This window comes from Pseudoalteromonas sp. T1lg122 (assembly GCF_002964825.1).
Lineage (GTDB): Bacteria > Pseudomonadota > Gammaproteobacteria > Enterobacterales > Alteromonadaceae > Pseudoalteromonas > Pseudoalteromonas gelatinilytica.
The window spans coordinates 3,077-60,747 of the sequence record NZ_PQCG01000034.1 but is presented as its reverse complement, the minus strand read 5'-3'; the positions used below and the strand labels follow the sequence as shown (position 1 = coordinate 60,747).

Here is a 57,671-nt window from a genome sequence, read left to right as displayed (position 1 = left end):
TAATCCCCATCTTACCTTTCAACGCGGTCAGATAATTGAATATGTTTACACCGCTACTGGCGCTGAGTACTACAACGGGCAACATAATTACGATTATGGCATTTATGTTAATAAGCAATTATTGCCAATAGCTGAAATGATTGTTGTTAATTTAGGTACTAAGATTGCGCCGCTAAGTGACCGTCAGATACAGCTTTTTTAGAAAAATTAACATTTTTTTGACTGTTTATTGCGATGAATGATCGATAAGCTCGGTTTAAACGCTTATTTGTGTGTTTTTTGTTCATAAAACAAGAAAAAGTAAACTTTTTGGTGCTTCATTAAAAAATTGTAAATAAAGGGCTGGATATTTTGTTTTATTTGTTTATTATTTGTTTGTCGCAGTCCTGATGCGATACAAATAATAAACAAGCTTATGCTAAATATAGCCACAATATAGTGGTCCAGGGAGAATCAAATGTTAAATAATAAAGTTTCAAAAGCAGTTCGCTTAGCGCTTGCTTTTGGTACAGCTTCTACAGCTGCGTTTTCTGTAAACTCTTATGCTGCTGAAGAAGAAGCAGTAGAAAAAGTTGAACGTATTGAAGTAACAGGTTCACGTATCAAACGTACTGATATCGAAACTGCAAGCCCAGTACAAGTTACAACAGCTGAAGAAATCGAAGTAGCTGGTTTCACTCGTGTTGAAGACATGATGAACAGCTTGCCTCAACTTGAAGCTTCAAGCACTGCATTCCAATCAAATGGTGCTTCTGGTACTGCTACGCTTAACTTACGTGGTATGGGTTCACAACGTACCCTAGTACTTATCAATGGTCGTCGTATGCAAGCGGGTGGTATCTATAGCCAATCTGCGGATATCAACCAAATCCCAGCTGCACTTATCAAACGTGTTGACGTAATGACTGGTGGTGGTTCATCAACTTACGGTGCTGACGCGGTAGCGGGTGTTGTAAACTTCGTGATGGACGATCAGTTCGAAGGTTTTGAAGTGAACATCGGTTCAACTGCATACCAACACGACAACGACAATGAATACATCCAAGGTCTAATGGATGACCGTGACTTTGAATACCCTTCAGGTAGCTCAGGTTTTGACGGTTCATCGTTTGACTTCTCAGCTACTTTAGGTGGCTCATTCGACAGCGGTAAAGGCCACGCGGTTGGTTACTTTACTTACAACAAACAAAACGAACTACGTCAAGGTGCTCGTGACTACTCATCTTGTGCATTAAATGCAGCAGGTACTGCATGTGGTGGTTCTGGTAACGCTGTAAACCCTAACTTCTACATCGCAGGTGTTACTGATTCTGGTGCATTTGACTGGGATGATTACGATTACTGGACACTAGGAACTGACAGCAGCTTCATTCCTTCAAGCGGTAACGTTTACAACTATGCGCCTGTTAACCACTTCATGCGTCCGGATGAGCGTCACACGTTAGGTTTATTCGCAAACTACGAAATCAATGACAACTTCCAACCGTTCATTGAAGCTATGTTCATGCGTGACCGTACTTCTGCACAAATCGCAGAATCAGGTACGTTCTTCGATACAAACTATGTAATCGATTACGATAGCCCGCTATTAACAGACGCACAACGTCAAAACCTAACTGACCGTTTCGGTTTAACATCAGGTGACCAGTTCGCTACTTACATCGGTAAGCGTAACGTTGAAGGTGGCCCACGTGTTAACCAATTAGAGCACAACTCTTTCCGCCTAGTATTAGGTAGTAAAGGTGAAATCAGTGACACTTGGTCATACGAAGCGTTTGTTCAATACGGTTCAACATCTTCATCTTCGGCATACGAAAATGACTTCTTCGGCCCACGTATCATCACTGCACTTTCTGCAAATGGTGAAGACTGTGCGTCAACTGATGGCTGTATTCCTTACGAAGTATTCACATACCAAGGTGTTTCTACTGAATCAGCAGCTGCTCTAACTGGTACAGCTATTCTTAACGGTGTAACAGAACAGTTCATCGTAAGTGGTTTCGTAACTGGTGAGTTTGACTTTGGTCTTCCTTCGTCAGACTACCCAATCGCTGCAGTATTCGGTGCTGAATACCGTGAAGAAACATTCGGTCGTACAGCGGACGAAGTTTATGCGCAAGGTCTATTACTTGGTCAAGGTGGTCCTACTAAGAGCCTTAACGGTGAGTATGATGTAACTGAGTACTTCGGTGAGTTAAGCTTACCAATCGTTGAAGGTTTACCTGGCGTTGAAAGCTTATTAATCGACTTAGGTTATCGTTGGTCTGATTACAGCACATCAGGTTCAGAGCCTACTTATAAAGTAGCAATGAACTGGGACGTAACTGAAAACTGGAAGATCCGTTCAAGCTACAACCGTGCAGTACGTGCAGCGAACAATGGTGAGCTATTCGCTCAACAAAGCCAAGGTTTATGGGCTGGTTCAGATCCATGTGCTACAGCAACTCCTTCACTTACCCAAGCTGAGTGTGCGAACACAGGTGTTTCAGCTTCTCAATACGGTAACGTAGGTAAGAGCCCAGCGGACCAATACAATGGTTTCTTCGGTGGTAACCCAGAGCTTAGCCCTGAGATTGCAGATACAATCACTCTAGGTGTTGTAGGTAACCCGTTTGAAGACTTCAACTTCTCAATCGACTACTGGGATATCGACTTAGAAGATGCAATCGGCAACATCGACCCTGAGCTTATCGTTGAGCAATGTGGTAAAACGGGTGATGCACTATTCTGTGATAACGTACAACGTACACCAGGTAGCGGTAGCCTTTGGATCGGTTCTGGTCAAGTTATCGCAACGAATACGAACTTAGGTAACATCCACTATGAAGGTATCGACTTAAGTGCAAACTACGACATCGAAGTTGGTGGCGGTACGCTTTCTACAAGCTTAATCGGTACTTACATGATGACTAAGGAATTTGAAGATATTCCTGGTGTAAGTGAAGTTTACGACTGTGTTGATACACTAGATAACGGCTGTTTCCCACAACCAGAATGGCGTCATGTTCTTAGCGCAAGCTACGACACAGGCAGCTGGTGGAAAGCAACAGCTAAATGGCGTTACTTCAGTGCAGTTAATGACTACACAGGTTCAGACACTTTAGTTCAAGATGGTATTGGTTCACAAAGCTACCTTGACCTTAAAGGTTCATTCACAATCAATGACTACACACGTGTTCTTGTTGGTGTGAACAACGTATTAGATAAAGAGCCACCACTAGTAGGCGGTACATTATCTACAAATGGTAACGCAGTTGCTGGTTACTACGACACGCTAGGTCGTTACTTCCACGCAAGCGTTTCATTAAAATTCTAATTTGAATTAATTAATGTATGATAAAGCGAGCTTCGGCTCGCTTTTTTTATGGGAAAGCTTTTTTATGGGGAAACAATGACATCAGAACAACACGCGTTTACCCAAGCTGTTGCTTTACTTCAGCAAGGTAAAGTTAGCCAGGGGATAGAATTATTAAAACCGTTAACATATAACAGTGAATTAGCTGAAAAAGCGTTACAGATCCTTTTCAAAGTTGCTATGCAGCAACAAGACACTGAAACAGCCATTGCTTATTGCCAGCAACTGGTATCCATTGCTCCAACAAAATTTGATTACGTACTGACCCTAGTGCAAATAAGTTTAAGTTGTGGTGAGTTCGAAATTGCAAAAAACGCGCTATTACCTTTATATACAGCAAATCCGCAGCAAGCTGATATCTGTTTTCAGCTAGGTAATATAGAACGAAAGCTTGGTAACGCCGATGCAGCGATACGCTTTCTCGAGCAAGCCCTCACATTATCTGAGCAGTTTAAAGTACCCGCTTTAATAGAAATTGCTTATGTGCATAATGAACAATTACATCAACCGAGTGTAGCAATACAGTATTTAGAACAAGCGATTAGTCATGACAATAAAAGTCTGCAAGCCAACTTTGCATTGGCAAATATTCATGAACAACTCGGTAATAAAGATAAAGCGAAAAAAGGCTTTCAACAGGTTTTAAAGATAGATGCATTTAACGCGATGGCACAAGCAAGGCTGGCTGACATCGAGACATTTTCTGAACAAGATGCGACTAACTACGAACATGCATGCCTAGCTATATTACAACGAGAGTTAGATGATATTGCCTGTGCTGATCTTTATTATGCACTTGGTAAAGTGTTTAATGATTGCAAAAATTATCAGAAAGCTTGGCACTATTATGTAAAAGCAAATCAATACAATAAAAAGTATTTACCAGTTTATGATCGCCAGTCTATTGAAGCGGTAACCGACTACACCTTAGCGCGTAATATCACTCTTCAAGCAGCGAACACCTCTATTACGCCTATCATTATTTGCGGTATGTTTCGTTCTGGCTCAACACTGATTGAACAAATTATCAGCTCTAACGAGCAAATAGCAGCAGGTGGTGAGATTGCCTATTTACATTCATCGCTATTCAATTTAATTAGTGATGAAAAGGCGCTTGCAAATAAGGCTAAAGATCCTGAGTTTATAAATGGTTATAACGGGCAACTAACTCTTCGAGCCGAAGGTGCTCTTTACGTTACAGATAAACGCCCAGAAAATTACCTTTATTTAGACGTTATTAAGCAGCTATATCCAAATGCGAAGATCATTTGGACTGAGCGAGATATCAAAGATAATAGCTTATCAGCTTATTTCCAACATTTAGGCCCGAGCTTAAACTACGCAGTGTCTCTGAATGACACTTTGCATCACTATGAGCAGCAGCAACGCATTAAGTCACATTGGCAGTCGCGCTTTAGTAATGATATTTTTACGATGAATTATGATTTACTTGTTGCGTCACCTGAGCAGGTGTTAGAGCCGCTGTTTAGTTTTTTAGGGTTAGAATACACTGATGAAGCCCAGCGATTTCATCATAAAACTGGCACGGTAAGTACAGCAAGTGTATGGCAAGTAAGAAAACCTCTTTATAAATCATCATCAGGACGATTTGAAAATTACCTAGAGCATATACAGGGCAGTGAACAATCCTATCTGGATGCAAAAGCACTGTTAAATAAATAGCGATTAGTTACAGGAAAAGACCATCATGAAGATGGTCTTTTTAATTATTTTAACGGCATGATATCACAAGGAATCGTTAGCCTTGGGCTATCGCTCTTAAGTTGATATGTCCCGTGCCATATATAGCTTGGAAATATAATAATTTGACCTTCCTCTGGGCATATTTCACGAGCAATTGATTCTCGCTCTCCTAAGTTAAGACTGGTTTCTCCTAGCTTTAGCCAGCCATTTTTAGTGGCATCATCTTTACTCATCTCAGCAGGAATAGAAATATAACTCGGCGCGGATAACCAGCCTTGAGGGTGGATATGATTAGCATGAAAACCACCTTCTTCTAGCTTTACAGACCAACTACCTCTGGCAACAAAGCGCTTGTGGTTTCGTGCTAACAGAGGGTGGTTAACGTCCTCTGGAAGTTGCGTCAGGTATTGATTAATACATTGCGACATTGATGTCTTGAATAAATCAATAAGTTGATTAGAGCGCTGGAGTAAGTGACCTTGTGTTTGACTGCCACTTCGTACACTTTGATCTAATGGCTGCAGTTTATTGGTATGTAGGCTAATCATAAGCTCTTTTAACTGATGATTAAAATCAGCAAAGGTTTTAAAACCAGCCGGAGCAGGGAGCTCCATTACCTTCACGAATTTGTCGAGGTTAGTTAACCAATGGTATTTATCATTATTCGATAAGCGCCAAGCAATACTTAAATAAGCCCACAGCTCTTGGTTATTGGGATTAAATTTTACTGCCGTTTCTAAATGAGAAATCGCTGAGCTGTACTCGCCTTGTTGTATGTAAAAATTTGCTAAATCGATACTGTAGCGGGCATTGTGTGGTGCTTCTTTTACTAGCCGCTGAAGGAGTGAGAATGCCGTTTCTTCATCTCCCTTTCTATCTAAAATGATACTGTGTGCATGGAGTAGATCTAAGTTTTGCGGATAGCTCTGTGTTGCTTCAGAGCTTACTAATAAAGCTTCCTCAAGCTTATCGAGTTGCAATAGTTGGCCAATTTGAGAGTGGATCAGCACCGGATTCGCATCATAGTGTTTAAAAGTTTGGGTGTACGAGCTCATTAACTCGCTCTGTGCGTGTTCCCAGTACAATTTGTTAAGACTTTCATGAGCTGGTACGTAGTTAGGTGCCAGTTCCAAACATGCCTTTAGGTGCGCTTGTGCTTGTTCATATTGCTGCAAATCATAGTAAGTACAACCCACTATATAATGTAATTCGGCGCTGGGTTGCTGTTTTAAAAGCATTTGCAATAGGGCTAATGCTTCGGAAAATTTACCTAAATTACGATAATTACATGCCTGTTTATAAATGAAATGAAATTGCCCTTTTAGTTGCGCAGGTAATTCAGTGCGGAAATAATCTTCAATGTGCTTTAAATCCCCAAAGCGTTCGTAAAGCTCTAAAGTGAGCCAGTGGTACCGAATTAATGTGCTTTGCGAAGGAGATGTTTCTTTAATGAAGTGTTCGGCTTTGAGTAATTCATCTTGGTTAATTAGGCTTTCAATGTAATTGAGTCTTGGTTTTTCAAGTGACAAAGAATTTGTGTTGTATTCACAAAACTGAATACAATCCGCATACTTTTTTTGTTTACAAAGTAAGTTGGTGTAGTTATCCAAAAGCCCAACGTTTTTACTATGAAGACGCAAACCTTGCAAATAGCACTGCTCTGCATCGGTAATTCTATTTACAGCAGATAAACATAAGCTATTTAATGTATACCAATCAGCGGTTTTGTTTGTATGTGAAGAAAGGAGTTGAAGTGCGTGCATATACTGTTGTTGATTGAATGCCTGCAACGCTTTTTGCAATGAATTATTCACTCGTACACCTTGTTTTTGTTTTATGTTAACAGGGTGTACGCTAAAGTAAAATGTTACTCTTGATTTGCATCAAGGTCTTTGATTTCTACAGTACCTTTAATGCGTTCTCTTTGTTTATAAAGCTTGCGAATTTTCTTCCAAACTTGTGGTGGGTATCGACCAAATTGAGCTAGCCGCTTCGTTAAGGGATCGGTGATATAGCTTCCGTCTGCTGCACGATATCCATATGTCATTCCTCCTGCACCCTCTAGCGCGGCCCTGTTAATAGCAGAAGAAGCGCCATAGGCTCTATGTGTGCGATATAAATCCACGATATGCCAGTCATCTATTGTAAGCTTAAACCCTTTAGATGACTCTACAGCATCTTTTAAAGAGCCATTAGTATAGTGTTCAATATGAGACTTTAAATCTTGCTCAAAGTCGTCAAACAAGGCTTCTGTTTGCTGGTAGTAGACGGATAGGTAAAGTCTATCTTTCCCTTTAATTTGCATACCTCGGTTAGAATTAACAAATTCCTCACCATTGTCTGCTAGTTGGTAATACACTTTGCTCCCTACATAGGCCTCTGGGCGAAGATTTGGGCTGCCGATATTCCCTTGATGAAAGCCGTACATTACAATCGGTTTACTTTTGCCAAACTTTTTAAAGACAATGTTGTGTTGTATGTCATTCAAAGACAGGCTATGTCCCATAACAGTAATAAATTCCTCATCAAGTAATGAATTATCACCAAATAATAAATCTTCAGTACTAAAGATAGGGTAGTGCTCAATGAGTTTCTCTAATAATGCTGTGGTATATAAATTTAGCCAATAAGCCAGTTGCTCAGATAAAACGAGCTCATTAAGTGGGATTTGTTCAGGAACGTGTTCAAGGCTCAGACGTATTTTTTTAAAACCAGTTTTCAGGTTTGCTTTTACAACTTCTTCATAATAAAAACGATTTGCTTCTAAAGCTGTATCGTTATTTTTGTGTGCTCGCGTACGTGTGCCAATGCCTGATTGACCTTTTCGAAAACTTCGGTCTGAGCGGCCTAAGTCAATAACCGTGATTTTAAGTAACTGATCTAAATCACCATAAGATATTGTTAAATCACTATCTAAGCCGAAATCGGCAAATTCTTCAGGTAGCGTGTCTAGTTTTGCTGACGAATGTGCTGTAAAGAAAATTGCGGTAACTAATAAAATTCGTTTGATCATAGCGAACTCCCTGTTCAGAAAAAGCCATCCGTCACATTCTTTTGACGAGCGGCCTTATTTTGTTAATTGTTTGAATCAATGTCTTTGATCTTTACTGAACCTCTATTTTCCTTACGTTTGGTATTTAGTTGCTTTAACTTCTCCCAAACTTCAGGAGGGAATCGGCCAAACTCAACAGTTCGTTCCATAAACGCATCGGATATATAACTCGAATTCACTGCACCTACACCTACATCACCAGACGCACTGGCTACGGCATTAAGTAATGCTGCCCGATTTGTTGCTGTTGATGCGCCAAAAGTACGCTCTGTGCGATATAAGTCATTAATTCCCCAATCATCAATGCTTAATTGAAAATTATCAGCTAACTCAACTGAGTTCTTTAAATCTCCTTCGGTGTAATCTTCAATATGATTTTTTAATTGGTTTTCGAAATCGTCAAACAGTGCTTCGGTCTGTTTGTAATATAAGGATAAGTAAAGCTTATTTTTGCCCTTAACTTGCATTCCTCGATTTGAATTAACAAACTCCTCGCCATTTTCGACCAGTTGGTGATATACCTCTGGGCCTTTATAAGCCTCTTTTCTTAAATTTGGGCTGCCGATATTTCCTTGGTGAAATCCATACATAACAATCGGTTTATTTTTACCAAACTTTTTAAATACGATATTGTGTTGAATATCATTTAAAGACAACTGATAGCCCGCCACATGTATAAACTCTTCATCAAGGATTGATTGTTCTCCAAAGAGTAATTCTTGAGTATCTATAACAGGGTAGTGCTCTATCAGCTTTTCTAAGAGAGCTGTCGTGTATAAGTTTAGCCAATAGGCTAATTGTTCATCAAGGACAAGAGCATTGAGAGGCACTTGATCAGGCACTTTCTCAAGGCTAACGCGTACTTTATGAAAGCCTTCTTTTAGTTTGGATGTAGTAACCTCTTCATAGAAAAAGCGGTTAGCTTCTAGCGCAGTGTCGTTATTTTTATGTGCACGCATGCGAGTACCAATATTCGCTTTAGATTTACGAAACCGTCTATCGGAGCGGCCTAAATCAATTACTGTCATATCAAGCAGCATATCTAAATCATCGTAGGATATGGTGATATCACGATCTAAACTAAAATCAGAAAACTCTTCAGGCAATGTGTCTAGTTTTGCTGAGGTTTGTGTTGCAAAGCAAATCGCGCTGACTAATAGAAATTGTTTTAACATAACGAATTCCTTGTTAAAAAGGCCTCACGCACTTACATCTGACGAGCGGCCTTATTTTTTAATTGTTTGAATCAATGTCTTTAATTTCAACGGTTCCACTATTGTCTTGGCGTTTTAAGTTAAGCTTTTTGATTTTTTCTAACATTTCAGGAGAAAAACGACCAAAATCCATAGTGCGCATCATGATAGAGTCTGTAATGTGATTCACGTTAACAGCGCCTATACCTGCGCCACTTCCTTCAGGCCCAAGTGGAACAGCAGAGTTACTGACTACAGCATTTAGCATTGCTGCCGGGTTTGTTGACGCTGAACCGCCATAGTCACGGTCTGTGCCGTATAAATCAGTAATGTTCCAATCTTCAATGTCAATTTTAAAGCGCTTGGCGTACTTAACATCACTTTTCATTTGGCCTTCGGCATAATCGGCAAGGTGTTCACGTAAGTCACTTTCAAAATCTGAAAATAAAGACTCTGTTTGTTCATAATATTTAGAAACATAGAGGCGGTCCTTACGTTTTATTTGCATACCGCGGTTTGAATTTACAAACTCCTCACCATTTTCAACGAGTTGATGGTAAACCTTGCTGCCTTTATAAGCTTCATTACGCAAATTTGGACTGCCAATGTTACCTTGATAGAAGCCATACATAACGATAGGTTTCTTTTTACCAAACTTTTCAAAAACAATTTTATGTTGGATATCATTCAATGAGAGTTTGTAACCAGCAACCGTTAAAAACTCTTCATCTAGAATTGAGTCATCACCAAAAAGTAGATCTTCTGTGTCGCGAACAGGATAGTGATCAATCAACTTTTCAACCATCGCGGTATTATAAAGGTTAAGCCAATAAGCTAATTGCTCATCGAGACTTAAGTCATTTAGAGAAACCTCGCTTGGCACCTTCTCTAAGCTAACTCTGATTTTGTGAAAGCCGTCTTTGATTTCTGATTTTGTAACGCCTTCAAAGTAAAAGCGGTTTGCTTCAAGCGCAGTATCGTTGTTTTTGTGTGATTTCATGCGCGTGCCAATTGAAGATTGGGATTTACGAGAGCTTCTGTCTGACATGCCCATGTCGATAACGGTCATTTCAAGTAAGTTATCAAGGTCTTCATAGGAGATTTCAATATCTCGATTAAGGCTAAAGTCAGAAAACTCTTTAGGTATTTCATTAATTTTTGCCTGCAAAGGAAGTGAGCAAAAAGTAAATATAATTAACAATAATTGTTTAAACATGATTTTTCCTTGTTGTTTTAACAATCTTACTATCAGCGATTGTTACAATTTTTTCAAGTTTAAACGTACCTAAAATAGCCTGTAACCATGTGAATATTCTAATAAATAAAGAGGGTTTGGGGTTTGGGGTTTTAAAAGGGGTTATTCTAGTTGGTTAATGGAATGTTCATTCTATTAACTTTTGCATCATTCAGTCCTTTTTTTACATATCTTTACTATTTTGCCTATCTTTATTGTGGATTCGTCTTATTTGTAGGGTATTAAAATAGCATATTTTTATTTATTAAGATAAAAAATACCGGGAACTCCCGATGTTGTTTGTTGTATTTTTTGCAATAAGTTAACCTATCATATCCAGTACCTATATTAGTACTAAAAAATTAAATTCTTTTTGATCTTTGTAACTTGTTGTAAATGATGGTCCGGCCTTTGTATTTAAAGGTGTCCGATGGTGTTAATAAAGTTCTATTAATTGGTGTAATGTTTTATTTATTGTTAAAAGTTGGACTTTTGCGTTACTGAAGTGTTGACCTTGGAGAGTTGCGAGTATTATTATCAAAGCTCAAAATTACTGCGTAATATGCATTTTTTTTGAATAACTATAAATATTCCATGAATAACATGGTCCAGGGAGAATCAAATGTTAAATAATAAAGTTTCAAAAGCTGTTCGCTTAGCGATTGCTTTTGGTGCAGTTTCTACTGCTGCATTTTCTGCAAACACATTTGCTGCAGATGAAGAAAACGCAGAAAAAGTTGAGCGCATTCAAGTTACAGGTTCACGCATTAAACAAGTCGATCTTGAGAACAGCTCTCCAGTAACTGTTTTATCAGCGGCAGAAATCAGCCTTTCAGGTGAACCTACAGTTGCTGACGTTTTAAATAACCTTGCTTCTAACTCTTTCGGTTCTTGGAAAGGTGTATCTGGTTACGGTGCAGGTGGTGCAGCTTCTTCTAACATCAACTTACGCGGCCTAGGTTCTGACGCAACACTTGTATTATTAGACGGTCGTCGTATGCCTGGTACAAGTTCATCTTCTGGTTCATCGGCTGATACATCAATCATCCCAATGGCTGTTGTTGAGCGTGTTGAAATCCTTCGCGATGGCGCATCAGCTGTTTATGGTTCATCTGCTGTTGCTGGTGTAATCAATATCATCACTAAGAAAGACTTTGATGGCGTAAGTGTTAAGTACGATTACGAAGTACCTAAAGTTGAAGGTGGCGAAAGCAAAACGTTCTCAATTACTTCAGGTTACACATCTGAAAAAGGTAACATCATCTTCACGTATGAAAACTCACGTGACAATGCAATCTTCGACAAAGAAATTTGGGCGATGGACGATCCTACGTACGGTGCGTACAGCGGTTATAGCCACGTTCCAAACTACAGAATTAATGGTTCAGGAAGCTACATCTCTAATCCTGAGCTTTGTGACCAAACAGCTGACGTAGTAAATGCTATGGATGAGAACGGCGTTGGTGGTTGTTTATATAACTACGGTAACGTAACAAAATTCTATCCAGACGTAGAAAATAACTCATTCTTAACAAACTTCAACTATGAACTGACTGACAACATTCGTCTTGTTGGTCGTGCAATGGCAAGCTTTAACGAAACAAACTCACGTTACGCAGGTACGCCAGTATCTACGGGTGCAGTTTGGATGGATGCTGATAACCAATATAACCCAGAAGATGAAGATATCCGTCTTTACATGCGTTCTGTGCCAATTGGTAACCGTGATACTAAAACAGAAGTTGTAACTACAGACATCGTATTAGGTCTTGAGGGTTTCACTGACATCGGTAATGGTCTTGATTGGGAAATCAACTATCAAAACAGCATTTCTAAAACAAACGTTTTTGGTAGTAACCTAGTTAATGACGTAATGCTACAAAATGCAATTAACACGGGTGAGTACGATATCCTAAATACTTCAGGTATGAGCTACGAAGAATGGAACACTCAATTAACTGAGTTATACCAATACGCAGCGCACACTGGTACTTACGAAGGTCGTTACGAAAGCCAACAAATTGATGGTTTAGTTTCTACAACGTTCATTGATAATGGTGACTTCGTTATTGCGGGTGTAGTGGGTGCTGAGTTTGAAGAAATTGATTTCACTCAAGTATCTGACCCTGAGTCTGCAAATGGTTTCATCTCTGGTGGTTCAGGCGGTGATGACGTATACGCAACTCGTGACCGTACTGCTGCTTACATGGAAATCCAAGCAAGCTTACCATACGAAATTGATGTAACAGTAGCTGGTCGTTATGAGAAATACGAACAGTCTGGTATGACAAACCTTGGTGAAAAGAGCACGACATTCGATAAAGTTGTTCCAAAAGTAGGTGTTACTTGGCGTCCAACTGAAACATTATTAATCCGTGGTTCTTGGGGTGAGTCTTTCCGTGCTCCTAACATGGGCGAAATGTTCCAATCTTATGCATTAAGCTTCCCAACTGTACGTGATACAGCATGGTGTGATGCTAACCCTGGTCAAGCATTAGAAGGTTACTGTTCTGACGCTGGTGAGCAAGTAGCGACTTGGTTCGGTGGTAATGCAAACCTTACTGAAGAAACGGGTGACTCTACAACGCTTGGTTTCGTATGGGATATCGTTGATGGCTTAGCAGTAGAATTAACTTACTATGATATCAGCTACGAGAACCGTATCGATGACGTAAGCACGACTGAACTTCTACGTATTGAACAAGAAGAAGGTGGTTTAGGTTCTACTCCAGACGCTATCGACCGTGCTAATGGTACTGGCCAAATTGATTACATCTACACAGGTTATATCAATAAAGCATCATTACAAACGTCTGGTTTCGATTTCTCAACTCGCTACAAGCATGAAACTAGCTTCGGTGACTTTGGCGTTATGCTAAACGTTTCTAAAGTTATGGAATTTGAAGAGAAAGCTGATAAAGATGCAGAACCGTTTGATTATGCTGGTCTTCAAGATTACCCAGATTGGAAAGCTGATTTAGGTGTTAGCTACTCTTATGAAGATTACAGTGCTTCTTGGACTATGTTCTACGTAGGCGCTCAAGAGTCGGGTAACGAAGAGTGGGGTGTTGATTACCTTGCTGATGTACCTTCATACTTCAAGCATAATGCTCAGTTCACATACACTGCACCAACAAATACTAAAATTTCTGTAGGTGTTAACAACGTATTTGATAAGAAAGCACCTTCTTGGTATGACGGCTTCCGTGATTACCGTGATTCAAGCTGGTCATTATACGATCAAACAGGTCGTTCAATGTACCTTCGTTTAGAACAAAAGTTCTAAGCTAAAATAATTAGTATAAGCTCTTAAAACCCTGCTGTAGCAGGGTTTTTTTGTGCGAAATACTAAGTTATAAATTACCTAAATATTTATCGTCATAATTAAATGGAATATTAAAATGAAAATAATATGGTTTTTATTTTTAAGTAGTTTGATCAGTGTATCAATGGATGTAAGTGCTAAAGCAAAGGACATCGCAATTGAAGACTTTTTTAAAACGCCTAAGTTTTCCAACTTGCAACTTTCTCCAAATGGAAAGTACCTTGCGGTTTTATCGCCGATCAACGAACGTAGAAATATAGTTGTAATGGAAGTCGATGGTTTTAAAAATGCGAGGCCTATTACAAAGTTTGATGAACAAGATATCAATAGTTTCTCTTGGGCGAATGATGATGACATTATTTTCACACTAGATAGTAATGGTAATGAAGCTTTTAGTATTTACGCCATTGATGCCCACAATAAACGGGCGAAGGTAATACAGTTAGTTGGATCTAAAGTGGGTGCATCTGGAATACGTTCAGCGTCAGTTGTACATTTATTACCAGACGATCCAAAGCATATTCTGGTGCAATATAATGGCCGAAATATCGTTGCTCCAGATTTGTATAAGCTACCACTTGATAGTCGTTGGGATCGTAAGCACGAGCGTAATTACAAAATGGACTTGATTGCAAAAAATCCAGGGAATGTTCAAGGTTGGATGCTTGATCACGATGGCGAGGTACGGGGTGCCTTAGCAATTGAAGGTTTAAAAGGTACTTTACTTTACAAAGGAAAAGGTGAAGAAAAATTTAAAGTACTCCGTGAATACAATGCCGAAGAAGCAAATATTGAACCATTGGCGTTTGATTTTGATAATAAAAAGTTGTTCGTTGCATCCGATCTAGACCGTGATACCAAAGCTATATTCTATTTTGATCCAGAAACGAACAAGTTAGGTGAACAAATATTTGCCCATGATAACGTCGATGTCACATCGCTAAGTTTTTCGCGAAAGCGTAAAAAACTAACGGCAATTAGTTATTTTGACAAATACCCTGAAGAAGTATATTTCGATGAACAGACTGCAAAAATGATGACCTCATTAAAGCAAGCATTTACCGATAAAGTTGTGACAATTACCAGTCGCTCTGATGATGAAGTGCTCAATATTGTTTATGCAGCGAGTGACACAGATCCAGGGCAGTATTATTTATTTAATCAAAATGACAATAGCTTAAAAGCATTATTGAGCCCAATGTCATGGATAGATCCCAAAGCGATGTCGCCAATGCAGCCGATCGAATTTAAAAGTAGGGATGGCTTAACATTAAATGGTTATCTAACAATCCCTAAAAACTCATCGGGTAAGGCGCTACCTCTCATCGTAAATCCACATGGTGGTCCCTTCGGAATTCGAGATTATTGGGGGTTTAATCCTGAAGCTCAGTTCTTTGCAAGTAGAGGCTATGCGACAGTCCAGGTTAACTTTAGAGGTTCAGGTGGTTATGGTCGAAAGTTTCAGCAAGCTGGCTATGGCGGCAAGTGGGGGGCAGAAATGCAAAATGATATTACAGACACTGTTAACTATCTGGTTTCTGAAGGAATTGTTGATGCAAATAAAGTCTGTATTTATGGTGCAAGTTACGGCGGCTATGCCACAGTTGCAGGCCTTGCGTTTACTCCTGAACTTTACAAATGTGGAATTGATTACGTTGGCGTAACAGATGTGTCTTTATTATTTGAAACATTGCCAAAGCATTGGGAATCGCAACGCGAAGTGCTGGAAATGCAAATAGGCGATCCATCTGATGAAGCCCTAATGAAACGAATGTCACCGTTGCAACATGTTGATAAAATTAAAGCGCCATTAATGATAGTACAAGGTGCGAAAGACCCCCGTGTAGTTAAGCAACATGCGACAGATCTACGCGATGCACTGGCAAAAAAAGGAGTAATTTTGTCTGATGATGAGTGGATAATGAAAGAAAATGAAGGCCATGGTTTTCAAAAGCAAGAAAATAAAGTTGAGCTTTATACAAAAATGGAAAAGTTTTTGGCTAGATATTTGAAATAATTAATTATCAAAAAAATATAAAAAACCCAGAATTCAAGGTGTGGATCTTGTTCTGGGTTTTTTATTGTTTCGAATATATAAATTAATGTGAAATATATGTAATCAGATTTTTCTCTAATTTTATATACAGGTGAAACTTAAAATTTACATTGAAAAACAATGGTTAAAAAACTGTTGACCAAAAGTTGTCCCTAATATTAGTATTTAATCCCCTTATGAGGTACTAGTACCTTTTAAGGGGTTAAAATAAATTAATAAAGTCATAACATGGATATGACCAGGGAGAATCAAATGTTAAATAATCAAGTTTCAAAAGCAGTTCGCTTAGCGATTGCTTTTGGTGCAGCGTCAACTGCTGCATTTTCAGCTTCGTCTTTTGCTGCTGAAGAAGAAGGTGCAGAAAAAGTTGAGCGAATCGAAGTTACTGGTTCACGTATTAAACGTACAGATATCGAGGGTGCAAACCCTGTAGTTGTAATCGACCGTGCATCTTTAGATAATTCAGGTCAACTAAGTGTTGCAGACGTATTAAACCGCTCAACATTCAACTCATTTGGCTCAATTCAACCATCATCAGGTAGTACTGCGCAAAGCCAGGCAACAGTTAACTTACGTGGTTTAGGTTCTTCTAGAACACTAGTACTAATCAATGGTAAGAAAATGCCAGGTTCACCTGTTATGGGTGGTGGTGCAGCTGACTTAAATACCATTCCTTTTGCGGCTGTTGAACGCATTGAAGTGATGGGTGATGGTGCATCAGCTGTATACGGTTCTGATGCGATCGCTGGTGTAGTAAACATTATTTTAAGAAAAGACTTTGAAGGTGTTCAAGTTCAGGGTCGTATGGGTTCTCCAAGCCGTGATGGTGGTGGTGATGAATCATCATTCTCAATTATCACAGGCCTTAAATCTGAAAACTCAAACTTAGTATTCAGCTATGAGCATGACGAGCGTGATATCATTTTTGCTCGTGACCGTTGGTTCTCTCGTGCAACAGATGATGGTTCAGGTACATTCGCTGGTACAACAGGTCAAAGCTGGTACGGCCGTAACATCCTAGACATGCAAACATTTGAGTTTAATCCAATGATCACTGGTCAAGATTGTTCTCAATATGGTTCAGCATTTGCTTATCATAACGATGCTCCAGACTTCCCAGATGATGATGGCTGTCATTATGATTACACTGCGGTTGCTGCTGACGCTGCATCAACGAAGCGTGACTCAGTATTCGTAAACTTTGATTATGACATCAATGATGATCTAATTTTTAACTTCCGTTCATTACACTCGCGCAACGAGAGTTTTGGTCGTTTCGCACCTGCTGCGGGTTGGTTTACTTTCCCAATCGCGCTTGCTGAAGATACAACTAAAGGTTTAACGGCAGTTAACGAAGGCGACCGTGGTTATTACCGCTTTAATAACGTAGGTACTTCACGTGATACTTGGCAAGTTAGTAACATGGCTGATTGGAGTGCATCTCTAAATGGTATGGGTGACACGATCGACTGGCACGTTGATGCACACTATAACCGTTATGAAATGAACGAGTGGGGCCAAGGCTATGTTCACCGCCCAAGCGTAGAAAATGCAATTGTTGATGGTTGGGATCCTCGCGACCCTGATCAATCGGCATATGCTGAGCAATTAGCGAATATTGCTGCAAACAGTAACCGTCGTTCTGGTAGTACATTACGTGAAGTAACTGCAGGCGTTAGCTTCAATGAGTTAGCTACTTTACCAGGTGGTGAACTTGGCTTATACGTTGGTGCTAGCTACCGCGAAACTGATTACTTTGACCAAGCTGAAGCTCAAAACGAAGCGAAAAACATAATCGGTACTGCTGGTGGTTCAGCAGCAGGTGATCGTACAGAATCAGCTGTTTTTGCTGAAATGTTAATCCCTGTGATTGATACATTAGAGCTTAACTTAGCTGCACGATATGATGACTACAGCGATGTAGGTTCTTCATTTGTACCTAAAGTTTCACTTAAGTATCAACCATTTGATGAGTTAGTGTTACGTGCTGCTTGGGGTGAAGGTTTCCGTGCTCCAACGCTAGAAGATTTATATAAAGCACCACAAGAGTCAGCTTCATCAGCTAAAGACGTTGTGGTATGTTCATCAGCGGGTACATCACGCTCTGATTGTCGTACTCAACAACATACAACTTACTTCATTGGTACTGATTCATTAAAGCCTGAAGAGTCAGAAAGTGTTAGCTTCGGTGTTGTTTATAACGTCACAGATAACATTGATATGTCAGTTGACTACTATGATATTAAAATCACAAACCAAGTTAGCTCTCTATCTACACAAGACGTATTTGACCTTGAGTTAGCGGGCCTTTTAGGTGACCCTGAAAATCCAAATGATAACGCAGCTGGTTATGACCAAGTATCTGTAGACCGTGGTGGTAATCCAACTGGTCGTTCATTACTTGTAACTGCGCCAATGGCTAACATCCCTGGTTTCTCTACAGATGGTTTAGACTTCAAACTAAACGCTGTATTTGACTTAGGTGGTGCAGGTCAACTTCGTTCTAAGTTTGCTTGGTCAGAAGTACTTAGCTATGAAGAACCAGATATCATCGGTTACCCGAACGTTGATAAAATTGGCCGTGCTGGTTTACCAGAAAGAAGAATTAGCTGGGGTTTAACATGGGATATCGAAGCTCACATGTTAAATGTAAACTGGAATCACATTGCTTCAACAGCTGAAGAAACTGAAGATGCAAATGACGAAGGTACTAAGTTCAAAGCTGTTGGTGAGTTATCTTCATATAACATTATTGATGTTAACTATACTTACGCAACGCCTTGGAACCTTGATTTAACAGTTGGTGTTAATAACCTAGCTGATAAAGATCCAGTATTGAACTCTGAACTGGCGTACGACGATACTCTTTATAGCCAAGTGGGTCGTCTGTACTATGCAGGTTTCAAATTTAAGTTCTAAACGAACGATTTAAATACTTGTATATTAAAACCCTGCACTTGCAGGGTTTTTTATTTTATAAACAAATTCACTATAGGTTTTACAGTTATAAAATAATTTATTTTTAAGGTTTAATTATTTACTTAAGCTCTTGCGCAAGATTTACGTGCAGTTGTTTAAATCAATTTATGCTCTTATACTTAAAAAACCTTAATAAAAGCGATGTTTCAGTTGAGTTATTTCCATAAAATCATAGTGTTGTTTTTGACGCTGTGTCTTTCATTCGATGTCTTAGCCACACAACTCAAAGCGGGTATCGTCAGCTACAATTTTTTTCCTTACCATACCCGGGATGCTGATGGGCAGTTTTCTGGGGTTATTGTTGGCTACAGTAATGAAATTGCACGTTTGGCTGAAGCGGATCTTGAATATCGTGTCTTTGATAGCTTAGATGAACTTTTAGATGCGCTTAAAGCCGGTGAAATTGATTTTGCGGTGGGTTTAAATAAAACGGCGCAACGTAAAAAGCATTTCTTATTTTCTACCCCCTTCATGGAAGCGCCTAGAGGTATTGTCGCAAATCAATCTATCGCGAATGACGCACTAAAAAACTTGGCGAGTCTGCGATGGGTATGTATTACAGGGAGTTCACATTGTGAATACCTAGTTGAAAATGGCGCGCTATTTATTAATCGTTTTATAAAACCCGAAGATGCTTTTAAAAAAGTTGCCGATGGCACGTTCGACGCCTTTATGGGCGATTACTCAGTATTATCCCACCAACTTAAAAACCGCTCTCAAGAAAACCTTAAAGTTGTGAGTCCAATTTGGCTATCGAGTGAAACCTTGCATGTTATGTTTAATAAAAATAAAACAGCATTACGCAATCAGGTTAACTCAGTACTTGCTGCGATTTCACCGACCACGAAACAACTGTGGGAAAGCTCTGCCAGCGAAGAATATTTAGCAGCTAAAGCGTATAGTCAATTCAAGCGAGATTTTAATCGTATTGATAAAAAAGAAGAAAATAATTACTTACTGACTTTTTCATTTGTGGATGGTCTCTATCCAATTCATGCAACCAGCAATGTAGGTGAAGCCAGTGGTTACCTAAACGATACCCTTGAGCTATTAGCACAACGTAGTGGCTTTCAATTCAAATATATTCCAGCAGCAAACAGTAAAGAACTCGAAAGGTTATTTTTAGCCAATAAAATCGATCTGATCCCAACAATGACTCCCACCAAAATTGATGAAGGGGTATTAATTGCGCTGCCATCACATTACAGTTTAGAAATGGTGTTGATCTCAAAGCGAGCGAGTAACACCAAGCGAATAGGTTATTTAGAGGTATTTGCCGATCCGAAACAAAAGCTTTTAACGAATGAGTTAGTCGAGACGGTTTCATTTGACTCTATCAAAACGCTATTTTTTGCACTCAGGAATGACAATATTGACGCGGTGATCCTGCCGCAAAGTATTGCAGCCTACCAATTAAACCAATTCTATATTGGTGAGTTTTATATCAATCCGAAATACCGATATACCCAGCCTATTTATTTTTTAGTGAATAAACATTTTTCAGAATTTGCGACGTTGCTAGATAGTCTGTTCAAAACATTGACCAGCAATGATTTTAGCCATGTTGTTAATCGCCATGGTATTTTTAGTATTGAGCGTGGTTATGATAGAAAAACGGTAAATACCACGGCTATTCTCATTTTAATTCTGATTGCTGTATCGGTGATCTATTTTATTAGTTGGCGTTTAACCATTAACCGTGAAATTGCAAAGCGTAAAGAGGCTGAAGAAGTGGCCCTCAGTAAGCTTAACTTCACGCAAAAATTGATAGATGACTTACCGACAATGGTGGTGATTCAAGATCAGCACCAAAAACGCATTATGTGGAACAGGGCCTACAAAGAGAATTTTGCACACCTATGGGATGAAAATAACCAATACCTGCGTGGCGATATTAAAGTCGTAAAAAAACTGATTTCACAAAATGAGCAAAGTTTAAGTTCAGGTAAAGTCATTAATCAGCATATTAATTACATTAACAAAGCTGGCAAAGAACTGGAGCTGCTATATACCAAAAAGCCTTATGTGGGCTTAGATGGTGAGCTGGCTGGTATTATGACCGTACTTACAGACGTGACAGAGCATCGTCATTTGCAGCGTGAGAATCAGTCAGTTCAGCAGTTATTGCAAACTATTACAGATACCATACCTGGAGGCGTGTTCCAGTATGAATACTATGACAACGGTGAGGGATGTTATACCTATATAAGTAAAGGCGCACAGAGCTTATTAGGAATTACGTCGAGAATGATTAACCAGCGCGGTATGACAGGTTGTATTTCGCCTTTTATTGTTGATGAAGATCGGGTACACATCGCGAAGAGCTTTAAAGCTGCCAGTAAACTCAACAAAATGATCGATATTGAGTTTCGGATAAATAATCTCGGCCAGCAAATTTGGTGTCGTTATATTGCCAATGCAGAAATTAATAAACGTGACGATAGGCAAGGGGTGAGGTGGAATGGTATCTTGCTAGATATTAGCTTACTTAAACGCCAACAAGCAGACTTAAGTAAAGCCACTCAGCTTGCACATCAAGCTGATTTAGCAAAAAGCCGTTTTATTGCCACCATGAGCCATGAATTAAGAACACCTATGTCAGGGGTGAATGGCTTTATAGAGCTTCTAAAATCATCACCACTTGATGAAGAGCAGCATTATCTGGTGGATCATATCGACAGCTCAGTAACCAAGCTTCGTACATTAGTGGATGATATTTTATATTTTGCTAACACCAGTACGGGTAATATCGAAGTTGAATTACGCGAAGTCGATTTAGAAGCACATTTATGCCGTGTAATGCGTGCCCATGAATACCTTGCTAAGCAAAAAGGGCTTGAGTTCAATCTGATATGGCGCACTGCGGCGTACACGCTCGCATCGGTCGATATAAGTCACCTGATGCAAGTCCTTTCAAATGTGTTAAACAACGCCGTAAAATTTACAGAAAAAGGCTCAATAAGTTGTGATGTGTTATTTGATAAGCAATCTCTAAAAATTGAAATATCAGATACAGGTAAAGGCATGACAGCCGAACAGCTGGCACATACATTTACTCCTTTCGAGCAAGCTGATAACTCTATTCAACGTCGACATGGCGGTACCGGATTAGGTTTGAGCTTGGCAAAGCAACTGGTTGAAGCCATGCAGGGTGAAATCTCCCTTTCAAGTACCTATGGTAAAGGCACTAATGTGTATATTGCTGTGCCACTTAAAAACGTCAGCAAACAAAAACTACAGGCTGTTTCAATCAATTGGGCTGTGTGTAGTCAAGATCATCAGTTATTAAATAACCTTGCAAGTATGGGCGTTAAGCACCACCCGTTAAGTGCGCCAATTGATAAAGAGGCATTTGAACAAGCTGACAATATTCTAATTGATGAGAGCTATATTAAAGCGTTGTGGGGAGAGCAGTGGCAGCAGTCTATTAGTGCCGCAAACAATAACTATATTTTAGTAGCAAGTGCTAAAAAAGCGCATAGACCAGCAAATTGTAGCTGTCATATTCTCCCTGTAGAACCATTATACCCAGATACCTTACGTGAGCTTATAAACAGCGTACACACCAGTGATGATGAGGGCATACCTACGCATAATACACAGATACATGGGCAAATATTAATCGCTGAAGATAATAAAACAAATCAGCTATTACTTGAAAAGCAATGTCAGAAGCTCGGAATCAAAGCCGTGATGGTTGATGATGGCATTGCTGCACTTAGGGCGCTTGAAACAGGGCATTTTGATTTATTATTAACAGACTGTCATATGCCCGATTTAGATGGGTTTAAATTAACAGAGCAATTACGAAGCCAAGAAAAGTTTAAACGTTTACCAATAATTGGCTTTACTGCAGATGATTCAAAAGAGTGTTTAAATAAAGCACTCAAATCAGGCATGAATTGTGTGCTATTTAAACCATATAAACTCAATGAATTATATAATCGTTTAGTCGAGTTTATCGATTTAAAAACAGATGATTTGCCTAACGGTAACGAAGGGAGTGATATCAGTTTACAGGGTATAAAAGATAAACAACACTGGTTAACTATTTTTGGAAATGAGAATGACGCAAAAATGCTCGCTGACGTGTTTATAAGCAGTTTGCAAAGTGACTTAAATACCTTGCATGAGCACTTGGAATCTCAAAATTCAGAAAAGGTTTCTGCAGCAATACATAAGCTTAAAGGCGCTATTGTGATGTTGCAATATCCACCTTTGTCTGAACTAATCGTGACAACAGAAAATACCTTTAACCAACAGCAAGATACATTAATTGTCGAAAAGTTAATTACAGAGCTAAGCGATGTCATAGATAAAATTAAGCTATGGCTATAATAAAAAGATAGGATGAAAAATAAACATAGAATAGATTATTTTATGATTTCAACATATACTAGGTCGTGTTGAACATTTAACCTAACTTTTAATATTTAAGAGAGCTCTCAATGAAAGAAATCCGATCTTTTGTTAAATCTGCGTCATTATCTGAATTAGAAAAAGCAAAACAGCTAATCGACACAGCAATCGAGAAATATACTCAACAGCAAGAAGCTAAAAAAGAAGTACTCGATCTACTAAAAGAAAAAGGACTTACATTAGAAGATCTACAGGATGTAGCAACAACGGATAAGCGTACAAAAGTAAAACCAAAGTACCGCATCGAATTTAATGGCGAAATCGTTGAATGGACAGGCCGTGGTAAACGTCCTAAAGCATTCCAAGGTGTGGATTTAACAAAACACCTCGCTTAATTTTTGCTTTAAAGAATATCAAGGGAAGCGTATGCTTCCCTTTTTTATGTCGATTATAGTCCGATAACATGAAGTACGTACTCAGACCCTATCAACAAGAGGCCGTGGCTCGCACGGTTGCTCACTTTCGACAAACAGACGACGCCGCCCTGATTGTATTACCAACAGGAGCAGGAAAAAGCCTGGTTATTGCTGAACTTGCACGTATTGCCAAACAAAAAATTATGGTGCTTGCGCATGTTAAAGAGCTGGTAGAACAAAACGCTGAGAAATATATTAGCTTTGGCTTTAAGGCGAGTATTTTTTCTGCAGGGTTAAAACAAAAGTCTTTAACAGAGCAAGTCACCTTTGCAAGTGTGCAATCATTGGCTCGCAATACAGAGCAGCTTACCGATGCGTACTCTTTGTTGATCATTGATGAATGCCACCGTGTAAGCGGTGATGACAACAGTCAATACGGGCAGGTCATAGCGAGTCTAAAAAAACAAAACCCCAACCTTAAAGTGCTTGGCTTAACCGCGACACCATTTCGTATGGGGATGGGCTGGGTTTATCATCATCACTATCATGGTTTTGTTAGAGGGGATAAAGAGGCACCATTTAAGAAGTGTATTTTTGAGTTACCACTGCGCTATATGATCAAAAACGGCTATTTAACGCCACCCCATGAAGTTGATGCAGCTATTAGCCATTATGACTTTTCATCATTGCCGAGTGATTCATTTGGCCGGTACAGCATTGAGAATATGAATGCGTTATTAAAAGATAATACACGTGCAACAAAAGCCATTATCAATCAAGTAATAGAATACAGTGAACAGCGTCATGGCGTAATGATCTTCGCCGCAACTGTGATGCATGCCAAAGAAATTACCAGTTACTTACCTGAGGATAGTACGGCACTTATCACGGGTGATACGGATAATAACGAACGTGACCGGATTATTAATCAATTTAAAGCCAAAAAAATAAAGTATTTAGTTAATGTGTCCGTACTCACGACGGGTTTTGATGCACCTCACGTTGATTATATTGCGATTTTACGCCCCACCGAGTCGGTCAGTTTATACCAACAGATTGTGGGTCGAGGCTTGCGTTTAAGCGAAGGGAAAAAAGACTGCTTAGTTATTGATTATGCAGGTAACGGCTTTGATTTATTTTACCCTGAAGTAGGCAGTAAAAAAGCGCAAAGTGATAATGAACCAGTTCAAGTGCTGTGCCCAGGCTGTGGATTTGCGAATATTTTTTGGGGTAAAACAGACAGCGAAGGCAAAGTGGTTGAGCATTTTGGCAGGCGTTGCCAAGGCTTGCTGGACGATGGTGAAGAGCAAGTACAGTGTGATTACCGTTTTCGTTTTAAAGAATGTGAGCAGTGTGGAGAACAAAATGATATTGCTGCAAGGCAGTGTCAGTCTTGTGGTGCAATGATGGCAGACCCTGATGATAAACTGCGAGAGGCGCTTAATCTCAAAGATGCCTTGGTATTAAGATGTAGTGGTTTGTCGGCACAGTTGCTCGCAAAAGGTTTACTTAAAATTAGCTACTATGATGAAGATGGAGCCAGTTGTGATGAGGTGTTTAACTTAGCAAATGACACCGGTCGGTTTATTTTTAATAAGCAGTTTGGAAAACGAGCAGCACCAGGTTTTACCCCAATTAATTGGCAAAGCGCGGAGCAGGTTGTCGATTCACAGCAGCAATTACTGGCACCCGATTTTGTGATTGCACGAAAAAATAAAAAATACGGTTGGAAAGTGGCAGAAAAGCTATTTGATTATCAAGGCAATTTTCGTAAGGCGAATCAACTACATTGATCCCCTTACGAGATTGTGGGAATGGCTTATTCTTCTTCGGCCATTAAACCCCAGCCATCACCATAACCATTATGGCCATTAGCGATGCTTTCTAAGTATTGTTCAGTTTGGCTAAGTAACGTGTGATCTGGCACCATCTTCACGCGAGTAATTACTTCCCACACCCCAGTATCTGGGCATTTGGTTAACTCTGTTGAAGGGGCTAGCTCATCACTTGCAATGGCTTTAGCAAATTTTTCTGCTTCAGGCTTTTGCTCAAAAAGAATATAGAAATCGATAGTTTGCATACTGGTTAAATCAACACCAGCGTCAGCAATTTCAGCTAATAATTGACCGTTTTCGTCATCAGGGAAGTGCATTTAGTCGCTCATTCATTATAAATCTAGGTATTATCCGCTATTGTAGCGAAAATAATTGTTTAACGCGTACTAATTTTAACATTTCAATTATGTCAGTGGCTATTGCACTGTGCTAGTATCTTTTTGTACTCATTTTAGATTATGACTCTTCCAAAAAAGTAAGGATATTTTTTGTATACTCGGCATTTGTTGTTTGTCTTTGTGCTTTACTGCTTCTCTTATAGTCAGCATGCGATTAGTGCAGCCACCGTTATTAAAGATTATAAAATTCAAGGGATCAGTGATGAGCTTGAAAAAAACGTTGAGCTTTACATTAAGCAACTGGTCGATGAAAAAACTTCCAAGGCGTTGAGGCGTCACGCAAAAAGCCAAGTAGAAATGAGTTTAAAAGCGCTTGGTTATTATAAGCCGACTATCAAAATTAGTTTCGATAACGCACAGCAGTTATTGATTGTTGATGTTGAACGTGGCCCAGTTACGCGAATTGCAGATATTAATGTGACTATCACAGGCGCCGGTAAAGATGACGCTGAATTCATGTCGGCCGTCAACAGCATCAAAATCAAACAAGGTGATTTTTTAAATCATGGCAAATATGAGGCTGCAAGAAAACGTATTGAAAGCCAATTATTAGAGTTAGGTTATTTTGATGCGAAATGGCATGAGCATAAATTGGCGGTATTGCTAAAAAATAATAGCGCAAAGATCATTTTTAATGTTGATACCGGGCCTCGCTATCAGTTTGGTATTATCACCATCGGTAGTGAGACACCTGCTGAAAAATACATTCGTTCGCTGGCTGAATTTAAGCAAGGGCAGCCTTACAAATCTACCGAAGTTTCGGATTACAACTTAGCATTATCGAGTACACCCTATTTTACAAGTGTGCGCGTATATGCCGACATTGCAAAACGTAAAAATAATCAAGTGCCTGTGAATGTTGATGTGTTACATAAGCCTGCCAATAGCTATGAAGTCGGTGGCGGCTACAGCACAGACCTAGGACCAAAAGTACGTTTCAAATGGACGAAACCTTGGATCACCGAAGATGGTCATTATTTAGAAAGTAATTTGAATGTGTCAGAACGTCAGCAAGATATTTCACTCGGTTATACGGTGCCGGTTGATGACCCTAATGATGATCTTTGGCGTTTTTCTGTGGGTTACAAACTTGAAGATGAATTAACCAATGATTTATACAGCCGTATATTCACGGGGCAACTCCAGCGGCAGTGGCTAACCGATGATGATTGGGTACGGACAGCCTTTTTAAGACGCGATTATGAGACCTATCGAATAGGGGATGAAGAGCAAAGCGCAAAAATGCTAATGCCTGGTATTAGTTATGCGAAAAAGGATACCGAAGGAGGCACAACACCTTATGAAGGTTATCAATGGATGGTATCGGCCGAATTTGGTTTAAAAGACATGATGTCTTCAACCAATATTTTGCGATTGCAACTGCAAAATGCGTGGTTAACCACCTTTGCAGATCGCCATATGCTGTTTTTAAGAGCCAATCTTGGCGCCATGCTAGTCGATAATATCAACAACGTTCCGCTATCGCTTCGTTTCTACGCGGGGGGTGATCAAAGTGTGCGTGGTTTTGCTTATGAATCTATTTCGCCTGAAGATGAGAAAGGCCGTTTAATTGGTGGTAAATATTTAATGAGCGGCACCGTTGAATATAACTATCAATTTGCTGAGCATTGGCGCGCGGCTTTATTTGTCGATAGTGGTACCGCGACAAATGATTTTAGTGATCGCGTTGAAGTCGGTGCCGGTTTTGGTTTTCGCTATTTAACACCGGTTGGCCCTGTACGTATCGACCATGCTTGGGGTTTAACAAAAGAAAGCAAAAGTACCCGATTAAGTATTACCATAGGGCCTGAAATCTAATGAAGATGTTAAAAAAGATAACTAAGGTTCTATCGATCACGTTGGCAAGTTTGCTAGTCATTGTGTTTTGTTTGTTGTTTACCGCACCCGGTAATCACTTTATTGCGTACACAGCTAATAAGTTAGTTGATGGTTTAACAATTAAGCTGCCATCAGGGCGGTTTTTATATAACGATGCGTTTGATGTTTATTTTGAAAACCAAGGCATCAAGCTTGATGCAAAGCAGCTAAAAATTGATTTGTTCTGGTGGCGTTGTGATGGTACTGCCTTGATAATTTAAGCGCCCAATCGATAGATCTAAGCATTAAGGGTCAAGCGGCATCAACCGAACAGAGCACGCAAGCAGAGCCCGAAATTGTACAAGTTACACAAATCAGCTTGCCAATGAAAGTGACTGTGAAGCGTATTGCCATTAATCGCTTTAATCTCGCGCACCCGAGTGCCGATGTAACAGTCAACAAATTAAACTTAAATGGTCGCGGCGAAGCATCGGATCTTACTGTGGATTCACTGACCATTGCTGATGTTGCTGTGATGCTGCACGAAGCAAAAGAGCAGCCTAAATCAGCCCCATTAACTGAGTTGCCAGCATTACCCGCAATTGATATTACGCTCCCAATTAATGTTGAGCTGAAGCAATTTCAAATCAGTAGAGTTGCCGTTACTCCTTATGGCGCAGAAGAGGCTCAGCTTATTGAAAATATCGAGTTGATTGCGTCAGCCAAAGGAAGCGATATTAATCTTGAAAAGTTTGCAGCAGGTTATCAGCAATGGCAATTGCACTCTAACTTAATGGCAGAGCTTTCGGGTGAAAATTCAATTGAGGGCGCAGTCTCAGTAAAAAGCACTGAGCATCAAGCGAAGTTATCGGTTTCAGGCCCGCTTGCGAATTTAAAGTTAGATTTAGTGACACAGGGGACATACCCAGCAGAGCTAAAAGGAACTGTGAATTTAAAACAAACAAATTACCCGTTTGATTTAACAGGCCAGATAGCAAAGTGGCAAATTGCGACAGACACACAACAGTTGCAATTATCAGACTTTGATTTAAAAGCGAAAGGCCATGCCGATGCTTATGCTGTCGATTTGAGCTTAGTCACACAGTTAGACGCATTACCGGCAATGACCGTGAAATCGCAATTACAAGGTAGTTTAACAAACGCAAAACTTGAGCAGTTAAGCCTTAATGCCAACGACAGTAAAGCAGACATTAATGCATCCGTTGATTGGTCAAATGGGGTGAAAAGTGAATTTAAAGGGGTTTTAAGCCATTTAAAAGCACAATACTTAACGGATGCACTAAGTAGTGATTTATCTGGTGAGTTTAATGGTTCATTCAATTTACAGGCAAGTGAGTGGCAGCTTGCGTTGGAGAATACACAATTAAATGGTTCTGTGAATGACGTGCCAGTGACCTTATTGTCGGATTTTGAACTTGATAGCAGCTTGCATGCGAGTTTCAATAAACTAGAAGTGAAAAGCGGTAAAAATGAAATTGCTTTATCGGGTCAGGTAGATGATGTATGGCAAGTTGACGGCAAATTGCGTTTAGATGCAAGTGGTCAAGATATCTTGCCTATGCAAGGCAAGGGCTTTGCTGATTTGAGTTTGCGTGGTGAGCGTCTTTCGCCAACGGTTGATTTAAATTTAGTTCTTAATACATTGAGCTATCAAGATATTCAGGTTGATGGTTTAACATTAAAAGGGCAATTTGATTACGCAGCCGATTGGCAAACAGATGTGTCACTGGTGCTTGATTCTGCATCGATTAGCGAACACAAAATTAATCAAATTGAGTTAGACGCTAGCGGCGATAAAACAGATCACCATTTAACTTTTTTACTCGATGCAGACCAAGGCAAGGCGTCGTTTGATATTGACGGTAAATTTAATAAAGAAACCTGGCAAGGTGCGCTAAGCCAAATTCTTGTTACCGATAATCAGGTGCGCTTTGGCACTAATAAACCAATTAATATTCAAGTTAATACCAAAACCTTTGACTTTAATGTCGCTGCACATTGCTGGCAAAGTGATAACTCAAAATTATGCTTTGAGACTTTGCAGCAAACTAAGCAGTTAGGCCAGTTAAATGCACAGCTTGCAGCGTTATCGATTGCTGAATTTAAACACTTCTTACCCGATAACTTGAAAGTAACTGGCGATGCAAGCGGGGAGTTTGTTGCCAACTGGAATAATGGCGCACTAAAAACTATTCGTGCCAATATCAAAACTCAGCAGCTTGAAGCATCCTTAATCGATGGTGCAAGTGTATATAAATTACCGGTTGAGGTTTTAGATATATCGGCAATGAGCGACGCACAAGTTGGTAAACTTAATGCCACTATTGATTCATCCGTATTAGGTAAAGTAACGTCAGAGCTCAACATTGATGATATTCAAAATCAACAGACCTTAGCGGGCGACTTGGTTATTGAGAAAATTGAGTTAACAAACCTACGTCCTTTTATTGCTTCACTTGAGCAATTAACAGGCGACATAAAAGGCCGGTTAGCAATTGCAGGTACTTTAAAAGAGCCATTACTCAATGGTGATTTTGATGTCGAAAAAATCAATCTAGAAGGGGCAACCTTGCCTATATCGCTGCAAAACTCTTATGTGAACATTGCCTTTAATAACCAAAGTGCGAAGCTCACGGGTGAGCTTAAAGACACCGAAGGGGGCGCGCTTAATTTATCTGGCGGTGTTGACTGGCAGCAAGATTTACCGGACGTTGACGTGAAGTTAAACGGTAAAGAGTTTTTTGTGCGTGCTCAACAAGATGTCACCTTTAAAGTGTCTCCAGATTTAACTATGTCATTAAAAAATAATGCGTTTAATCTTGATGGCCAAGTTGTAGTGCCATGGGGAAGAATTGCGATTGAAGAGCTACCAGAAGGCGCTGTGCAAGTCAGTGATGATGAAGTGATTGTTGATATTGAGCAGCAACAATCAGAAAAAGTCCCCTTTGATTATGCAATTAACTTAAAGGTGTTGGTTGAAAATGATGTGCGCGTTGATTCGTTTGGCTTACAATCGAAAGTTGAAGGCGACATTAATATCAGCATGGACCAAGTTACGCCGATGATAGCAACGGGTGAGTTGAACCTAGTTCAAGGTACCTATCGTGCTTTTGGTCAAGACTTGCAAATTCGTACCGGTCAGGTGGGCTTTAGCGGCTCAATTGATAAACCGTACTTGAATATTAAGGCAATTCGTAATCCAGACAACACCTCGAATGGCGTGATTGCAGGTATTACGTTAACAGGCAATGTTGAACAGCCTTCATTAAAAGTATTTTCAGAGCCTGCGATGGACCAAGCCCAAGCATTGGCTTACTTATTAAATGGGCAGCCTCTTGATGAAGGAGATAGCTCAACCGATGCGATGCTGACTCAATTACTGCTTGCTCAAGGTGTTAATCGCAGTGAAGGTGTGGTATCTAAAATCGGTGAAAGCTTTGGCTTGTCTGATGTTAGCTTAAGCTCAAGCGGCAGTGGGGATGACACCAAAGTTGAAATATCTGGCTATGTTACACCGGGTATTCAAGTAAAATACAGTGTCGGTATTTTTGATTCATTAAGTGAAGTGGCGGTACGTTATCAATTGTTGTCGCAATTGTATATCGAGGTCACCAGCGGCCTGTATCAAAATGTTGATATTCTTTATAAATTTGATTGGGACTAATACCTCTACTTGTGACCAAACATCGCTTTTACTTGCTTATTAGGGCATAAGTTAATAGGCTGAATTGTCAGTTACTTAAAAGATAATAACAATGAAATTAAGTCTATTAACTCTGTGCCTTGGCGTAGTATTAGCTGCACCAACTGCTGCAAAAGAAACAAGCCAAAAACGTTCCGCTGGCGAAATCATTAAAACCGCAAGTAGCAGTGAGTGGCGAGCCGTCAGTGCCGAAAACGTCATTAAATTAACCTTACCCACGGGTGCTGCTTATATTGAACTAAACGATAAACTAGCGCCCATTCACGCAAATAACATGCGACAGCTTGCCAAAGAAGGGTTCTATCAAGGCCTAAGTGTGTATCGTTTTGTTGAAGGATTTGTTGCGCAGGGCGGAGATGCCAGCGAAAGTAAACCCTTTAAAAATGCCAAAAAAGGGTTACCCGCTGAGTTTTATCTACGCACTGAGACTCCCTTAGCGATTACAGAGCTTAAAGGGCCTGATGGCTATGCCGCTAAAACAGGTTTTTTAAACGGCTTTGCAGTAGCACAAAACCAAGGCCAAACCGAAACTTGGCAAGTACATTGCCCAGGGATTTTTGCCATGGCCCGCGATAATGATATTAATTCCGGCGGTACTGAATTTTATGTAACCATCGGCAATAGTCAGCGCTATTTAGACCGTAATATCACCGTGTTTGGTCGTGTTTTAGAAGGCATGGAACACTTTAATCTATTGCAGCGTAAAGCCACTGAAGGTCAGCCATTTAATCCCATCACAGATATGCAAGTATTAGCAGATATTAAAGACACTGATAATAGTGAGTTTCGGGTCATGAAAACAGACTCAAATGCCTTTAAAGACCTCATCGAAGCACGTAAAAATCGAGTAGAAGCATGGTTTGTCGAAAGCCCTGATCACATCGATGTTTGTGCAATGCCAATTCCAACCGAGAGGACTATGCCAACTCGCAATAATACTTAATCATTTTGAGGGATTAAATCTGTCGCTAACTGCGTTAAAAATCTCTCATTTAGAACAACTAAATAACGAAATTTTTGCCTTGTTATCAACGAGATTTTATTGCCTCAAAACTGTTCACTTAATTAAGCGAATTGGCATAAATAAAGCCATGACCACCTGATAGATTATTTGATACAATATCAGTCTATTGGTTAAGAAATATAAGGGTATCGGGTGGTTAACCTAGGTCCGCTGTTCGGCGAATTAAAAACGTGTTTACGCAAAGATCAATTCATCTTCAAAAAACGCCTTCATGGCATCAAAAAAATCAACGATGAAACTAAGCAAGCGAGCATAGCGCAAAAAATAGCTGAAGATATTAGCCGTTCGCAGCAATTGCGCGAGCAACGTTTGGCTGCCTTGCCTAAAGTGACCTACCCAGAACAACTTCCTGTTAGTCAAAAGAAAGATGACATTAAACAGGCGATCGCCAATAACCAAGTGGTGATCATCGCCGGTGAAACAGGCTCAGGTAAAACGACGCAGATCCCAAAAATGTGTTTAGAGCTTGGCCGAGGTGTTGACGGATACATTGGTCATACTCAACCTCGTCGACTCGCGGCTCGAAGTGTCGCGAATCGTATTGCAGAAGAAATGCAATGCGAGCTAGGCCAACAAGTGGGATTTAAAATTCGCTTTAGCGACCAAGTTTCTGACAATAGTTACATTAAATTGATGACAGACGGTATTCTGCTGGCTGAAATTCAACAAGATAGGTACCTAAATCAATACGATACCATCATCATCGATGAGGCCCACGAACGCAGCCTAAATATCGATTTCATCTTAGGCTATTTAAAAAATTTACTGCCAAAACGCCCTGACTTAAAAGTTATTATCACCTCAGCAACAATTGACCCTGAGCGTTTTTCTAAACATTTTGATAATGCGCCAATCATTGAAGTATCTGGTCGTACATTCCCCGTAGAGGTTCGTTACAGACCAACCACTGAAATCAACAAAGACGAGATGGAAGCGGATGGTGACCAAATACAGGGGATATTTGATGCCGTTGATGAGCTGTGTGATGAAGGCCCCGGCGATATTCTGATTTTTATGAACGGTGAACGAGAAATTCGCGATACCGCTGATGCGTTATCAAAGCGAAACCTCAAAGGCACGGATGTTTTACCGCTATATTCGCGTTTATCAAACGCTGAACAGAACCGAATTTTTGCGCCGCACAGCCGTCGTCATATTATTTTAGCCACCAACGTGGCTGAAACGTCACTAACGGTACCGGGTATTCGTTATGTTATTGACCCAGGTACTGCGCGAATTAGCCGTTATAGCTACCGTACTAAGGTACAACGATTACCGATTGAGCCAATTTCACAAGCCAGTGCCAATCAGCGTAAAGGTCGCTGTGGTCGTATCGAAGCGGGTATCTGTATTCGCTTATACAGTGAAGAAGACTTTAATTCGCGCCCAGAGTTTACCGACCCTGAAATTTTACGCACTAACTTAGCCTCTGTTATTTTGCAAATGCTCGGTTTGGGGCTTGGCGACATGCAGCAGTTCCCGTTTGTGCAAGCGCCAGATAGCCGCAATATCAATGATGGTTTAACGCTACTTGAAGAACTCGAAGCCATTAAGCCGGCTAAACGTCATAAGAAGACTGAACTTACCAATTCAGGCAGAAGCTTAAGCCGTTTACCGGTTGATCCGCGTTTAGCGAAAATGGTACTAACTGCTGATGGCTTAGGTGCGCTGCGTGAAGTGATCATTATTGTTGCGGCATTGTCTATTCAAGACCCAAGAGAGCGACCCCAAGAAAAACGCGGTGCAGCGGATGAAAAGCACGGCCGTTTTGACGACCTTGATTCAGATTTTATCGCCTTTTTAAATCTTTGGAATTACCTTGAAGAGCAGCAATCTGAATTGAGCAATAGCCAATTTAGAAAGTTATGCCAAAAGGACTTTTTAGCCTATATGCGTATCCGTGAATGGCAAGATATTGTTTATCAGTTATCAACGGTCTGTAATGAAATGGGCATGAAGGCTACTACCAATGTTGCTGATAGCGAGAGAATCCATCAATCTTTATTAAGCGGTATGTTAAGTCATATTGGTTTTAAAGATGAAAAACAAATCTATAAAGGCGCACGCAACAGCCAGTTCCATATTTTCCCTGGCTCAGGATTATTTAAAAAGAGCCCAAAATGGATCATGGCAGCTGAGCTTGTTGAGACCAGTAAGCTTTATGCTCGCATCAATGCGCGCATAGACTTGAAATGGGTTGAAGGCTTTGCGCAGCATTTAGTGAAACGCAGCTATAGCGAACCGCATTGGGAGAAAAAGCCGGGTGCAGTTATCGCGTTTGAACAGCAAACCTTGTATGGCCTATTAATTGTAAATAAGCGCCGCTGTGTATACAGCAATATTGACCCGAAAGTAAGTCGCGAGTTATTTATTCGCACAGCATTGGTAGAGCAAGAGCTGGGTCAAAATGAAGGCTTTTTACAATTTAACCAAGAGCTAATTGAAGATATTCAGGTACTCGAAAATAAATCTCGCCGCCGTGATATCTTGGTTGATGAACAAACCTTATTTGAATTCTACGACAAGAAAATTCCGCAAGATGTAAATAACCGTGCCGCGTTTAATAAGTGGTGGAAGGGACAAAAACAAAAAGATAAGCGCTTTTTGCATATGTCTCGAGAAGAGCTAATGCAGCATGGTGCCGATCATGTCACTGAGTTTGATTACCCAGATACTTGGCAGCAAGAGAACTTGTTATTACCACTGGCTTATCATTTTGATCCAGGGCAAGCCGTTGATGGTGTTGCGGTACAAATTCCGGTAGCACTGTTAAACCAAGTGCAAGAAACTGGCTTTGATTGGCATATTCCAGCATTTCGACATGAGTTAATTTGTGCGCTTATCAAGTCGCTACCAAAAACGATTCGTCGCAACTTTGTGCCTGCGCCAAACTACGCCGATGCGGTACTTGCTGCAATCGAGCCGATGCAAGGCAACTTAATTGATGCAATTAGCACGCGCTTATTACGTATGACAGGTGTGCGTGTTGAGCCAGATGCATGGGATTTATCAACCCTTGCTCCGCATTTACGCTTACAGTTTGAGGTACGCGATGAACACGATAAGTTACTCGCTCGCGGTTTAAATTTATCTAAACTAAAAGCCCAGTTACAAGGTAAGGTAACGGATACCTTATCGAAAGTAGCCGACAAGGGTATAGAAAAAGCTGATTTGACTGAGTGGAGCTTTGGTGAGTTACCAAGCTCTTATGTGAAAAAGCAAGGTCAATACGAAATCAAAGCGTTTCCAGCGCTGGTGGATAAAAAAGACTCAGCAGCGGTTGAGCTATTTGATAATGAGCACAAAGCACAACAGGCGCACCAACAAGGTTTACGTCGCTTAGTGTTATTAAACGTGCCATCACCGATTAAGTATTTACAGCAAAATTTACCGAACAAATCTAAATTAGGTTTGTACTTTAATCCGTTTGGTAAGGTCAATGACTTAATTGATGACTGTATCGCTGCAGCCGTTGATAGCTTATTAACTAAATATGGCAACATTCGCACTGCAGATGCGTTTGAAAAGGCGAAAGAGCAAATTCGCGGCGAGCTCGGTGACACGGTTGTTGAGATCGCTACCCAAGTAGAGCAAGTGTTGAGTATTGCTCATGGTTTAAATAAACGTATGAAAGGGCGTGTTGATTTAACCATGATAACAGCGCACGGCGATATTAAATCACAGTTACAAAGCTTAGTGTTCAAAGGCTTTGTTAGCCAGCATGGTGCAGCAAAGATGACGGATTTAATTCGTTACTTAAAAGCCATTGAACGCCGCTTAGAAAAGCTACCTGTTGATCCTAATCGTGATAGGTTGTGTGTGCTTGAGCTTGAAAAAGTAGCTGAGCAATATCAAAAATTAGCGAACAAAATCCCTAAGGGAATGCCAATTCCTGAAGAGATCAGTGCGATATTTTGGATGCAGCAGGAGTTACGTGTTTCTTTATTTGCACAAACACTAGGGACGCCTTATCCTGTATCTGCTAAACGTGTTTTAAACGCAATCAAAGAATGTGAGTTATAATACTAAGGAATGAGTAATGAGGTTGGCGCCTCCTTGCTTTTAGTTAAGAACACAGATGCTAAAAGGAGATTATGTGGGCATAGAAAAGGAAAGACCGATCTCAGTTCCTGAGCGTACGGTAAATCGACCGCGACCAACCATTTTGGTCGTCGATGATGAATATTTTAATTTTGAAATGCTCAAAGCAAGCCTTGGGAATGAGTTTTCGTTAAGCTATGCAAACTCAGGCACATCGTGCTTAACATCGGCTATTGCTGAGCCGCCGGATGCTATACTACTCGATGTGTGTATGCCGGGCTTAGATGGTTATGATACCTGCCGATTACTAAAAAACACCCCAGAAACAGAGCAAATTCCTGTTGTCATGGTGTCTGGTCTTGAAACCGAGCTTGAACAAAAAGCGGGGTTTGATGCCGGTTGCGACGCCTATGTAGTGAAGCCTTTTTCTGTTAAAACATTAATAGAGAAAATAAAAACACTGGTATAGGAGGCCATATGTTTCATGAGGAGAAACGCGATTTTCGCCGCATGCAAATTCATACCCCTGCAAAACTAATCCCATTAGATGCAGTTAATGGCGAAGAAATTCAGGTGACGTGCACTGATTTAAGTGCAACAGGGCTGGCAATTCACCTTGATGAAGTTTTAGAAATAGGCAGTCTTTATCGGGTGTTAATTGCTTCTACAAGTACAGCAATTACTTCGTTTGATGCCACAGCTAAAGTTGTGCGAGCAACCAAGGAGCAAGATGGCTCCTTGAGTGCCGGTTTAGAAATTGTAAATTTTAACTAGTAAACCTTACAGATCAGGCCTTTAAGATAAAAGCCTTCTGGGTAGCTGCCAGCAATTGGGTGGTCGGCAGCTTGGTTCAGTCGTTCCATAATTAATAAGTCTTTACCTGCATCAAGGGCTGCATCCGCAACCACTTTTTGAAATAAATTTTGTTCCATTAATCCAGAGCACGAGAAGGTAAGTAAAGTGCCACCTGGTTTTAAGATTTGCATCGCAATCATATTAATATCTTTATAACCACGGCAAGCACCGGTTAACTGCGCTTTGTTGTCAGCAAATTTTGGTGGATCCATAACGATAGTATCAAATTGCACACCTTCATCGCGGTATTGGCGCAATAACTTAAAGACATCTTGTTTCACGAAATCAACTTTCGATAAATCAAGGTTGTTATGCTCAACGTTACGCTTAGCCGTATCGAGCGCTGGCTGCGATACATCGACGTTAGTAACGTGTTTACAACCGCCACGCAAAGCATAGAGCGAGAAAGTACCTGTGTAGCTAAAGCAGTTTAATACTGTTTTGTCTTTAACAAAGCGCTCAAGGGCTGCACGGCTATCACGTTGGTCTAAGTAAAAGCCAGTTTTGTGGCCTTCAAGAATGTCTACCTCGAGTTTTAAGCCATTTTCTTCAATGATGACTGGCTCAGTTGGTTCCTTGCCCCAAAGTAGGCCCTTGATTGGCTCAAGGCCTTCTTTGGTGCGAACATCAACGTCCGAACGTTCATAAATATCGCAGCCTGGGAAAATCGTCATTAGTGCAGCAACAATTTCACCTTTATGGCGCTCTGCACCGGCACTAAGCAGTTGGCACACCAATACATTATCAAATTTATCGATAGTGATGCCTGGCAAGTAGTCAGATTCTGCAGCGCTTAAACGAAAACCTGTTAAGCCGCCTTCGCTGATCACCTGTTCGCGCGCAGCATAGGCACGGCGCAAACGTTTTTCAAAAAATGCTTGGTCAATAACTTCGTTTTGATCGAAGCTCCATACGCGAGCGCGAATTTGCGATTGCGGGCTGTAAGCTGCAATCGCTAAAAACTTACCGTCATTGTCATAGATAGTGACAGTGTCACCTAGTCCTGGCTTACCTTTTACTTTTTTAATGGCTTTTGAGAACACCCATGGGTGTTTTCTTTTTAATGATTTTTCTCGTCCAGCTTGCAGGTAAATAGCAGATGACATAGGGATTCTCGCGTCAAACAAAAGGGGGCATAGTTTAATGAAGCACTGGCAAACATACAATGAATGTTTTGAACAAATCCAGTAAGCACGCTAAAGTAAGCATAATTTCAATCAGTTAATGGTGATAGCCAGTATATGCAGCCAGAAATAGACTTTGCAGCTTTAGAAACTCAGTGTCGAGACTTTATTTTGTCTTTACTCCATGCCGATGTCGCACACGATATTAGTCATATTGAGCGAGTAGTGAGGGTTGCAAAACAATTATGTATTGCCGAGCAGGCAGAAATGACTGTGGTGTTACCCGCAGCTTGGTTACATGATTGTGTTGCGGTTGCAAAAAACCACCCAGACAGGGCAAAAGCATCGACCATGGCTGCAGATAAGGCGTTAAGTTTTTTAGCTTCAATTAATTATCCTGAGCAGTATTTTAGTGCTATTCATCATGCTATTGCGGCACATAGCTTTAGTGCCAATATCAAAGTCCAAAGTGTCGAAGCGCAAATTGTGCAAGACGCGGATCGAATGGATGCTTTAGGTGCAATTGGTGTGAGTCGCTGCATGAAAGTAGGGGGCTCAATTGGTCGTTATCTGTATCATAAAGACGATCCATTTTGCTTAAACCGTGAACCTGACGATACAAAATACACCCTCGATCATTTTTTCATTAAGCTGTTACACATTAGCGAGAGTATGAACACGCCATCGGCAAAAGATGAAGCTAAACGACGCACAGCTTACATGCTCGAATTTTTAGAGCAGTTAAAAACCGAAATTGGTGAGTAACATGGCTATTCCATCTTTATGTGGTGTTGATCATTGCCACTTAAATGTTGATGATTTATCGGCTGCGCTAAAGTGGTATCAGCAAGTACTTGGTTTTAATGTGGTACCAGAACTCGCATTTTGGGATGAAGGACAAGGGCCTTTAACCTTAGAAGATCAAGCAAAGACGATTCGTTTAGCACTCTTTGAAGCAGACGGTAGAAGCAAAGGAATTGCCTTTGGCGCAAATGCAGCACAGTTTTTAGCATGGCTTGAGCATCTCGCTCAATTTGATGTTAAAACCCTTGTTGCTGACCATGGTGTTACTTTTTCAATGTATTTTAAAGATTGTGCTGGAAACAGCCATGAAATTACTTCGCATGATTACGATGCAATTAAACAAGGCCTCAAATGAGGCCTTTAATACGCTATTAGCGGGTATAAGTGTTTTTGATTTCTATGATGCTATCTATTTGGCCGATAAATAAATCAACTAGTTGCGGGTCAAAATGCTTACCAGCTTCGTCTTTCAATAAGTCGAGCGCTTCTTCAACCGACCAGGCTTTTTTATAAGGGCGTTTTGAGGTTAAAGCATCAAACACATCTGCAATGGTGACAATACGCCCTTCAATACTAATTTCTTCGCCTTTCAGGCCATACGGATAACCCGTACCATCCCATTTTTCATGGTGTTCAAGGGCAAGCTTATGAGCAAGTTGCAATAACGGCGAAGTTGAGTTCTCTAAAATTTTCGCACCGATTAAGGCATGTTGTTTCATGTGTTCGTATTCGTTTTCGTTCAAGCGTCCAGGTTTTAATAGCACTGAATCAGGAATGCCTATCTTACCGACATCATGCATAGGCGCTGCCTGTTTAAGCTGCTCTGCCTCGTACTCGCTCATGCCATAGGCAAGGGCGAGTACTTTACTGTAGCGGCTCATTCTTGCAATGTGCTCACCGGTGTCGGTGTCTTTATATTCTGCAGCGCGGCCTAAACGTTGGATCAAATCAATGTGGGCTAATTGTAGTTGTTCAGCTTGCACTAAAGATAAATGATTTTTAACACGCGCCCTGACAATCGCAGGGCTAATTGGTTTGGTAATATAATCGACTGCACCTAGAGCAAAGCCTTCAGACTCATCCTGCTCATGAGAAAGTGCGGTAACAAAGATAACAGGGATATGAGCAGTTTTAGGATTTGCTTTCAATACTTTACAAACTTCAAAGCCGCTCATGTCGGGCATCATTATATCGAGCAAAATCAATTTAGGAGGTTCATTCTCAATAAGCTGAAGAGCAAGCTCGCCAGATTTTGCAAACGATAAGCGATAATCGTTAGCGAGTACTTCACGGATCACTTTTAAATTGGCTGGTTCATCATCGACGACCAAAATTCTTGCACGTTCTGAGATTTGCGTCATACGTGTTCCTTAGCAGCTTGGAGAGTATGCTTTAAAGCTGATAAAGCAGTGCTTGCTGCATCAAAGTCAAAGTTTTCAAAATGCGCACAAATTTCAACAACCTGATCTTGGTAGGTTGCCGGTGCTTGGGATTGCACCAGGCTTAATAAATCATCGTCTATTTCTGCATGCTCAGCTTGCGCTTGCAGTGCCTCAATTTGGCTAATAAATGCGCCCAACGACGTTTCGTGTATGGGTTGCTGTTGTGAACTAGACTGCGGCTGATCTGCAAGCAATGCAATCAGCGTTTGCCATTCCTGTTCGCACTCTGCAATGAGTGTAGGGAAGCTTTCCTTTTCACGTTCTTTCTCAGCGTTTGATAACAAGTATAATAATTTTGCGAGGGCTAAATTACCCGCGACTCCTTTAAGAGTATGCAAAATTGCTTTTTGTTCTTCTTCACTGAGCATTGGTTCCGTCAGTCGTAGAATACTCTGTTGATGATTGCTTAGGAATAAGCCAATTTCCGTATTTAATTTCTCTTTGCTTCCCCACATCAAAACACCTTTGTCGTAGTTGATGTGCTTTTTCTCATCACCGACTTTATTGTTAGTGATTTTATTTACTTCTAAACCAAGCACTTTCGCAATTTCATGGTTCAGCTGGTTAATATCAACGGGTTTATTCGCAAAGCCATTCATACCGGCCTGCTTTGTAGTAATTTTATCTTGTTGTAAAACACTCGCCGTCAACGCGATGATAGGTGTAATTTTTAAGCATCTGATTTTCTCTATTTCGCGGATTTCTTTACAGGCCGTAATGCCGTCACATTCCGGCATATGTATATCCATCAAAATCACATCAAAGCTTTGCTGTTCAAATGCTGCAATGGCTTCAAGACCATTGTGAGCCGTACTGATGGTGTGCCCAGCTTGCGATAATAAAATGTTCAGTAGCTCAACATTTTGCTCAATGTCATCAACCACTAATATGCGAAGTTTTGGTAAGTTTAATTGATTACAAGTTAGGGTATCGACTTGGCTGATATCACCTTCTTGTAAAGGAAGGCTAAAGTAGAAGCAGCTGCCTTTACCTTCTTCACTAATAGCACCAATTGAACCACCCATTAATTCAACAAGCTGCTTACTGATAGTCGTACCAAGGCCTGTGCCACCAAATCGGCGTGTCATGGTACCATCGGCTTGTTCAAATGGCTGGAAAATAGCGTCTAAGCGGTGCTTGGCTATGCCTATCCCGCTGTCTTGTACTTCGAAAAACAATTGTTTATTTTGAGTTTGACTCACCGTAATTGTGACAGACCCTTGCTCTGTAAATTTAATCGCATTACCGATGAGGTTATTCATCACTTGGCGAATACGGGATTCATCGCCAATATAAATAGGCGCAACATTATCAGCGATAATCAAATCAAGCAGAATATCTTTACGCTTCGCCTCAAGCCAAAAAGTCGAGACGATATTGTCGAGCAAGGCTTGTAAGTTAAAGTGCTCAGCATGAATATCGAGTTTGCCTTTTTCTAACTTTGCAGAATCTAGTACTTCATTGAGCAAATGCAGCAGTGAGCGAGCTGATTTATTGACGGTAATAATATGTTTTTGTTGCTCTTTACTAAGAGGACTATCCATTAATATGTCGCTAAAGCCGATTATCGCATTCATTGGCGTGCGAATTTCATGGCTCATATTTGCCATAAATGATTGTTTTGCTTGTGCTGCGGCTTCAGCTTCTTGCTTAGCCTTTTTGAGTGATTCTTCATATTCGTGACGAGCGGTGATATCAATCAGTACACCATCGATCCACTTTTGTTTAGAATCACTATTTTCGTTAATTGTTCCTTGGTCTAAAACCCACACAACTTTGCCATTTCGATGGCGAATGCGGTACTCAACCGCATATTGGTTTCTTTCAGCTATGGCTTTTTCCATAACTTCATCAATATGCGCTACATCATCGTTATTAATGATTTGAGCAAATGTAATTTTACCATCAGTAAATTCTTGAGGGCTGTAACCTGTTAAGTCAGAAACACTGGGGCTTATAAACTTCATCGTCCAGTGTTCATCTAACAAACAACGAAATACAGCGCCTGGGGTATTGTTCATTAAGGTACGATATTGTTTCTCTTTTTCTTCGAGACTTTGCTGTAGTGCACGTTGCTCTGTTAAATCGGTTATAAAGCCAACAAACAGTGTTTCTGCGTTAGGCTGTTTTACTTCACCAAGGCCAAGTCGAATAGGAAATAAATGACCATCTTTGTGCTTCGCAAACACATTACGGTTAACGCCAATCACTTTTTTAACTTCATGCCTGCTACTATCAGCTAAGTAACCATCATGTTGCGCGGCTATATCGTCGTTCATTAATAGTTTTACGTTTTTGCCCAGTACTTCGTCTTGGCGCCAACCAAAAATAGTTTCTGCTGATTTATTAAAGCTTAAAATAATGCCATGAATATTAATTGTTACGATACCATCTATTGCGGTGCCTAAAATGGCATCTAAGCGCGACTCTTCTGCCGATTTTTCAGCAAGTAATAAGCGAAAACGCACCATGCCGTTAATAATCCCAACCAGAGCAGTCAATAATACGGTAGCAAATGAAACGCTAATGGCGATAAAAGTAAGTTGCGACGTTTGAACGTTTTCAGATAACAAAGGTGAGGTTGCAACAAAGCGGGTGGCGGCCATTCCCATATAGTGCATACCCGCTACAGCAAAGCCAAATATAATGGCGCAAATGATTCGGGTTTGTAACACAGTGAGTTTTTTAAAGTGCTCGCCTAAGTGAAATCGCGCATATAAGCCGACAAAAGATAATGCAACTGCCACCACAATTGATGCTGCAAACCAAGCCGGGTCGTAGCGAAGCAGCGGACTCATTTGCATGGCGGCCATGCCCGAGTAGTGCATCGCACCAATGCCAGAGCCAAGTAATACAGAGCCAATGAGTAGCTTTATTGTTGTTGGTATTTGCTTTAAATCTTTGCGTTTCAAAAATGAAAATGCGGTATAGCAGGCTAAAAATGCAGGAATAAATGAAAAAAATGTCAGTGTAGGGTCGTACTCCACGGTGGTGCACAATGAAAAAGCCAGCATGCCGATAAAGTGCATACTCCAAATCCCACCTGACATCACCAAGGCACCTGTTGCACTGCCTAATTTACGGTACGAATCAAATTGAGTTCTATTTGCTAAATCAATGATATGGAGTGAAAAATAAGCAGCAAAAATAGCCGTAGCAATAGAAAGAGCAACTAAGCTTGAATCATAGACACCACTTACTATGAAGCTGGGGTCTTGATCGGTTATAAAAAATTTCGCGAGCATAATATTTTTTTGAAACGGCTTGTAATAGCAGTCTAATACAAATTGTTCTGAATTTAGAGAAAAACCTATCACTTAAGTACGTAGGATTCAAAACCTTGGCTATATTTAATTAAAAAGGAGTAGTTCGAGGTGGGTAGATGAGAAGAACCGAGCAAACTTTAGTTGAACAAATGCAAATTAATGATGTAGAAATCCAACACAGAATGAGTTTATTAGGGCTGACTTCAAACAGTCTCTCATCATTATTAAACTACAAGCCCATTATAGAATCAGCCATTGAAAATGTGGTTAATGAGTTTTATAAAAAGCAAACCGAAGTAGATGAAATTTCGTTATTAATTGGTGATGCGGATACTTTAACACGGCTCAGAGATGCACAAAGGCAGTATATAATCGATTTATTTTGTGGTCGTTACGAGCATGAATATGTTAACAACCGTCTACGGATTGGTATGGTGCATAAGCGTATTGGTGTTGAACCTAAGCTTTACTTATCGGCGGTGTGTACTTTAAAAGAACTCATTTTTAATGTGCTTCGCACCACAATAAGCAATCAAGATGAGTTAAATCATACCCTTAACATCATTGATAAATTGATTTACTTTGATACGACTTTGGTCTTTGATACTTATATCGACAGCTTAGTGGGCGAAATTGAAAATGCGAAACGCCGCACCGAAGTCTATGCGAAAGGCCTTGAAGAAAAAGTCGCTCAGCGTACTCAAGAACTTGAGAAGCTAGCTAAGCTTGACCCACTTACTAACCTCTACAACCGGCGTGTCATGCAAGAGCTATTACAACGCGACCTTGCCAGAGCCAGACGTCACAAATCGCCATTAACGGTTGTTTATTTTGATCTCGATGACTTTAAGTCAGTAAATGATACACAAGGGCATTTAAAAGGCGACGAAGTCCTTAAATATATAGGCCAATACTTACTTGATAATATTCGCGAGATTGATATACCGTGCCGTTATGGCGGCGATGAATTTTGCATCATCTTACCCGATTGCGAGTTAGATAGCGCCTTTACTATTTGTGAAAAACTTATAGCCGCATTTGAACAACAATACCCTGAGCTTCATCTAAGTTTTGGTCTTATTGCAGCGCCACTTGATAGCACGGTAGATGCTGAAGAGTTAATTAATCGAGCCGACAAAAAAATGTATCAGGCAAAAGAGCATAAGGGTTCATACATTATGCGTTAGCGAGTCATACGCTTTACAAAAACAACGACGAATAAAGCAAGCGAAAAGCTACCACAAAATGCTTCTATGGCTGCGATTAACCTCGAAAAACCTATTGGCGTAATGTCACCATAGCCAAGGGTTGTAAAAGTCACCACGCTGAAGTAAAAACTATTCAACAATGCCGACAAATTGCTTTGAAATGAATTTTCAAAGCTCAGTTGCATGACAGAATCTTGATAACTTACCCCAAATAGGAAATAACAAAATGCACAGCAAATAATGAGTGACAGACTAAAGCGAATGACATTTTCGGGCTTTTCGCCATAACCACAGAGCATATCTATAAAGCTGGAAGTAATTTGCTTGGTTGAGCCTTTTCGGTATTGCGCATGACGCATTCTTAATTCTTTGTAGGTGAAGTTACCGGCGAGCTCAAAAAGCCCTTGATGTTCAGAGGCTTTTCTTAAATTGCGATATATTTCTTCAGATTGCTCAAATAAGTCTCGTGCTTCATCATGCTGTTTATTTTTACGTGCTTTAAATGCAGCCGCTTCTTGTAATAATTGGTTACCCAACTCGATATTATCAATTCTGCTGTCGTTGAGTTTGATGCCCAATAAGTTGGTATTTTTTAAATCACAGTAATGTAAACTCGCACTATGTAAATTGGCTTTCATTAATGAAGCGTTGGCTATTTTATTATTAAATAAATGAGCGCCCGTTAAATTCGCACGATAAAAATTACAATAGGAGAGATCATAACCTTCTTCGTCATCCTGCTTGATCAGGTTTAACCCTGAAAGGTTCGCTCTTTGCAATTGCAGGCCTTCTAATAAGCCACCTTTTTTTGCATAGCGCTCTAATTTTTGGGTTAGATCTAGCCCTGATTTATCAAATTTACTATCATGCCAAAAGCAAAATCCAGAGCCCATATCTGTTTCTTGGCACTTGTTACCTGTTGGGGAAATATAACTACAACATGGTTTGTCAGGCATAAAGATGAAAACTTATTTGTGAGTCATCTTTATAGATTAGCAGCTATTTGACAGGGTAAAATGGAATCTCTCATATTTATTAATTGAATTGGCTTATCTTTGTTGGATTACACCTTAAAGCGCAGTAAACGCAGAACCACAGTGGCAATTAAAGTTGCCCAGCAGAAACTCACTGTTTATGCACCTTTTTATGTTCCACAAACTGAGATTGATGCCTGGCTTAAGACCAAGCAAGATTGGGTCGCTGAACAAATTGCCAAACAATCCATTCATGCTGAACGCCGTCAACTTCCTCTTGCAAACGCGACAATTAAGTTGTTTGGGCAAGATGTTCCGATAGTATTTGCAAAAGGCACTAAAAGCATGTGGCAACAAGATGCACACGCTAGGCTTACCTTATCTATTTCATCGCGCGTCAAACATCAAGAAGCTAACTACCTAGCATTGCTTGAGCAGTTTTTACATGAAAAGCTTGAGAGCTATATTGAAATGCGTGTTCATGATTATTGTGTACAGATGTCTGAAGCACTCCCTACAAAGCTTAAAATTCAACATTATAAACGTCGTTGGGGCAGTTGTAATAAGCGCCGCGAGCTGACTTTTAATCTACATTTAGCAAGTGCGCCAACCTGGGTGATTGATTATGTGGTTGTACACGAACTTGCGCATCTTTTGCATATGAACCATAGCGCTAAGTTTTGGCAACGTGTGAGCCAGTTTTATCCAAATTATAAAAAAGCAGAGCAATGGCTTAAAGCAAATGGAAGTAGTTTGAGTTGGTAGCTTAAGTTAGCGAGAGTAAAGTTAGAAAGAGTAAAGTTAGAAAGAGTAAAGTTAGAAAGAGTAAAGTTAGAAAGAGTAAAGTTAGCGAGAGTAAAGTTAGCGAGAGTAAAGTTAGCGAGAGTAAAGTTAGCGAGAGTAAAGGTAGAAAAAGTAAAGGTAGAAAAAGTAAAGAGTGGTGGAGGGAGCTGGATTCGAACCAGCGAAGGCTGAGCCGTCAGATTTACAGTCTGATCCCTTTGGCCGCTCGGGAACCCCTCCACACAGATTTTTACTATTGCATTTGGCCCCACTTTTCTAAGAAGGAAAGTGGTGGAGGGAGCTGGATTCGAACCAGCGAAGGCTGAGCCGTCAGATTTACAGTCTGATCCCTTTGGCCGCTCGGGAACCCCTCCAATGCAACGGCGCTGATAATAGCAAACTGATTATTTAAGTAAAGAAAAAAACTAAAGAAAAATGCATAAATGCCGATAACTGGTTAATCAAGAAACTATTTGGCTAAAGACTATGCAAATTGATGGTTTGTTGCTCACTGAGAGTCAACTCGATAATCGTCTAAATAAAAGTGTACACGAGCACCGCTCTGGAGAGTTTGCTTTATTACTAGCAATGCTTTCTCATGATGCGCTCGATTTTAGCCAGTTTCACCTGCCAAAAACAGAATTAACCAGTCCTGATGTATCTGAATCGGTTCTGCGTAAAGAACTCGGTGCTGGTCCATCACAACCATTAGCTCCTGAACAATTCGATATGTTGATAGGCCAAGACAATGCATTTAAATTACTGCAAGGTGGTTTGTCGGATATTAGGTTACATCATTGCTTAAACCCAGAACCGCTGAATGTCCGTGATGACAAGCTGCATGTGCCACTTGAAGTGATTGATAACTGTGAGCCAGCAGTTAGAAAACGTTTTTATGAAAAAAATAAACCTGTGGAGCGCCCACAAATCGACGCTGCTGCATTTTATGATAGCCTTACCGACGAGGCGATACATCAACCCCTACATTTAGCTACAGCTTAAGTATAAGTGGCTTAATCGAACTGTCATAGACTACGAATAAACTAAGAATACACTTATATTTAAGTAAAACTGCAAAAAGTACAGCTAAATTAAGATGTGCTTGTTATAATAGCAGTCTATGGCTTAATGCCATTGTCATTGAACCAAGTTACTAGGACTATAATGAAGAAAACATTCACGCTAAACCACGAGAAAATTAAATACCCTCGTATGGTTGATGCAGCCAAGCACGAAGTAAAAAAATACTTAAAACGTGAGCGTAATAAAACACTCCCAGCAGATGCCGATTATTGGGCGTTTGACTGTAAGTTTGGTGAATCAGCGGATGAGGCCAATGTCGTTCACGTGGCAGAGATTAATAAATGTATCAGCGATATTGAAGCTAAAGGGCTTACATCGTTCTACGTTGAGATCTTAGCGCGTCCTGCACAGCGTCAACAGCAAGAGTTTGACGAAGAGTAATATCCATACTGTTCTGCAGTTATACTCTTACCAAAAAAGGGCCTTCAGGCCCTTTTTTAGTTTTAGTAATTAATCAACGTGCAAATGGATCGGCATTGATTTTTTCTATGTACCAATTGCCTTTTTTACGCATCATTTTCACACTGCGCATATCATCAACTTTTTTACCGTTAAAGTAGCCTGTGAAGATTAAATTGATATTGGCTTTATCACCGTATTGTTCGCGTAGACTCATATTGGTCATATCGACTTCAATTACCACCTCGTCGTATTGCATATTGACTAGGTTGCGAGCGAACTGCCCAGCGGTACCGTAAGATTTCATAATACGCGCCATTTTTGGGGTGGCGTATTCCATAGCAAGGTTCAAATCGTTTTGGTTATATAAGGCATCGAAATACAGAGTCGCCACATTACCAGGGGTGTTTTTTTCGCCTTTTGGCGCATCTTCAGAACCGCAACCGAAAAGAAAGCAGCTACTTAATAGAACAAAAATTAAGAGTATATTTTTCATTGTTGTTGTTTTACGAGTTAACTTGAGATTAAGTGTGTGACTAAATCAGCTTGATGTAAAGTTAACTCGGTAAAATTATTGGTTTTATTTATTTTGGGTAATAAAAAAGGATGCATCTCTGCATCCTTTTTTGACAACTTAGTTGTTATTACTGAACAAGCTCTTTGTCGCTGAATTCTTCAGCAAATAATGGACTAGATAAGTAACGCTCAGTTGCACTTGGTAAAATTACCACGATATTTTTGTCTGCGTTTTCAGGTTTTTCAGCAAGGCGTTTTGCAGCAACGACTGCAGCACCCGATGAAATACCCACTAAAATACCTTCGTTTTTCATCAGTTCGTGAGCCATTGCAATCGCATCTTCATTTGATACTTGCTCTGCGGCATCAATCACTTCTAAATCAAGGTTGCCAGGGATGAAGCCTGCACCGATACCTTGAATTTTATGAGGACCCGGTTTAATTTCTTCGCCAGCTAAAGTTTGGCTAATAACAGGTGAGTTAGTTGGCTCAACAGCAACAGATTGCACGTTTAGGCCTTTTTCTAGTTTAAGGTAACGGCTAACACCTGTAATGGTACCACCTGTACCAACACCTGCTACGAAGATGTCGATTTTACCGTCCATTGCTTCATAGATTTCAGGACCCGTTGTTTCGAAGTGAATTTTCGGGTTTGCTGGGTTTTCGAATTGCTGTAAAAGAATGTACTTTTCAGGCTCACTTGCTTGAATTTCTTTTGCTTTTTCGATTGCGCCATTCATGCCTTTAGCGCCATCAGTCAATACTAGGTTGGCACCTAACGCTTTTAATAGTTTACGACGCTCTAAGCTCATTGTATTAGGCATAGTCAGTGTTAATTTATAACCACGTGATGCAGCAACGAATGCAAGCGCAATACCTGTGTTACCAGATGTAGGCTCGATTAGCTCTTTGTCTTTGGTTAATACGCCTGACTTTTCTGCTTCCCAGATCATTGAAGCGCCAATACGGCATTTAACACTAAAGCTTGGGTTACGTGATTCTACTTTAGCAAAAACATTACCTGAGGTTACGCGGTTAAGCTTTACAATTGGTGTATTACCAATCGTTAATGAATTATCTTCAAAAATGTTAGACATAGTGTTCCCTTGGAAGCAATTTATTCAATCGTGACCAAATAGCTTAGGCTACCGATCTGTAATAGTCACACTTTACTGTGGTGAATAAAAAACGAAAGTAAAGTTTGGCTATAACATATAGCGAATAGGCTTATAGCATTTAGTAATAAGGTGGGAAAAGAAGGGCGCGCACCCAAAGGTGCGCAAAGTCAGGTTAGAGTAACCAAGCGTAGCTAAATTTAGCAAATAAGGTGCGCTGCTCTTTGGTGATGGATGAAAGCTCATCATCTTGGTAGCCATTATCAGAGTAGCCAGCAAAGAATACCGTTTGCGGATTCAACTTGTAAGAATACAATAGTTGAGTGGCGAGGTTTTTATATTGGCTATCTACATCATCTATGTAATTAGCTTGATTACGCTCTAAGTCAGTATAAATGACTGCAAGGCGTACAAAGCTATTTACGTTGAATTGATAAGTTAAACGCACATCACTTAAATTAGCGGTAAATACTTCACTGCCATCAGCCTCAAGCTGCTCATAAGTATGACGTAAACGTACTTCAAAATGTTTACCAAGATTCATATTCAGTACTGGGCGAATATGGAATTTATCACCAACGCGGTTATTCGCTAAGTCGACAGCATTACCTGTATACATAAATAAAGAAGCAAATACCCCAGCGGTTGGCTTAAAGTCACTATAAAAGCCAACGCCATTTTCGCTAAACATATCTGTGTTGCCATCAATATCTAAACGTGATTTATCATGACGAAGGCCGGTTCGGTTTCTGTGTTCAACAGACAGCTCAAAAAAGCTTTGTAATGGACCACTCACAGAAAAGCTAGTCTGTGCTTCTTTTTCAAGAAGTTCGTTATTTTCGTTATGAGTAATATCCCAATCGGCATAAAGGTTTGCGCGATTCCACCAATTACCTTTATCACCATACCAACGGTATTCACCCCCAGTCGTAAACTTCTTAAAATCAACTTGTGAGATAAAACCTAAGTCTGCTCTCAAATCGGCATCGCGATAATTATAATCGGCAAATGCGCGCCAATATTTCTCGTCGTGCTGATACTTTACATAGTAACCAGTGCCTGATTGCTGTTCTTTACTTAAAACACGCAGTACGCCTTCGTTGTAGTCGCAGTCACTATTTAATTCACAGCTTACTTGCTCTGGCTGTGAGCAGTTATCTCCATCACATAACTCATCTATGAAGTCTTGGCTGTATTGCGTTTGTGACTTTAATACTTGCACTAAAAAAACATCGTTGACTGTTGGTTTGTATTTACTATCAATACTGTAAACCGTGTTCTTGTAGTCATCACTTTGTCTGTGTGTTGCCGTTGAGCCAAGTGATAACCCTGATTCAAAATCGTATCGATAACGCAGGGCACCGTTTTCACCTTTTTCGTCGAGGGCGACAAGCGATGAACCTAAATTGCCCGGGATCAACACATTTGTTTGTGTGTCATTGGCAATGAAACCGGCAAATGTATGGCCATTTTTGCTGCCGGTGATTTTCGTGCCGTAATCTGGTTGGGCAATATTACGGGTATGAATAAGGTTAAGTGTTGAGGCAAAGTAGTCAGCGTTATCTAAAAAGAAGGCGCGCTTTTCAGGGAAGAACAAACTGAAATTATTGTTCACGCTCAATTGTGCGACATCCGCTTCGACCTGAGAAAAATCAGGATTAATGGTCGCATTTAAAGTAATGTCTGGGGTGATCCCCCATTTTACATCGAGACTGGCTTCAGTATTGTTTTCTGACTGCCAATCTGCCACTTCTGAGCCATCAATATCACGGGTTCTCATTTTTGCCAAGCACCACAGATGGAATAATTGCCACGTTGTTGCCTTGCTTCGCTTGTTCAAAGCCTTGGTAACTTGGCATTTGGCAAATCCAACAGTTGTTACCATGGTCAATCTGCATACTTGAGATACGTAAACGTTCACTGCGCGGTAAAAAACGTAAAAACTCCATTGCCATGGTTTTACTTGCCACGCTGTCGTCAAAATTTAGTACGCGTAAGGGGATTGCAACTTCAACGGTGTATCCGTTTTCGTGAATAACACCCACACTATCCCAAATACCATCCCATGATGAGCTCTCATGTTTAGTCAGTTCGTTTTCTATTGAATCTTGCTGTACACCAAGTGGATTGATAAAAAATTGATACGCTAATTGAGAATTATTGTATGAATCAATTTTTAGACCAACTAAGTCATCATCCCATGCCGCATCTCGGTCACGGTAAAAAGCACGAATAAGTTCCGGGTTAGGGTCGTTTGCTTCAAAGCCAATAAAAAGTGTTTCGCCATCTTCATAAACATAGGCGTGGGTGGTGACTGGGCTTTTACTGTTCTCATAAGGCCAAGTGACGTTGTCTATGGTGATTTTTTTTGCACGTTGCCAACTTGGCTCATTTAGCTTGCCATCAATTGTTGCTTGCTCTGCAATAAAAGGGAGGGTGACAGGTTGGCTGGTGGCCAAGGTAGTAAAAGGCACACTCAATAGAGCGGCACTTAATATTGATTTATACATAAGCACTATACGGGTATTCAAAACTGCGAGCATGTTATTAATTTGCAACATTGTTAACAAATGCAACGCGACAGGGCGCATATATTTACGTTCAAATTAGATTCTGACAAGCTGTGGTGGTAATTTGCGCAGTTAAACGTTAATTTGGCTGTTTTATAACAAAAGTAAACTAAAACGTGGTAAAAGATTACCACCTAAAAATTGAAGTGATCGTTATGAAGTTAATTCTAAAATTAATTGCCGGTATTGTTGCTGGTATCTTAGTGGGCTTATATGTGCCACTAACAGGTGTTGAACTCCTTTACACAGTAAAAGAAATAATAGGTCAGTTGATCACCTTTACCATTCCCCTGATTATTTTATTTTTTATTGCATCAGGTATTGCTGGCTTACCAAAAGGTTCAGGCCACTTGTTAGGCAAAACAGTTGGGTTTGCTTATGGGTCAACAATAATCGCGGGTACTTTAGCGTTTCTACTGGTAAGTGCCATGATCCCATTATTTGATGGGGGTTTAACGTTTGAAGCCGAAGTAGCAACAGAAGTAGGCAGCTTTATTGATTTAGAAATCCCGCCTTTAATGAGTGTGATGACGGCATTAGTGACCGCATTTGTGTTTGGCATTGGCATGAGTCAATTACAACTTGAAACACTGAAAAAAGTGTCTGATCAAGGCCGTGATGTTATCGATGCTTTATTAGCAAAAGTGATTATCCCAGCGTTACCTTTTTACATCGCCGGTGTATTTGCTGAAATGACAGTCGCAGGCACAGTGGTTGATACCTTACAAACCTTTGGCATTGTTTTATTAGCTGCATTAATTATGCATTGGTTGTGGTTAACATTTTTATACGTTTCAACGGGACTACTACTAAAGCGTAATCCATTAGAGCTTGTAAAAAACATGCTGCCAGCTTATTTTACTGCTTTAGGTACAATGTCGAGTGCTGCAACAATTCCTGTTTCACTTCGTTCAAGCAAAGCAAATAACGTAAAAGAAGACGTTGCTAACTTTACCGTGCCTTTATGTGCAACCATTCACTTGTCTGGTTCAACAATCACGATTGTGACATGTGCAATGGCTGTGATGTTCTTATCACCGAATATGGATGTACCATCACTATTTGGTATGTTGCCGTTTATTATGATGTTAGGTGTTGTAATGATTGCTGCACCTGGTGCACCAGGCGGCGCTGTTATGTCAGCACTGGGCCTACTAACAAGTATGCTTGGCTTTAATGAAGGTGCTGTTGCACTGATGATTGCACTTTATTTAGCACAAGATAGCTTTGGTACCGCGTGTAATGTAACGGGTGATGGTATTATTGCTTTATGGGTTGATCGTTTTAGCGAGAAAGCCTCGGCATAAAATTAATTAGTGAAACGATATTTTGATTTATCGTTTCACTTTTTCTGTGCTAATGTGGCACATTAAATTGTGCGAAAGCAGCTATTTGGGTTTTTTGAGGGTGTTCCATTGATTAATGTACTTTTAGTTGATGACCATGAGCTTGTACGGACAGGGATCAGACGTATACTTGATGATGTTCGTGGTTTTAAAGTGGTGGGTGAAGCTAAAACCGGTGAAGAAGCGGTGCAATTTTGTCGCCAGCATTCACCTGATATCGTGTTGATGGACATGAATATGCCAGGTATTGGCGGTTTAGAAGCGACGAAGAAAATCTGTCGTTATTGCCCAGATGTAAAAATTATTGTGCTTACTGTGCATTGTGAAGATCCATTCCCAAGTAAAGTAATGCAAATCGGTGCTCATGGTTATCTGACCAAAGGTGCCGGCTCTGATGAAATGGTTAACGCCATTCGTGCGGTGAATGCAGGCCAACGTTATATTGCACCTGAAATTGCACAGCAAATTGCTCTTGCGCAGGTAAGTGGCCGTACAGATGAAAACCCATTCCAGAGTTTATCTGAGCGTGAGCTGCAAATTATGCTGATGATCACCAAAGGTGAGAAAGCGCAAGACATCGCAGAACGTTTAAACCTGAGTTCAAAAACAGTGAATAGCTATCGCTATCGCATGTTTGAAAAGCTAAATGTGGGTGGTGATGTTGAACTTACTCATTTAGCAATTCGTCATAAAATGATCGACATTGATAGTTCGCATTAATTTGCTCAATGTCTGATTTCGAACCAGCCCGTTTTCTAAAAACACTATCAAGTGAGCCCGGTGTCTACCGAATGCTTGATAGTGAAGGGCAAGTTATCTATGTCGGTAAGGCAAAAAATCTAAAAAAGCGCGTCAGTAGTTACTTTCGAAGTAATGTCACTGATAGTAAAACGCGTGTCTTAGTAAGTAATATTTGCGGTATTGAGGTCACCCTGACCAACACCGAAACGGAAGCCTTATTACTCGAAAACAACCTAATTAAAAAATATCAGCCTCGTTACAATATTCTGTTACGAGATGATAAGTCTTACCCGTATATTCTTTTAACTGATCACACGCACCCGCGTCTGGCGTTTCATCGCGGCAGCCGAAAAATTAAAGGCGAATATTTTGGTCCATTCCCAAGTGCAGGAGCGGTATCAGAAAGTTTGCGTTTAATGCAAAAAATCTTTCCGGTTCGCCAATGTGAAGATGCGTATTACCAAGCTAGAAGCCGTCCATGTTTACAATATCAGTTAAAACGCTGCTCTGCGCCGTGTGTAAATAAAATTTCCGATGAAGAATATCGACAAGAAGTTGATTTTGTTCGCAAGTTTTTGCTAGGCAAATCTCATGAAGTCATTGCTGATTTAATCACCAAGATGGAGCAAGCGAGCAAAGAGCTCAAATTTGAGCTTGCTGCCAAAGTGCGTGACCAAATTATGCTACTGCGAAAAATGCAGGAGCAACAATCTATTTCGGGTAATCATGCGGAAATGGATGTGATTGGCTTTGCGCATTTAAATGGTTTAAATGCGGTTCATTTATTAATGATCCGCGATCACAAAGTGCTAGGCAGCAAAACTTATTTCCCAAAAGTACCTAAAGATTCCGGTGAAGAAGAAATACTGACTTCGTTTTTAGGTCAGTATTATTTAGCACCTGGTGCAACGGGGCGCATTGCCAAAGAAATTATCTTACCGTTCAGTATTGAAGAAAGTGAGCCTTTAAGTGAAGCACTTACGGCAATCTCTGAGCGTAAAGTTAGTTTAAAAGTTGCCAATCGAGGTGAGCGAGCACAGTATTTAAAGCTTGCTAATAAAAATGCTCTGAACAGCATTAGTGTTAAACAAAGTACCCAAGACTCCATTAATAAACGTTACGCGCAATTAAAAGAAACATTACGTCTCGATGATATTAATCGCATGGAATGTTTTGATATCAGCCATACAATGGGTGAAAACACGGTTGCAAGTTGTGTGGTGTTTGATTCACAAGGACCTAACAATAAAGAGTATCGCCGTTTTAATGTTACCGGCATCACCGGTGGCGATGACTATGCCGCGATGGAGTTTGCACTTAATAAACGTTACAACAAAGTAGTCGATGAAGAAAAAATACCCGATGTTATCTTTATCGATGGGGGTAAAGGTCAATTATCTCGTGCTGAGCAATATTTTGAAAACTGGCCGCATAATAAAATACCATTGCTGGTGGGTGTTGCAAAAGGCACAAGTCGAAAGCCTGGGTTAGAAACGCTATTAATTGATGGCGGACGTAAAACAATTCCACTTGATTCAGATGCGCCAGCACTGCATTTGATTCAGCATATACGTGATGAGTCGCACCGTTTTGCCATTGCTGGGCATCGTAATAAACGCCAAAAACAACGCACACAATCATTATTAGAAGAAATTACTGGCGTTGGACAAAAGCGCCGACAAGCATTATTAAAATATTTAGGGGGCATGCAAGGGGTAAAAGCTGCTAATATAGACCAATTAAAACAAGTTCCTGGGATCAGCCCTGAAATGGCTGAGAAGATATTTAATCATTTGCATGACAAGGCGTAGCCTTCGTGCGAATATAGAAAAAAAGACATCTCCAAGTAGTTATGTGGAATATTCCAAACACACTCACAACCTTTAGACTTTTTCTTATCCCCATTTTTTTGGTGATATTTTATTTGCCTTTCTCATGGGCGTTTTTCGCTGCTGCGTTTGTTTTCTGGCTTGCGTCGATCACAGATATCCTTGATGGTTATCTAGCTCGTCGTTTAAATCAGTCAACGCCATTTGGTGCGTTCTTAGATCCGGTTGCAGATAAAGTAATGGTGTGTGCGGCACTGGTTGCTTTATCGAGTCATTATCAAACCTTGTATATGACTATTCCGGCATTAGTGATTATTAGTCGTGAAATTGTTATCTCTGCATTACGTGAATGGATGGCAGAGCAGGGTAAACGTGACAACGTAGCTGTATCAAACATGGGCAAGTTTAAAACTGCGGCACAAATGCTAGCCATTATTGGTTTGATTTGGCAGTTTGATACATGGATGATCTACTTAAGTTATGGTCTTTTATACATTGCAACATTCTTAACGCTTAGTTCTATGTTGCAGTATTTAATAGCAGCATGGTCAGAATTGACCAAAAATTGATCCTAAACGTTTAATTACACACCGTTTTAGATAAAAAATAAGCAAACAGTTCAAAACTAGCATTTTTTATATTGACGCGTTTAATAATCTCTGTAGAATGCGTCCGTGTTGAGAGGGCATATCCCCCAAGATAAAGAAAGCGGCACTAGCTCAGTTGGTAGAGCGCAACCTTGCCAAGGTTGAGGTCACGAGTTCGAGCCTCGTGTGCCGCTCCAATTATCTAATTTGGCGGAATGGCAGAGTGGCCATGCAGCGGATTGCAAATCCGTCCACCTCGGTTCGACTCCGGGTTCCGCCTCCATTCAACACTCCACGCGCTCTATGAGCAACCCGATGCCCGGGTGGTGGAATTGGTAGACACAAGGGATTTAAAATCCCTCGCTGGTAACAGCGTGCCGGTTCAAGTCCGGCCCCGGGCACCATTTAAACTTAAATAGTTTATTGGATAAAGAAACAAATTTGCGGCACTAGCTCAGTTGCCAGAACGTTATCATCGCAACCGCAAGGTTGTGCACCAACGGACAAATTACTGAC

General features: G+C 40.3%; 37 protein-coding genes, 5 tRNA genes and 1 pseudogene (1 of these 43 cut by a window edge). 28 read left to right on the top strand and 15 right to left on the bottom strand.

What is annotated here, in order from left to right:
- The 3 genes from C2M33_RS18330 to C2M33_RS18320 form a co-directional block, all read left to right on the top strand.
- Window positions 1-202, top strand: partial view of a DNA polymerase II gene (locus C2M33_RS18330; RefSeq protein ID WP_105175117.1) — the final stretch only. The gene continues 2,147 nt to the left of window position 1, outside the view; the window shows 202 of its 2,349 coding nt (coding positions 2,148-2,349); its start codon lies beyond the left edge, outside the window; its stop codon occupies window positions 200-202.
- A 255-nt stretch (window positions 203-457) separates the two neighbouring features.
- Window positions 458-3,316 carry a TonB-dependent receptor domain-containing protein gene (locus C2M33_RS18325; protein WP_063707079.1) on the top strand — a complete coding sequence of 953 codons (2,859 nt, stop codon included), beginning with the start codon at window positions 458-460 and terminating at the stop codon, window positions 3,314-3,316.
- Between the two features lie 75 nt (window positions 3,317-3,391).
- Entirely contained in the window at window positions 3,392-5,038 is a 1,647-nt protein-coding gene (locus C2M33_RS18320) for a tetratricopeptide repeat-containing sulfotransferase family protein (protein ID WP_158685606.1), read from the top strand.
- A gap of 44 nt (window positions 5,039-5,082) precedes the next feature.
- Here C2M33_RS18320 and C2M33_RS18315 read toward each other — a convergent pair whose 3' ends face one another.
- The 4 genes from C2M33_RS18315 to C2M33_RS18300 all read right to left on the bottom strand — a co-directional run bounded on the left by C2M33_RS18315 (window position 5,083) and on the right by C2M33_RS18300 (window position 10,520).
- Window positions 5,083-6,873, bottom strand: coding sequence for a putative 2OG-Fe(II) oxygenase (locus tag C2M33_RS18315; RefSeq protein WP_063707083.1), 1,791 nt, complete (start codon window positions 6,871-6,873; stop codon window positions 5,083-5,085).
- A gap of 53 nt (window positions 6,874-6,926) precedes the next feature.
- The gene (locus C2M33_RS18310; RefSeq protein ID WP_105175115.1) at window positions 6,927-8,072 is read right to left on the bottom strand and encodes a DUF547 domain-containing protein; all 1,146 of its coding nucleotides are present in this window, start codon (window positions 8,070-8,072) and stop codon (window positions 6,927-6,929) included.
- Between the two features lie 62 nt (window positions 8,073-8,134).
- The gene (locus C2M33_RS18305) at window positions 8,135-9,286 is read right to left on the bottom strand and encodes a DUF547 domain-containing protein (RefSeq protein WP_063707088.1); all 1,152 of its coding nucleotides are present in this window, start codon (window positions 9,284-9,286) and stop codon (window positions 8,135-8,137) included.
- A 58-nt stretch (window positions 9,287-9,344) separates the two neighbouring features.
- Complete coding sequence (locus C2M33_RS18300) at window positions 9,345-10,520, bottom strand: DUF547 domain-containing protein (protein ID WP_105175114.1); 1,176 nt, start codon at window positions 10,518-10,520, stop codon at window positions 9,345-9,347.
- 640 nt (window positions 10,521-11,160) lie between these two features.
- On the opposite strand from C2M33_RS18300, the gene C2M33_RS18295 reads away from it, so the two are divergent.
- The 6 genes from C2M33_RS18295 (at window position 11,161) to C2M33_RS18270 (ending at window position 25,466) form a co-directional block, all read left to right on the top strand.
- Window positions 11,161-13,824, top strand: a complete 2,664-nt coding sequence (locus C2M33_RS18295) for a TonB-dependent receptor (RefSeq protein ID WP_063707093.1) — start codon at window positions 11,161-11,163, stop codon at window positions 13,822-13,824.
- Window positions 13,825-13,939: 115 nt separating this feature from the next.
- Complete coding sequence (locus tag C2M33_RS18290) at window positions 13,940-15,880, top strand: S9 family peptidase (RefSeq protein WP_082874115.1); 1,941 nt, start codon at window positions 13,940-13,942, stop codon at window positions 15,878-15,880.
- Between the two features lie 291 nt (window positions 15,881-16,171).
- Window positions 16,172-18,838 carry a TonB-dependent receptor gene (locus C2M33_RS18285; protein ID WP_063707096.1) on the top strand — a complete coding sequence of 889 codons (2,667 nt, stop codon included), beginning with the start codon at window positions 16,172-16,174 and terminating at the stop codon, window positions 18,836-18,838.
- Window positions 18,839-19,081: 243 nt separating this feature from the next.
- Window positions 19,082-23,236, top strand: coding sequence for an ATP-binding protein (locus C2M33_RS18280; RefSeq protein ID WP_063707098.1), 4,155 nt, complete (start codon window positions 19,082-19,084; stop codon window positions 23,234-23,236).
- 110 nt (window positions 23,237-23,346) lie between these two features.
- Window positions 23,347-23,652 carry an H-NS histone family protein gene (locus tag C2M33_RS18275; RefSeq protein WP_063707100.1) on the top strand — a complete coding sequence of 102 codons (306 nt, stop codon included), beginning with the start codon at window positions 23,347-23,349 and terminating at the stop codon, window positions 23,650-23,652.
- Between the two features lie 68 nt (window positions 23,653-23,720).
- Window positions 23,721-25,466, top strand: coding sequence for a DEAD/DEAH box helicase (locus C2M33_RS18270; RefSeq protein WP_063707102.1), 1,746 nt, complete (start codon window positions 23,721-23,723; stop codon window positions 25,464-25,466).
- A gap of 26 nt (window positions 25,467-25,492) precedes the next feature.
- Here C2M33_RS18270 and C2M33_RS18265 read toward each other — a convergent pair whose 3' ends face one another.
- Window positions 25,493-25,825, bottom strand: a complete 333-nt coding sequence (locus tag C2M33_RS18265) for a ribonuclease E inhibitor RraB (RefSeq protein WP_063707104.1) — start codon at window positions 25,823-25,825, stop codon at window positions 25,493-25,495.
- A 201-nt stretch (window positions 25,826-26,026) separates the two neighbouring features.
- Here C2M33_RS18265 and C2M33_RS18260 point away from each other — a divergent pair, with 201 nt between their 5' ends.
- The 6 genes and pseudogenes from C2M33_RS18260 to C2M33_RS18230 all read left to right on the top strand — a co-directional run bounded on the left by C2M33_RS18260 (window position 26,027) and on the right by C2M33_RS18230 (window position 37,287).
- Window positions 26,027-27,724, top strand: a complete 1,698-nt coding sequence (locus C2M33_RS18260; RefSeq protein ID WP_442793153.1) for an autotransporter assembly complex protein TamA — start codon at window positions 26,027-26,029, stop codon at window positions 27,722-27,724.
- Window positions 27,724-31,409, top strand: a pseudogene (gene tamB, locus C2M33_RS18255) (autotransporter assembly complex protein TamB). Before C2M33_RS18260 ends, tamB begins: the two are co-directional and overlap by 1 nt.
- A 91-nt stretch (window positions 31,410-31,500) precedes the next feature.
- A complete protein-coding gene (locus tag C2M33_RS18250; RefSeq protein WP_105175112.1) occupies window positions 31,501-32,391 on the top strand; it encodes a peptidylprolyl isomerase in 891 nt (296 codons plus the stop codon).
- A gap of 213 nt (window positions 32,392-32,604) precedes the next feature.
- On the top strand, window positions 32,605-36,495 hold the full coding sequence (hrpA, locus tag C2M33_RS18240) for an ATP-dependent RNA helicase HrpA (RefSeq protein WP_105175110.1): 3,891 nt from the start codon (window positions 32,605-32,607) through the stop codon (window positions 36,493-36,495).
- A gap of 79 nt (window positions 36,496-36,574) precedes the next feature.
- Window positions 36,575-36,982: a response regulator gene (locus tag C2M33_RS18235; RefSeq protein ID WP_267894588.1), complete on the top strand. Its 408-nt coding sequence runs from the start codon at window positions 36,575-36,577 to the stop codon at window positions 36,980-36,982.
- An 8-nt stretch (window positions 36,983-36,990) separates the two neighbouring features.
- Complete coding sequence (locus C2M33_RS18230; RefSeq protein ID WP_063707113.1) at window positions 36,991-37,287, top strand: PilZ domain-containing protein; 297 nt, start codon at window positions 36,991-36,993, stop codon at window positions 37,285-37,287.
- Here C2M33_RS18230 and C2M33_RS18225 read toward each other — a convergent pair.
- A complete protein-coding gene (locus C2M33_RS18225; RefSeq protein ID WP_063707115.1) occupies window positions 37,284-38,474 on the bottom strand; it encodes a class I SAM-dependent methyltransferase in 1,191 nt (396 codons plus the stop codon). The two genes, C2M33_RS18230 and C2M33_RS18225, sit on opposite strands and share 4 nt — an antisense overlap.
- Window positions 38,475-38,609: 135 nt before the next feature.
- On the opposite strand from C2M33_RS18225, the gene C2M33_RS18220 reads away from it, so the two are divergent.
- Together C2M33_RS18220 and C2M33_RS18215 are read left to right on the top strand one after the other, a co-directional pair.
- A complete protein-coding gene (locus tag C2M33_RS18220) occupies window positions 38,610-39,257 on the top strand; it encodes an HD domain-containing protein (protein ID WP_063707118.1) in 648 nt (215 codons plus the stop codon).
- Window positions 39,250-39,651 carry a VOC family protein gene (locus C2M33_RS18215; RefSeq protein WP_171038313.1) on the top strand — a complete coding sequence of 134 codons (402 nt, stop codon included), beginning with the start codon at window positions 39,250-39,252 and terminating at the stop codon, window positions 39,649-39,651. Before C2M33_RS18220 ends, C2M33_RS18215 begins: the two co-directional genes overlap by 8 nt.
- Before the next feature lie 16 nt (window positions 39,652-39,667).
- Here the strand turns inward: C2M33_RS18215 and C2M33_RS18210 are convergent, their stop codons facing one another.
- Both C2M33_RS18210 and C2M33_RS18205 read right to left on the bottom strand, forming a co-directional pair.
- The gene (locus tag C2M33_RS18210; RefSeq protein WP_063707122.1) at window positions 39,668-40,657 is read right to left on the bottom strand and encodes a response regulator; all 990 of its coding nucleotides are present in this window, start codon (window positions 40,655-40,657) and stop codon (window positions 39,668-39,670) included.
- Complete coding sequence (locus C2M33_RS18205; RefSeq protein WP_105175328.1) at window positions 40,654-43,983, bottom strand: PAS domain S-box protein; 3,330 nt, start codon at window positions 43,981-43,983, stop codon at window positions 40,654-40,656. Before C2M33_RS18205 ends, C2M33_RS18210 begins: the two co-directional genes overlap by 4 nt.
- Window positions 43,984-44,120: 137 nt before the next feature.
- On the opposite strand from C2M33_RS18205, the gene C2M33_RS18200 reads away from it, so the two are divergent.
- A complete protein-coding gene (locus C2M33_RS18200) occupies window positions 44,121-45,191 on the top strand; it encodes a GGDEF domain-containing protein (RefSeq protein WP_063707124.1) in 1,071 nt (356 codons plus the stop codon).
- Here C2M33_RS18200 and C2M33_RS18195 read toward each other — a convergent pair.
- Entirely contained in the window at window positions 45,188-46,168 is a 981-nt protein-coding gene (locus C2M33_RS18195; RefSeq protein WP_105175109.1) for an ion channel, read from the bottom strand. The genes C2M33_RS18200 and C2M33_RS18195 overlap by 4 nt on opposite strands.
- A gap of 102 nt (window positions 46,169-46,270) precedes the next feature.
- On the opposite strand from C2M33_RS18195, the gene C2M33_RS18190 reads away from it, so the two are divergent.
- Window positions 46,271-46,951, top strand: a complete 681-nt coding sequence (locus tag C2M33_RS18190; RefSeq protein WP_105175108.1) for a M48 family metallopeptidase — start codon at window positions 46,271-46,273, stop codon at window positions 46,949-46,951.
- Between the two features lie 173 nt (window positions 46,952-47,124).
- On the opposite strand, the gene C2M33_RS18185 is transcribed toward C2M33_RS18190, so the two are convergent.
- Together C2M33_RS18185 and C2M33_RS18180 are read right to left on the bottom strand one after the other, a co-directional pair.
- Window positions 47,125-47,209, bottom strand: a tRNA-Tyr gene (locus C2M33_RS18185).
- A 49-nt stretch (window positions 47,210-47,258) separates the two neighbouring features.
- Window positions 47,259-47,343: transfer RNA gene (locus C2M33_RS18180), tRNA-Tyr, on the bottom strand.
- A 112-nt stretch (window positions 47,344-47,455) separates the two neighbouring features.
- On the opposite strand from C2M33_RS18180, the gene C2M33_RS18175 reads away from it, so the two are divergent.
- Entirely contained in the window at window positions 47,456-47,971 is a 516-nt protein-coding gene (locus C2M33_RS18175; protein ID WP_063707128.1) for a VC2046/SO_2500 family protein, read from the top strand.
- A gap of 162 nt (window positions 47,972-48,133) precedes the next feature.
- On the top strand, window positions 48,134-48,433 hold the full coding sequence (locus C2M33_RS18170; RefSeq protein ID WP_063707161.1) for a DUF6172 family protein: 300 nt from the start codon (window positions 48,134-48,136) through the stop codon (window positions 48,431-48,433).
- Between the two features lie 73 nt (window positions 48,434-48,506).
- Here the strand turns inward: C2M33_RS18170 and C2M33_RS18165 are convergent, their stop codons facing one another.
- The 4 genes from C2M33_RS18165 to C2M33_RS21375 form a co-directional block, all read right to left on the bottom strand.
- A complete protein-coding gene (locus C2M33_RS18165) occupies window positions 48,507-48,947 on the bottom strand; it encodes a hypothetical protein (protein WP_063707163.1) in 441 nt (146 codons plus the stop codon).
- Window positions 48,948-49,095: 148 nt separating this feature from the next.
- Window positions 49,096-50,064, bottom strand: coding sequence for a cysteine synthase A (gene cysK, locus C2M33_RS18160; protein WP_063707165.1), 969 nt, complete (start codon window positions 50,062-50,064; stop codon window positions 49,096-49,098).
- A 193-nt stretch (window positions 50,065-50,257) separates the two neighbouring features.
- Window positions 50,258-51,862: a DUF5916 domain-containing protein gene (locus C2M33_RS18155; RefSeq protein WP_233999267.1), complete on the bottom strand. Its 1,605-nt coding sequence runs from the start codon at window positions 51,860-51,862 to the stop codon at window positions 50,258-50,260.
- The gene (locus C2M33_RS21375; RefSeq protein ID WP_233999266.1) at window positions 51,849-52,592 is read right to left on the bottom strand and encodes a carbohydrate binding family 9 domain-containing protein; all 744 of its coding nucleotides are present in this window, start codon (window positions 52,590-52,592) and stop codon (window positions 51,849-51,851) included. The genes C2M33_RS18155 and C2M33_RS21375 overlap by 14 nt, the downstream gene beginning before the upstream one ends.
- 215 nt (window positions 52,593-52,807) lie before the next feature.
- Between C2M33_RS21375 and C2M33_RS18150 the strand changes: the two genes are divergently transcribed.
- From C2M33_RS18150 to C2M33_RS18120, 7 genes are all read left to right on the top strand, one after another.
- Entirely contained in the window at window positions 52,808-53,959 is a 1,152-nt protein-coding gene (locus C2M33_RS18150) for a dicarboxylate/amino acid:cation symporter (protein WP_105175327.1), read from the top strand.
- Window positions 53,960-54,067: 108 nt separating this feature from the next.
- Window positions 54,068-54,718 carry a UvrY/SirA/GacA family response regulator transcription factor gene (gene uvrY, locus C2M33_RS18145; RefSeq protein ID WP_054553647.1) on the top strand — a complete coding sequence of 217 codons (651 nt, stop codon included), beginning with the start codon at window positions 54,068-54,070 and terminating at the stop codon, window positions 54,716-54,718.
- 8 nt (window positions 54,719-54,726) lie between these two features.
- The gene (gene uvrC, locus C2M33_RS18140; protein ID WP_105175107.1) at window positions 54,727-56,550 is read left to right on the top strand and encodes an excinuclease ABC subunit UvrC; all 1,824 of its coding nucleotides are present in this window, start codon (window positions 54,727-54,729) and stop codon (window positions 56,548-56,550) included.
- A 41-nt stretch (window positions 56,551-56,591) separates the two neighbouring features.
- Window positions 56,592-57,137, top strand: coding sequence for a CDP-diacylglycerol--glycerol-3-phosphate 3-phosphatidyltransferase (pgsA, locus tag C2M33_RS18135; RefSeq protein WP_063707169.1), 546 nt, complete (start codon window positions 56,592-56,594; stop codon window positions 57,135-57,137).
- 139 nt (window positions 57,138-57,276) lie between these two features.
- Window positions 57,277-57,352 (top strand) — tRNA-Gly (locus tag C2M33_RS18130).
- A 12-nt stretch (window positions 57,353-57,364) separates the two neighbouring features.
- Window positions 57,365-57,438 (top strand) — tRNA-Cys (locus tag C2M33_RS18125).
- A gap of 34 nt (window positions 57,439-57,472) precedes the next feature.
- Window positions 57,473-57,559 (top strand) — tRNA-Leu (locus C2M33_RS18120).
- Window positions 57,560-57,671 lie beyond the last annotated feature (112 nt).

Excerpts from the sequence above, each read along its gene's own strand:
- C2M33_RS18325 (WP_063707079.1), top strand. The coding sequence starts at position 458 with ATGTTAAATAATAAAGTTTCAAAAGCAGTTCGCTTAGCGCTTGCTTTT.
- C2M33_RS18320 (WP_158685606.1), top strand. The coding sequence starts at position 3,392 with ATGACATCAGAACAACACGCGTTTACCCAAGCTGTTGCTTTACTTCAG.
- C2M33_RS18310 (WP_105175115.1), bottom strand. The coding sequence starts at position 8,072 with ATGATCAAACGAATTTTATTAGTTACCGCAATTTTCTTTACAGCACAT.
- C2M33_RS18305 (WP_063707088.1), bottom strand. The coding sequence starts at position 9,286 with ATGTTAAAACAATTTCTATTAGTCAGCGCGATTTGCTTTGCAACACAA.
- C2M33_RS18300 (WP_105175114.1), bottom strand. The coding sequence starts at position 10,520 with ATGTTTAAACAATTATTGTTAATTATATTTACTTTTTGCTCACTTCCT.
- C2M33_RS18295 (WP_063707093.1), top strand. The coding sequence starts at position 11,161 with ATGTTAAATAATAAAGTTTCAAAAGCTGTTCGCTTAGCGATTGCTTTT.
- C2M33_RS18290 (WP_082874115.1), top strand. The coding sequence starts at position 13,940 with ATGAAAATAATATGGTTTTTATTTTTAAGTAGTTTGATCAGTGTATCA.
- C2M33_RS18285 (WP_063707096.1), top strand. The coding sequence starts at position 16,172 with ATGTTAAATAATCAAGTTTCAAAAGCAGTTCGCTTAGCGATTGCTTTT.
- C2M33_RS18275 (WP_063707100.1), top strand. The coding sequence starts at position 23,347 with ATGAAAGAAATCCGATCTTTTGTTAAATCTGCGTCATTATCTGAATTA.
- C2M33_RS18270 (WP_063707102.1), top strand. The coding sequence starts at position 23,721 with ATGAAGTACGTACTCAGACCCTATCAACAAGAGGCCGTGGCTCGCACG.
- C2M33_RS18265 (WP_063707104.1), bottom strand. The coding sequence starts at position 25,825 with ATGCACTTCCCTGATGACGAAAACGGTCAATTATTAGCTGAAATTGCT.
- C2M33_RS18250 (WP_105175112.1), top strand. The coding sequence starts at position 31,501 with ATGAAATTAAGTCTATTAACTCTGTGCCTTGGCGTAGTATTAGCTGCA.
- C2M33_RS18230 (WP_063707113.1), top strand. The coding sequence starts at position 36,991 with ATGTTTCATGAGGAGAAACGCGATTTTCGCCGCATGCAAATTCATACC.
- C2M33_RS18225 (WP_063707115.1), bottom strand. The coding sequence starts at position 38,474 with ATGTCATCTGCTATTTACCTGCAAGCTGGACGAGAAAAATCATTAAAA.
- C2M33_RS18220 (WP_063707118.1), top strand. The coding sequence starts at position 38,610 with ATGCAGCCAGAAATAGACTTTGCAGCTTTAGAAACTCAGTGTCGAGAC.
- C2M33_RS18210 (WP_063707122.1), bottom strand. The coding sequence starts at position 40,657 with ATGACGCAAATCTCAGAACGTGCAAGAATTTTGGTCGTCGATGATGAA.
- C2M33_RS18205 (WP_105175328.1), bottom strand. The coding sequence starts at position 43,983 with ATGCTCGCGAAATTTTTTATAACCGATCAAGACCCCAGCTTCATAGTA.
- C2M33_RS18200 (WP_063707124.1), top strand. The coding sequence starts at position 44,121 with ATGAGAAGAACCGAGCAAACTTTAGTTGAACAAATGCAAATTAATGAT.
- C2M33_RS18195 (WP_105175109.1), bottom strand. The coding sequence starts at position 46,168 with ATGCCTGACAAACCATGTTGTAGTTATATTTCCCCAACAGGTAACAAG.
- C2M33_RS18175 (WP_063707128.1), top strand. The coding sequence starts at position 47,456 with ATGCAAATTGATGGTTTGTTGCTCACTGAGAGTCAACTCGATAATCGT.
- C2M33_RS18170 (WP_063707161.1), top strand. The coding sequence starts at position 48,134 with ATGAAGAAAACATTCACGCTAAACCACGAGAAAATTAAATACCCTCGT.
- C2M33_RS18165 (WP_063707163.1), bottom strand. The coding sequence starts at position 48,947 with ATGAAAAATATACTCTTAATTTTTGTTCTATTAAGTAGCTGCTTTCTT.
- cysK (WP_063707165.1), bottom strand. The coding sequence starts at position 50,064 with ATGTCTAACATTTTTGAAGATAATTCATTAACGATTGGTAATACACCA.
- C2M33_RS18155 (WP_233999267.1), bottom strand. The coding sequence starts at position 51,862 with ATGAGAACCCGTGATATTGATGGCTCAGAAGTGGCAGATTGGCAGTCA.
- C2M33_RS21375 (WP_233999266.1), bottom strand. The coding sequence starts at position 52,592 with ATGTATAAATCAATATTAAGTGCCGCTCTATTGAGTGTGCCTTTTACT.
- C2M33_RS18150 (WP_105175327.1), top strand. The coding sequence starts at position 52,808 with ATGAAGTTAATTCTAAAATTAATTGCCGGTATTGTTGCTGGTATCTTA.
- uvrC (WP_105175107.1), top strand. The coding sequence starts at position 54,727 with ATGTCTGATTTCGAACCAGCCCGTTTTCTAAAAACACTATCAAGTGAG.
- pgsA (WP_063707169.1), top strand. The coding sequence starts at position 56,592 with ATGTGGAATATTCCAAACACACTCACAACCTTTAGACTTTTTCTTATC.